We start from the raw sequence: 55677 nt of genomic DNA, 5'->3' as shown, positions 1-55677 counted from the left end.
AGTCTTGCTGTTGATGATCCTTACTGGCCGAACCTGGCCTGTGCCAGCGATCCACGGATTACCCGGGTCGACGGCGGTGCCGAGCGTTCCGGGTCGGTACTCAACGCATTGCTGCATCTGCATGCACAAGGTGCCGGCGATGAAGATTGGGTATTGGTACACGATGCCGCGCGACCGAACCTCGGTCGCGACGATCTGGATAATTTGCTGGCTGAACTGGCGGACGATCCGGTGGGCGGGCTGCTGGCGGTCCCTGCACGGGATACGCTCAAACGGGTCGACAAACGCGGTCGTGTCGTCGAAACCGTCGACCGCAGTGTGATCTGGCAAGCCTATACGCCACAGATGTTTCGCCTCGGTGCCTTGCATCGGGCACTGGCGGACAGTCTGGTGGCGGATGCAGTCATTACTGATGAAGCATCGGCCATGGAATGGGCGGGTATGGCTCCACGCTTGATTGAAGGTCGAGCGGATAACCTCAAGGTCACTCGCCCAGAAGATCTTGAATGGTTGCGTCAGCGTTGGACTAACCGCCGCTAACTGCAGTGGTGTCTGTCAGATTGCTTTTGCGAGCAGGCTCGCTCCCACATTCGACCGCAGTCCAATGTGGGAGCGAGCCCGCTCGCGAAGGCGCTGGACCAGACAGCCGACATTTTGCGAATACACCGGCAAACTTCTAACACCGGTACTCCGGCCGCTCAGCCAACCCCTCCTTCAGATAATCCACCAGTTTGCGCACCTTCGGCGACAAATGCCGTTGCTGTGGATACAGCGCCCAAACGGCTGTATTCGGCGGTTGATGCGCTTCGAGCAGCGAAATCAGCGCGCCGCTTTTCAGATGTTCGAGCACGTAATAGTCCGGCAATTGGCATAGCCCGACACCCTGCAGCGCTGCGTCCAGCACCGCTTGCCCGCTGTTGCAGCGCCAGTTTCCCTGGACCCGTTGCGAAAATTCCCGCCCGTTCTGTTCCAGTTGCCACAGATCCGAACTGCCGATAAGGCAGTTATGACGGCTCAATTCCGACAAACTGTGTGGGCGCCCATAACGTTCCAAGTAGGACGGTGATGCGCACAGGAACATGCGTCGGGGTGCCAGGCGGGTAGCAACCAGTCGCGAATCCTGCAAACGCCCCAGACGGATCGCCAGGTCAAGGCCTTCATGCACCAGGTCGAGTTGGCGATTGCTCAGTTCAATGTCGATCCGCAGTTGTGGATAAAGCCCCATGAAACGCGTCACCAGCGGCACGATGAAGCGTTCGCCATAGGCAACGGCACAGGTCATGCGCAGCATGCCCTTGGGTTCGCTGGTCAGGTCGCCCACTGCTCGTAGCGCTTCTTCGCGGCCATCCTGCAAGCGTTGGCAATGTTGCAGGAAAGTTTGCCCGGCCTCGGTCAGGGTGACCCGGCGGGTACTGCGATAAAGCAGGCGGGTTTGCAGGCGCTCTTCGAGGCGTACAATTTGTCGACTGATGTGCGAGGAAGAAACCCCCAGGCGCTCGGCTGCCGCCGTGAACTGACTGCATTCGGCGACGGCCACGAATTCGTCGATACCTTCCCAGCGGTTTTCCGACATCTAGGATTATCCCTGTGTAGCAATAATGTTTTGCTTTTGTCCGGATTATTCACCGTAATGGGCTGTATTACACTCCTTGTCTCGATTTTATTCACTGGAGAATTACCATGATCAAGTCACGCGCCGCCGTTGCCTTCGAGGCCAAGAAACCTCTGGAGATCGTTGAAGTCGATGTCGCCATGCCCAAGGCCGGTGAAGTGTTGCTGCGCGTGGTGGCCTCCGGTGTCTGCCATACCGATGCCTACACCCTGTCCGGCGCTGACCCGGAAGGCATCTTCCCGTCGATCCTCGGTCACGAAGGTGGTGCGATTGTCGAGGCGATCGGCGAGGGTGTGACGTCCGTCGCGGTGGGCGACCACGTGATTCCGCTGTATACCCCGGAATGCCGTCAGTGCAAATTCTGCCTGTCGGGCAAAACCAACCTGTGCCAGGCCATTCGCGCGACCCAAGGCAAGGGTTTGATGCCGGATGGCACTTCGCGTTTTTCCTACAAGGGCGAAACGATTTTCCACTACATGGGTACTTCGACATTCTCCGAGTACACCGTGCTGCCAGAAATTTCCGTGGCCAAAATTGCCAAGGAAGCACCACTGGAAAAAGTCTGTCTGCTGGGCTGCGGTGTCACCACCGGCATCGGTGCCGTACTCAACACTGCCAAGGTGAAACCCGGTGATACCGTGGCCATTTTCGGCCTCGGCGGTATCGGTCTGTCGGCAGTCATTGGCGCCATCAAAGCCAAGGCTGCACGTATCATTGCGATCGACATTAACCCGGCCAAATTCGAGATTGCCAGGCAGCTGGGTGCAACCGATTGCGTAAACCCGAAAGACTTCGACCGTCCGATCCAGGAAGTCATCGTCGACATGACCGATGGCGGCGTCGACTTTTCCTTCGAGTGCATCGGCAACGTTCAGTTGATGCGTGCCGCGCTTGAGTGCTGCCACAAGGGTTGGGGCGAGTCGGTGATCATCGGAGTGGCCGGCGCCGGCCAGGAAATTTCTACCCGTCCGTTCCAGTTGGTCACCGGTCGCGTCTGGCGCGGTTCGGCGTTCGGTGGCGTGCGCGGCCGTACCGAGTTGCCAAGCTACGTGGAAATGGCTGAAACCGGCGAAATCCCGCTGGATACGTTCATCACCCACACCATGGGCCTGGAAGATATCAACAAGGCGTTCGACCTGATGCATGAAGGGAAAAGCATCCGTTCCGTCATTCATTTCTAAGAGCAGCGACAAGCTGCAAGCTACAAGCCGCAAGAGCGTGCGCTTCTGCCTCCTCTTGCAGCTTGAAGCTTAAGGCTTGAAGCTGGGAGCATTCCCATGAGTTTGGAAAATATCTCCTGCCAGAAAAGCTTTGGCGGTTGGCACAAGCGTTATCGCCATCGCTCGGAAGTACTCGGCTGTGACATGGTGTTTGCGGTGTACCTGCCGCCGCAAGCGGAGCAGGGTGGCAAGCTGCCGGTGCTGTACTGGTTGTCCGGCCTGACCTGCACTGATGAAAACTTCATGCAGAAGGCCGGCGCGATGCGCATGGCCGCCGAACTGGGGCTGATCATCGTCGCGCCGGACACCAGTCCGCGCGGTGCCGATGTGCCGGGTGATCCGGACGGTGCCTGGGACTTCGGCCTCGGTGCCGGGTTTTACCTGAATGCTACCCAGGAACCCTGGTCGCGCCATTATCGGATGCATGACTATGTCGTGCAGGAATTGCCGGCATTGGTCGAAGCCCATTTTCCGGCATCGGACAAGCGCGGCATCAGCGGCCATTCCATGGGAGGCCATGGTGCGTTGGTCTGTGCCTTGCGCAATCCGGGGCGTTATCTGTCGGTGTCGGCGTTCTCGCCGATCAACAATCCGATGGACTGCCCCTGGGGACAAAAAGCCTTTTCCCGGTATTTGGGCGAGGACCGCTCAAAATGGCGTGAATGGGATGCCTGTGCGTTGATCGCCGAGGCGGATGAAAAGCTGCCGCTACTGGTCGATCAGGGAGATCGCGATGATTTCCTTGCCACCCAGCTCAAGCCTGAAGCCTTGCAGCAGGCGACCAAACAGGCGGGGCATCCACTGACGTTGCGCCTGCAGCCTGGCTATGACCACAGCTATTTCTTCATCGCCAGTTTCATCGAAGATCACTTGCGGCATCACGCGCATGCTTTGGTGTGAGACAGGACACTAGCTGACCAATAGCAGGTAGAATCACGCCCTGACAAAAATCGGGGCGTTTTTTTATGCGTATTGGCCACGGCTATGATGTGCACCGTTTCGCTGAAGGCGATTTCATTACTCTGGGCGGCGTGCGTATTGCACACGGCTTCGGGCTGCTCGCTCACTCCGACGGTGACGTCCTGCTGCACGCCTTGAGCGATGCCTTGCTCGGCGCTGCCGCGCTGGGTGATATCGGCAAGCACTTCCCGGACACCGACCCGCAATTCAAGGGCGCCGACAGCCGTGTGCTGTTGCGTCATGTCGTCGCACTGATCCACGCCAAGGGCTGGAAGGTCGGCAACGTCGATAACACCATCGTCGCCCAGGCGCCGAAAATGGCCCCGCATATCGAATCGATGCGTGCGCTGATTGCCGCGGATCTTCAAGTTGAGTTGGATCAAGTGAACGTAAAAGCTACCACCACCGAAAAGCTCGGCTTTGTCGGGCGCGAAGAAGGTATTGCCGTGCACTCCGTTGCCTTGTTGCTGCGCGCATGAACGAAGCGCAATTGCTCGGCCCGCGGGCCTATGGTGACGCCCTCGGCACTGCGGTATTGAAAGCCATTGCGGAAGATTTCCAGGTCGACGAAGTCCTGGATATTCCTTTGAGCGGCGACGGCGAACACCTGTGGATCTGGGTGGAAAAACGTGGTCTGAATACCGAAGAAGCGGCACGGCGGATTGCCAAGGCCGCTGGCGTCCCGCTGCGCACCGTCAGTTATGCCGGGCTCAAGGATCGTCAGGCGCTGACACGTCAGTGGTTCAGCGTGCAGCTGCCGGGTAAGGCTGATCCGGACCTGTCGGCGGCAGAAAACGACACACTGAAAATCCTCAAGACCAGCCGGCACAAGCGCAAGCTGCAACGCGGTGCGCATTCAGCCAATGGCTTCACCTTGCGGCTGACGCAGTTCTGCGGCGACAAGGCGGCCATCGAAGAACGCCTGCAACTGATCGCCAAACAAGGCATCCCCAACTATTTCGGCGCCCAGCGCTTCGGGCATGACGGCGGCAACGTGGTCGACGCCCGTGCCTGGGCTGCGCGCAAGGCCTTGCCGGAGCAGCGCAACGTTCGTTCACGCCTGCTTTCGACCGCTCGCAGTTTTCTGTTCAATCAGGTACTGGCCGCACGTGTCGCCGATGGCAGCTGGCAACGCGCCCAGGTCGGTGATCTGCTGGCGTTCACCGATAGCCGCAGCTTCTTTTCGGCCGGCGAAGCCGAGTGCAGCGACCCGCGCCTGGCGATTCTCGATCTGCACCCGACGGGTCCGCAGTGGGGCGAAGGTGACTCGCCGGCCACGGGCGCTGTCCATGAGTTGGAGCAGGCAATCGCCGCGCGCGAAGCGGACCTTCGCGATTGGTTGATTAACGCCGGTATGAGCCACGAACGTCGCATCCTGCGGCTGCCCATTGCCGGGTTGACGTGGCATTATCCCGAGCCTGACATTCTGCAACTGGAATTCGTCCTGCCGGCCGGATGCTTCGCTACCGTATTGGTGCGCGAGCTTGTTGATCTGGTGCCGGTGGGGCAGACGGACAGCCCATGCGTATTCTGATTTCTAACGACGATGGGGTAACCGCACCCGGTCTCGCCGCGCTTTATGCTGCGCTGGCGGATTACACCGAATGCGTGGTTATCGCCCCGGACCAGGACAAAAGCGGCGCCAGCAGTTCGCTGACGCTCGACCGTCCGTTGCACCCGCAGACGCTGGCCAATGGCTTTATCAGCGTCAACGGCACCCCGACCGATTGTGTGCACCTGGGCCTCAACGGCCTGCTGGAACGCGAGGCGGACATGGTGGTTTCCGGGATCAACCTGGGCGCCAACCTGGGGGACGATGTCCTGTATTCCGGAACCGTGGCGGCGGCGCTTGAAGGACGCTTCCTGACGCGTCCCGCATTTGCCTTTTCGTTGGTCTCGCGGCAGGTCGATAACCTTCCCACGGCTGCTTACTTTGCGCGCAAACTGGTCGAGGCCCATGCGGATCTCGAACTGCCACCGCGTACGGTACTGAACGTGAACATTCCCAATTTGCCGCTGGAACACATCCGTGGGATCCAGTTGACTCGCCTGGGTCATCGCGCCCGCGCAGCCGCACCGATGAAAGTGGTCGATCCGCGTGGCAAGTCCGGATACTGGATTGCCGCCGCGGGGGACGCTGAAGACGGCGGCCCGGGGACCGATTTCCACGCGGTGATGCAGGGTTATGTTTCCATCACTCCACTGCAACTGGATCGCACCTTCAATGATGCCTTCAGAAGTCTCGATGGCTGGCTGGAGGGGCTGCGCTAATGTCTCGTGAACAAGACGATATGCTGCGTCGCGGCATCGGCATGACTTCGCAACGGACGCGCGAGCGCCTCATTCAGCGCTTATATGAAGAAGGGGTGTCCAACGCCAAGGTGCTGGAAGTCATCCGTCGTACACCACGTCACCTGTTCGTCGATGAAGCGCTGGCGCACCGTGCCTATGAGGACACGGCGCTGCCGATCGGACATAACCAGACCATCTCCCAGCCTTATATGGTGGCTCGCATGAGCGAGTTGCTGCTGGAGGCAGGGCCTCTGGATAAGGTGATGGAGATCGGGACAGGTTCGGGCTACCAGACCGCGGTCCTGTCGCAACTGGTTGAGCGAGTATTTTCCGTCGAGCGCATCAAGGTGTTGCAGGACCGGGCCAAGGAACGCCTGGTGGAGTTGAACCTGCGCAACGTGGTGTTTCGCTGGGGCGATGGTTGGGAGGGATGGCCGGCACTGGCACCGTACAACGGCATTATCGTGACGGCGGTCGCGACCGATGTACCTCAGGCGTTGCTCGATCAATTGGCACCCGGTGGGCGTCTGGTGATCCCGGTCGGGTCCGGTGAAGTACAACAATTGATGTTGATCATTCGCGAGGAACATGGGTTTTCCAGGCGTGTTCTGGGGTCGGTTCGTTTCGTCCCGCTGCTCAATGGGCCACTGGCCTGAGCATTTATTTCAACGCGCTGAATTCTCTTCGATGGCCTTTGTCTTACAGCGGCGTCGATTGGTTAAACGGGTTGTTTTGTCAGGCAGCAAACGTGTGCGCGATGCCATTTCGCTACATTAAGGGTAAAGAGTGCACGGCCCGTTATACTTGCGACATTTCATGCCGGAACGCGGCAAATCACATTTTCAGCCACCACAAAGGGAGCGGCGGGTGAGTCTCACAGTCATTGCGCAGCGTATGGGTAAAACGAGCTTTCAGCGCCTGGTGACTGGCCTTGTCATGAGCACCTTGCTGGTCGGTTGTTCCAGCAACAAATCCAGCGATGTTCGCGTCGTCGATCGCAACAATGCCGTCGCCCAGCGTCCGGCAGTGACGACGGGGCAGTACGTCGTGCGCCCCAAGGACACTTTGTTCTCGATCGCCTTTCGCTACGGTTGGGACTACAAGGCCCTCGCGGCACGCAACAACATTCCTGCGCCCTACACGATCCGTCCGGGCCAGACGATTCGCTTCGATGGCCGCAGTGGTTCAACGCCGACAGCGGTGGTCAGTTCGTCCAATTCCACGCCGTCGTCCTCAAGTAAAACCACGGTGTTCCGTCGCCCGGTCGACGGTGCCACTTCGACCACGCCGGTGGTTGTACCGTCCGTCGCCAACAAGCCGGCACCCGCTCCACTGCCTTCCCCGGGTCCGGCCCCGACCGGCTGGGGATGGCCATCTAATGGCATTTTGATTGGCAAATTCTCTTCAAACGGTAGTTTGAATAAAGGAATTGATATCGCCGGAGATTTGGGACAGCCTGTTTTAGCTGCGTCTGATGGGACGGTGGTATACGCCGGGAGTGGCTTAAGGGGCTACGGCGAATTAGTCATCATCAAACACAGTGAAACCTACGTCAGTGCCTACGGACATAACCGCAGGCTGTTGGTTCGGGAGGGGCAGCAGGTCAAGGTCGGACAGACAATTGCCGAAATGGGGTCAACGGGTACGGACCGGGTGAAACTGCATTTTGAGATTCGCCGCCAAGGTAAACCTGTAGATCCGCTGCAATTCCTGCCACGTCGTTGATTGCTACCAGCCTGTTCCGTCACGTAGAGGGGACAGGCTCCAGCGTTGCCAAGGATAAAGGCGCCGCTCGAGCTTGAGGTCGAACTCACCAAAGGACTATAACAATGGCTCTCAGTAAAGAAGTGCCGGAGTTTGACATCGACGATGAGGTTCTCCTGATGGAGACCGGCATCGATTCGGATTCGATGTCGAATGATGAAGGGGCGGCTCCACCTTCCGTTCGTGCCAAATCCAGACACTCCGCTTCGTTAAAGCAACACAAGTACATTGACTACACGCGGGCACTCGATGCCACGCAGCTGTACCTCAATGAAATCGGCTTTTCCCCTCTATTGTCCCCCGAAGAAGAAGTTCATTTTGCGCGCCTGTCGCAAAGTGGTGATCCGGCCGGGCGCAAACGCATGATTGAAAGTAACCTGCGACTGGTGGTGAAAATCGCCCGGCGTTACGTCAATCGTGGCTTGTCGCTGCTCGATCTGATCGAAGAGGGCAACCTCGGCTTGATCCGGGCGGTGGAGAAGTTCGACCCCGAGCGCGGATTCCGCTTTTCGACCTACGCAACCTGGTGGATTCGTCAGACCATCGAGCGCGCGATCATGAATCAGACCCGGACCATCCGGTTGCCGATCCATGTGGTCAAGGAGCTCAACGTGTACCTGCGGGCCGCACGGGAGTTGACGCAAAAACTCGACCATGAACCCTCACCCGAAGAAATTGCCAACCTGCTGGAAAAACCGGTGGGAGAGGTCAAGCGCATGCTGGGCCTGAACGAGCGGGTTTCTTCGGTCGATGTCTCGCTAGGTCCGGATTCGGATAAAACCCTGCTGGACACCCTTACCGACGATCGCCCTACCGATCCATGCGAACTGTTGCAGGATGACGACCTGTCCCAGAGCATCGATCAGTGGCTCTCGGAGTTGACCGACAAGCAACGTGAGGTGGTTGTACGGCGCTTCGGTCTGCGCGGCCATGAGAGCAGTACCCTCGAAGACGTAGGCCTGGAAATCGGCCTGACCCGGGAACGGGTCAGACAGATTCAGGTTGAAGGCCTGAAGCGTCTTCGGGAGATCCTGGAGAAAAACGGTCTGTCGAGCGAGTCGTTGTTTCAGTAACAGGCTCGTGTAACACGCAACAAAAAGCCCCGACTTGTTCGGGGCTTTTTGTTGTCTGGAGGCCGGCTCACGCTCGCCTGTTTCATTACCTCGGGTTTGTTGTCTTGCGTTGTAAGTCTTCGCTTACTCTTTCGTAAGTGTTCGTTATTTTTACACAGTGGCAGTCCGCCATATTTCGCCTGCAGCGGTTTTATCTGACTGATTCATAGGCTTATTTTAGTTGGTTAACAGCATATGACAGCCAATTACAGCGTCCGGAGCCGATTGCTCCTGGCTACGAACCCTCTAGTATTCGGGTTGTGTCAACGGACAGACACGCCCTTCAAGGACGAGGGGAAAGGACATCGCAGGAAGCGATTCATCAGGACGATGAAAAGGAATACAGGGAATAGGGAAAAAATGTGGGCGGGTCAAACCGCCCCTTTTTTTTGCCCGTAGAAAAACAAAAAGGCCCTTGTGGGGCCTTTTTCGGGAACGCGTGGGTAATCAGCGTTCGAGGTGTTCGATCTTGCCAGGCTTGCCATCCCATTCTGCGGAATCAGGCAATGGATCCTTGCGCTCGGTGATGTTCGGCCAGACCTCGGCCAACTCCAGGTTCAGCGCAATGAAGTTTTCCATGCCGGCAGGGACTTCATCTTCGGAGAAGATAGCCACGGCAGGGCATTCAGGTTCGCACAATGCGCAGTCGATGCACTCATCCGGGTGAATCACCAGGAAGTTCGGGCCTTCGTAAAAGCAGTCCACCGGACAGACTTCTACGCAGTCGGTGTACTTGCACTTGATGCAGTTGTCGGTGACGACGAAGGTCATTTCTAATTTTCTCCTCAGGCGCGGCTTGCTGCGCCCCTTCACGTAGGGGTCGCAAGGTTCGGGAGCGATAGTCTGCAGGCCAGGCTAAAAGCCTGCAGCATCCCAAACCGCGCGAGATTCTAACAGCTTGCAAGCCTATGCGTTAGATCCGTGTCTTTAGTGTATAGAGCATTTCGAGCGCACGACGCGGCGTCATGTCGTCCAGATCCAGCTTGGCCAGTTCATCCAGTACCGGATGTGGCAGGCTGGCAAACATATCGCTTTGCTGCGGCACGACCGGTTTGCCTTTGACAGGTTTGGGCGCTTCATGGGGCAGGGCGGTGTCTTCCAGTCGGCTCAAATGCTCACGGGCGCGCACGATCACTTCACTTGGCACGCCGGCCAGTTGCGCCACCGCCAGGCCGTAGCTCTGGCTGGCAGGCCCCGGCAGTACATGGTGCAGGAACACGATACGCTCGTTGTGCTCGGTGGCATTGAGGTGCACGTTGGCCACCAGCGGTTGGGCTTCCGGCAGGACCGTCAGCTCGAAGTAGTGGGTGGCGAACAGGGTGTAGGCTCGCAAGTGCGCCAGTCGCTCCGCCGCCGCCCAAGCCAGGGACAAACCGTCGAAAGTGCTGGTGCCGCGTCCGACCTCGTCCATCAGCACCAGGCTGCGCTCGGTGGCGTTGTGCAAGATGTTGGCTGTTTCGCTCATTTCGACCATGAAGGTCGAGCGCCCGCCTGCCAGGTCATCGCTGGAGCCGATCCGGGTGAAGATCCGGTCGACCAGGGACAATTCACAGCTGGCCGCCGGGACGAAGCTGCCGATATGCGCCAGTAGCACGATCAACGCGGTCTGACGCATGTAGGTGGATTTACCGCCCATGTTCGGACCGGTGATGACCAGCATGCGTGTGTTGTCATCGAGGCTCAGGTCGTTGGCCACGAACGGCGTGGTCAGTACTTGCTCAACCACGGGGTGGCGGCCCTGGCTGATACGCATGCACGGCTCGCTGACGAAGCGCGGGCAGTTCAAGTCGAGGTTCAGCGCGCGCTCGGCCAGGTTGCTGAGCACGTCCAGCTCGGCCAATGCCCCCGCGGTGTCCTGCAGCGGCGGCAGTTGTGCGATCAGGTCTTCGAGCAGCGCTTCGTAAAGCATCTTCTCCCGGGCCAGGGCGCGGCTCTTGGCCGACAGCGCCTTGTCTTCGAAGGCCTTGAGTTCCGGCGTGATAAAACGCTCGGCGCCCTTGAGGGTCTGACGGCGGATGTAATCGGCGGGCGCTGATTCGGCTTGCTTGCTCGGCAACTCGATGAAGTAGCCGTGGATGCGGTTGTAGCCGACCTTCAGGTGTGACAGACCGGTGCGGGCCTTTTCCCGGGCTTCGAGGTCGATCAGGAACTGCCCGGCGTTTTCGCTGAGCGACTGCAACTCGTCGAGTTCGCTGTCGTAACCGGTCTTCAACACGCCGCCGTCGCGGATGACCGCCGGCGGGTTGTCGATGATGGCTTTTTCCAGTAGCGCGGCCAGTTCCGGGTAGGTGCTGGTGATGGTTGCCAGTTGTTGCAGGTGCGGGGCTTCGAGCTCGGTCATCGCCACTTGCAGCTCAGGCAGGGCACCGAGAGCATCGCGCAGGCGGGCGAGATCCCGAGGACGGGCGTTGCGCAGGCCGATCCGCGCGAGAATCCGCTCGATGTCGCCGATTTCCTTGAGTTGCGGTTGCAGCTTTTCGAAACGGTAGGCGTCGAGCAGGCAAGTGATCGACGTCTGGCGGGCCAGCAAAACCGTCAGGTCACGCAGAGGGCGGTTCAGCCAGCGGGTCAGCAATCGGCTGCCCATGGCGGTCTGGCAACGGTCGACCACCGATTGCAGGGTGTTGTCACGACCCCCGGCCAGGTTGGTATCCAGCTCCAGGTTGCGACGGCTCGCGCCGTCCAGCACCACGGTGTCGTCCAGGCGTTCATGGCGCAGGCTGCGCAAGTGCGGCAGGGCGGTGCGCTGGGTTTCTTTCGCGTAGGCCAGCAGGCAACCGGCGGCGCCGATGGCCAGGGTCAGGTTCTCGCAACCGAAACCTTTCAGGTCCTGGGTAGAGAATTGCTGGCACAGACTTTTCAGCGCCGAATCGCGCTCGAAATCCCACGGCGCACGGCGACGGACCCCACGACGCTTCTCCGCCGGCAGATCCTTCGGCCAGTCATCCGGGATCAGCAATTCCACCGGATTGACCCGCTCCAGTTCCGCCAGCAGGTTTTCCCAGCCCTTGATTTCCAGCACGCTGAAGTTGCCACTGGTGATGTCCAGCACCGCCAGGCCGAACAGGCGCTCATCACCCAGCACGGCTGCGATCAGGTTGTCGCGACGCTCATCCAGCAGCGCCTCGTCACTCACCGTTCCCGGCGTGATGATCCGCACCACCTGACGCTCCACCGGCCCTTTACTGGTCGCCGGATCGCCAACCTGCTCACAGATCACCACCGATTCGCCGAGCTTCACCAGTTTCGCCAGATAACCTTCGGCGGCGTGGTAAGGAATCCCGCACATCGGAATCGCCTGGCCGGCTGACTGCCCACGGGCAGTCAGGGTGATGTCCAGCAACTTGGCGGCCTTCTTCGCGTCCTCATAGAAGATCTCGTAGAAGTCGCCCATGCGATAGAACATCAACTGATCTGGGTGCTGGTTCTTCAGGCGCCAGTACTGCTGCATCATTGGCGTGTGGGAGGACAGGTCGGAAACGGCTTTATTCATTTGGGGTCGGAAAACTCGTTGAAAGGTGTGGGGCAAAGGTGGGCATCGGCCCGGCTTTTCCGCGATGGGCGCAAGATTAACATGGGCGGTCTGCCGGACGCAGGCATGAACGCCGCGTGGTTCATTCCTGCCTGTTTATGCATTGGTAATGCAAATCTGCATTTGTCTTCTGCGAAAAGAACAAGCACTATGCGCGTTATGCAAAAACGCAATGTTTCTTCCGTCTTAAGAGCGCTGCTCGATCAGCACGGGATCTCCCCCACGGAGCTTCACCGTCGCACCGGCGTGCCTCAATCCACTCTCTCGCGGATCCTCAGCGGGAAGATCGTCGATCCTTCGGATAAACACATTTCGAAGATCGCCGAGTACTTCGCCGTGAGCACCGACCAGTTGCGCGGCCGCGCGGAAGTCACGCCGGCGGTCAGTGGCGGGCGCGATCAATTGCATTCGGAACTCAAGGACATAAGTCTGTGGGACGACGATACGCCCGTCGATGACGACGAGGTGTCGGTCCCCTTTCTTCGCGAGGTTGAATTGGCTGCGGGATCGGGAAGGTTCGTCATCGAAGAGAGCGAGCGCTCTAGCCTGCGCTTCGGTAAGCGCAGTTTGCGCCATAACGGCGTGCAGTTCGACCAGGCCAAATGCGTGACCGTGCGTGGCAACAGCATGTTGCCGGTGTTGCGCGACGGCGCCACGGTCGGGGTCAATGCCGGCAAATGCGGGATTGGCGACATCATCGATGGCGACCTCTATGCAATCAACCACAATGGCCAGTTACGGGTGAAACAGCTTTATCGTCTGCCTACCGGTATTCGTCTACGCAGCTTCAACCGTGATGAGCATCCGGACGAGGACTACAGCTTCCAGGAAATGCAGGAAGAGCAAATCGTCATCCTCGGTCACGTCTTCTGGTGGGGCATGTACGCCCGCTAACCTCACAACTGTCAGATAAAACCCGCCATCACGCGGGTTTTTTTTCGCCTGTCAAAAGCCGCCAGCGTCTGTGATTACGGATGGTCCATGCGCTTGTGCATTTCTATCGCATAAATAAATGCATTTATGCATTGACTGTATATGCATCCATGCATACTCTTTGTCTCAAGCCGCTCAACAAAGCGGTTCGAAACGAAGCTCTTTAGTTCCACCAAAAAAGGCAGCGATGAACCGGCCTCAACGGTTCAGAGGGTTGGCAACTGGCCCGGGTGTGCAGCGTAAAGCACCAGAAGCAGTTATCCGGCGGGCAGGGGCCGCGGTCGGAGGAACAATCTGAATGGACCCGTACCGCGCCAGTAGCGCCGAAAGGTCGACTTTACTTCTCGCCTTTGGGCGAAGGCGATGGACCGCATTACTGAAAAGCCTGATGCGAGTCGGGCTTTTTGGAATGCCTGCCTTACATCAATCACTCACTCAACAGACAACGTCTGAACCCCACACATCAATCACCCCCAGGAGGCGTGACATGACAAACGAGCAACAAGCGTTGCTGGACATGCCGATCTGGCTCGTCATCGTCCTCGCCCTGGTGGGCGGGGTGTCCGGCGAAATGTGGCGAGCCGACAAGGACGGCGCCCGAGGCTGGTCATTACTGCGCCGGTTGGCGTTGCGCTCCGGCGCCTGCATGGTCTGCGGCGTCTCGGCCATCTTGCTGTTGTACGCCGCTGGCGTGTCGATCTGGGCCGCGGGTGCATTTGGTTGCCTCACGGCGATGGCCGGAGCGGACGTGGCCATCGGACTGTATGAGCGGTGGGCCGCGAAGCGGATCGGGGTATGCGAAGTGCCGCCCCGTGATTCTCGCCCCGACCAACAGTGAATCCTTCGACGCATGAACAGGAAGTTTTTATGCCCACCGTCATCGAAAAACCTTCGCAGCTGTTCACGGCCATTGCCGCGACGTTGCGCAACTCACCACTCGGGCTCAGCGTCGGGAGTCGTGAAGACTTCACCGATGTCGGCGACCAGCCCTGGGTATTGATCACCCTTGAACGTGATGCCGCGGATTGTCGTGCCCGTGATGGACGAATCGCGCACGTGCTGACGGTTTCCTTGCAAGCCGTGGTGCGCCCCGAGTCAGAAAACCCAAGCCTTGCAGCCTGCGATCTGGCCGGTGCGCTCAAGGACCTGGTCATGGATAACCGGTGGGGGCTGCCGGGCGATCAATGTGATCTGCCGACCCGCCTTGACGCCATTCCCTCGTTATTGATCGAGGGCACGCAGGAGTTCCCTGCCTGGACCCTGTCCTTCACCCAAACGCTGTACTTCGGTCCACCGCTGCTGGACGACCCGTTGGGCATCCCGAAATTCGCCCGGACCTGGGAGGTCTCGGACATCGACGACCCGGACCAATACACCGAACTCGAGGGCTGAGCCATGTTTGATGCGCTTATGAGTCTGCAGCTTGGCCCGATCATCGAGCGTCTGGCCGAGATGGAGGCCGAGCTGGAGGACCTGTACCGACGCACTGACAGCATCTGTCGAATCGGCGTGTGCCAGGAGGTCGATGCTGCCGGCAATACGTGCCGGGTCAGCCACGGTGAATTGCTGACGCCGGCCATCCGCTTTTTCAATCCCAGTGCCGGGGCGCAAAGCGAGTCGCGGATCCCCTCCGTGGGTGAGCAATGCCTATTGCTCAACCATGGCGGCGGTGAGGGCAGCGCGCAATCTGTTGCGCTGTTCGGGCTTAACGGTCATCAGTTTCCCCCGCCCTCGACCCAGGCTTCGCTGACGCGTCGCGTCTATCGGGACGGCGCTGAAAGTGGTTACGACGATGCCAGTCATGCCCTGCACTGGAACAACGGCCCGGCGGCGTTCAACGGCAATCGCGAAGCGCTCGAACTGAGCATCGGCCCGGCGCGACTGGCGATGAGCCCCGAGGTTATCGAACTGCAACTAGGCGCGGTCGGCTTGCGACTCGACGCGTCCGGTGTGCACCTGAGCGGCCCGTTGGTGGATCACCAGGGTCGCGTGATCAGCAGCGCATAAAAGAGTTTTCCCATGATTGGAATCGATAGAAACACCGGCGCGACGGTCGACGACTGGCCGCAATTTGTGCAGCGCGCGACCCGGGCACTGACCACCCCCCAGGGCACACGCCAAAAACGTCCCTTGTATGGCTGCGCCATCCCGGATCTGTTGGGGCAGAACCTCGGCGACGATTTGCTGATCCTGGCCCAGAGCCACGCCGCACAGGCGTTCTACAACAGCCAGAACGGCATCAGCGATTTCCAGCCGCAAGTCATTGTTGCCAGTCGACAGGGCGCGGGGTTGCTCCTGCGCTTCGCTGGCACCTGGAAAAACCGTAATCAGACGTTCGAGGTGGTGACATGAGCATGTTGATACCGGGTCAGAACCAGTTGGCCGAGCCGACGATCGTCACGGTCGACGCGTTCGAAGATCTGCTGGCTGAGTTCAAGACCTTTGTCGTCGAATATGTCGGCGCCCGCGCTCCGCAGAGCGCGGCCAAACTGAAGGTCAGCCTGGAAAACGAAAGCGAATTGCTGACCCTGGCCCTCGAAGCGTTTTGTGTGCGCCTGCAGCTGCACGAACGCAAGTACAACGCCCGCATCAAGCAGATGTTGGCGTGGTGGGCGACGGGCAGTAACCTCGATGCCCGTCTGGCGGACATGGGGCTTGAGCGTCAGTTGCTCGACCCCGGTGATCCGGCAGCGTTCCCGCCCATTGCGCCGGTGCATGAGAGCGACGACGACGCGCGATTGCGCTACTACCTGGCCCCCCATGCGCCAGCCGCCGGCTCACGCATGCAGTATCGACGCGAGGTGTTCACCCTCGGCGAGCGTCCGGTGGTGAAGGTGGAGTCCGCTGCGCCAGGCGAGGTGACGGTCACTTACACCTTCGATCCCGATGGTCACGCCGCGCAGGTCAAGGATGGCAACGGACGGCGCACAGCCCCCGGTGAAGTGAGAGTCACTGTGTTGTCACGGGAAGGCGATGGCACGGCTAGCGAAGAACTGCTCGACGGGGTGCGCCAGCATTTCGACCGACCGGATGTACGGCCGGAAACGGATCGGATCACGGTGCAGGGTGCCGACATCAAGCGCTACAAGATCCGGGTGCTCGCCAGGATCAACGCAGGCCCCGACTCGGGACTGACGAAAGTCGCCGCAGAGCAGCAATTGCAAGCCTATGCAGACAGCTGTCATCGCCTCGAGGGGCGGGTTGACCCGAGCTGGATCGACTACACGCTGCACAGCGCCGGCGCGGTTCAGCTTGAAATTCTCGAACCGCTCGAGCCGATCGTGACGACGGCCTTCGAGGCACCTTATTGCACCGACATCGAGGTGGAGGTACTCACGCTATGAGTGACCCAAAACCTCACCCGAGCCTGTTGCCGGCCAACAGTTCGGCACTGGAAAAAGCCCTCGATCTGGCGTTCGGCACTTTGCTTGATCGTATTGCACCGCCGTTTCCCGAGCTGATGAACCCCACCGCCACGCCCTCGGCGTTTCTGCCCTATCTCGCGGCGGATCGGGGTGTCAGCGAGTGGAGCAGCGATGCCGCCGAAGCGGAAAAGCGCTTGACCGTCGAATTCGCCTGGCCCACGGCACGCCGGGCCGGTACACGGCAGGCGCTGGAAAATGCGGCCAAGGGTTTGCGCCTGAGGCCAGAAGTGCGGGCCTGGTACGAGCAGACACCACCGGGCCAGCCCTACAGCTTCTCCGTCAGGGCTTTCACCGAACAGCCTTACAGCGAAGAAATCGATGCCCGTCTCGACCGGCGCCTGGCGGATGCCAAAAGCGAACGCGACACCTTGTCGGTGTCTGTCGGCTTGAGTGCGTTTGGCAATCACGTGATTGGCGCGGCGACGGTGTGCGGCGAGCTGACCACGGTTTATCCCGTTGTCATCGAAGGGCTGGAAACGTCAGGCGAGGCCTTCATGGCCGCCGGACTCTACAGCATCGAAACATCCACTATTTATCCTCAGGGGGCCATGAATGGCTGACTATTACACCCTGCTCACCAATGCAGGGATTGCCTACGAAACCGCCTGCAAGGCGGCGGGCGTACCCATCAAACTGTCGCAGATTTCGGTCGGTGACGGCGGTGGCACGGCCTACAACCCGGCGGCGACCGCCACGGCGCTCAAGCGCGAAGTATGGCGCGGGCCGCTCAACGCACTGTTCCAGGACGAGAAGAATCCGAGCTGGTTGCTGGCTGAAGTGACCATCCCTCCAGAGGAGGGCGGTTGGTACGTGCGCGAGGCCGGGCTGTGGACTGACACTGGAATCTTGTATGCCATCGTGAAATATCCGGAGTCGTTCAAACCGGTGCTGGCGACTTCCGGCTCAGGGAAAGAGTTCTACATTCGTTCGATTTTCGAGACGAGTAATGCGTCGTTGGTAACGTTGTTGATTGATGACACGGTGGTGAAGGCCACGCGGGCGTGGGTAACTGACTATGTCGCGGCGGAGTTGAGCAAACTTGACGCGAAACAATCGGTGCGAGTTGCTACCACGGCAAACATCATTCTGAGCGCAGCTCAAACGATCGATGGTGTAGCCGTTGTGGCGGGTGATCGAGTTCTGGTCAAAAACCAGACACAGTCCAAGGACAACGGTTTATATGTCGCCACCAACGGTGCGTGGTCGCGGACAGGGGATGCGGACATCAATGCTGAAGTAACTTCGGCTCTGCAGGTTTGCGTTGAGCAGGGAGCAACTCAGGCGGACACACGATGGCAACTAGTGACCGATGGCTTGATTGCAATAGGCACTACGGCCTTGATTTTTCAAAACGTCACCTATGGTTATGCACCTTTGGCTTCACCTGTATTTACGGGAACTCCAACGGCTCCGACTGTACCGCGCTTTGATACGAGTCTTAAATTGATGAATGGGGCGGCAGTCGCAGGTCGTGGTCACCAATTCTCGACGTTCAGTTCGTTTTCAGGCCCGCTTACCGGTGTTGTGGGACATGTCGGTGGCGTTGTGCACTGCTCCGGAGCAACTGCCAATTCCTATTCCTTGCCTGACTCAACGGCTAATTCTATTCCGCCTGGCGCAACCGTCCGTGTGCAAAATTGGGGAGTAACTTCCCTCGCGCTCGCCATTCAGGGCGCAGACAAAATACAGGAAAATATCGACGGTTCGTGGACCACGGTGACTCGCTCAATTCCACCCGACACCTATGTTGATTGCCTGCATATCGGCAACGGACTTTGGTTGCTGACGGGGCCTGGGGTGGTGGGGAGAACACGTCCATTCGGAGCGTTATTGGCACCGTCAGGTTATCAGCGGTTACCGTCCGGTTTGCTCATGCAATGGTTTACCGCGGGTTTTGCCGGGCCTTACAAGGCAGTGGCTTTCAACCTGCCCATTGCCTTTTCGAGTCAGTTTTTGGGATGCAATGTCAGCATGACCGAAAGCGCCATTTATGACAGCACGGGTCAGCCCTTTGTAGCGGGCATGCCCAACGGGCTTGGCCAGGTGCTTTTGCAGTCCAATTACACTGCCAGTGCATCGTCGGTACGTGTCCTTGCTTTTGGCGTTTAAGGAGAAACATGGTGATTTATTCCAGCAAGACCACGAGGCAGTTTCACGAGTCGGACTATGGCCAAATACCCGCAGATGCGATTGAAATATCCGCTGAGCTACACCATTACCTGCTGGCTGGGCAGACAACGCAACAGATGATCAACTTTGATACGGAACCACCTTCCCTCATGGATCGCCCACCGGTGCCGACCGAACGTTTGGCAGAAGTTGAGCGGGTGTGGCGGAACGCCCGGCTTTCAGTAACTGACGGCGTTGTAACCCGGCACCGTGATGAGTTGGAAGAAGGAGTTGCGACCACGCTCACAACCGAGCAGTACCGTGAATTGCAGGCGTATCGCCAACAATTGCGCGATTGGCCGCAAGTGGGAGGGTTTCCGGAAATGGACCTCCGTCCGACAGCCCCCTCTTGGCTAGCAGAACTAGAACAATAAACGCCCCGCACCACCGGGGCGTTTTCTTTTCCGCCAAACAAACACGCAACACCCAACAGCCCCTTACCCAACGGGCTTTTTCATTCATGGAGAAACAAAAATGGCAGAACGCCAAACGTACACCGTGCTCCGCCCATTCCCTACCGGGGGTGGTCACTGGTCGAGCATCGGCCAGGAACTGCAATTGCTCGATGTGGAGGCCAGTGCGTTGCGCAGCGCCGGTCGCCTGGAACTGAAAGAAACCGAGGCTGCCGAGTCGGCCTCTCCATCCACCACGGCCAAAAAGGCCGCTGCCAAGAAGGCTGAATAACCATGGCTGAGGTTTTGAACTTCGAGCACAACGGCATTACCGTCAATGCCACTGAATCCCCCGAGGCCATGGGTGGCCTGGGTGACAACGTCATCGGTTTGATCGGCACGGCGCCGAAGGCCGATGTGCTGATTCCGCGCAACGCTCCGTTCCGCATCAACAGCTTTACCACCCAGGCACTACTCGATCCGACCGGCACTGAGGAAGGCACGCTGTATCACGCGGTGTTCCAGATCCTGAAAGTGGTCAAGGTGCCGGTATACGTGGTCATCGTCGAAGAGGGCGCGACCCCGGCCGACACGCTGAACAACGTCATCGGCGGCATCGATCCATTGACCGGTCGCAAGCTCGGCCTCGCGGCGTTGAGCGGCGTGCCCGAGGACTTGAGCATTATCGGCGCGCCGGGCTTCACCGGCACTAAAGCGGTGGCCAGTGAGTTTGCCTCCTTCGGCAAACGCATCAAGGCCCGGGTGGTGCTCGACGGCAAGGATGCCGCGGTCGCCGATCAGGTGACGTACAGCCAGGAACTGGGCGGCGCGGAGCTGGGTTTCGACCGCTGCCTGCTGGTGCACAACATGCCGTCGGTGTACTCGAAGGCGGCGAAGAAAAACGTCTTCCTGTCGCCATCGAGCCTGGCCATCGCGGCCCTGGCCAAGGTCAAGCAATGGGAGAGCCCGGGCAACCAGGTGACCTACGCCGAGGACGTTTCGCGGGTGGTGGAATACAACATCCTCGACACCTCCACCGAAGGCGATCTGCTCAACCGCTACGGCATCAGCTACTACGCCCGCACCATCCTCGGTGGCTTCTCGCTGCTGGGTAACCGCTCGATCACCGGCAAGTTCATCAGCTACGTCGGTCTCGAAGACGCGATCAGCCGCAAGCTGGTCAAGGCCGGCCAGAAAGCCATGGCCAAGAACCTGACCAAATCGTTCATGGACCAGGAGGTCAAGCGCATCAACGACTGGCTGCAAACCCTGGTCGCCGACGAAACGATTCCAGGCGGCAGCGTGTACCTGCACCCGGAATTGAACAGTGTCGAGAAGTACAAGAACGGCACCTGGTACGTGGTCATCGACTACGGCCGTTATGCGCCGAACGAACACATGGTTTATCAACTCAATGCCCGCGATGAAATCATCGAGCAGTTCCTGGAGGACGTTCTCTAATGTTTACCAACCGCGTAAGACAGGCCATCGCGGCCACCCTGCAAGGTCTGCCGTTGTCGGCGACGGTGGAGGATTTCACTCCGCCGAAAATCGAATTCGAGATGGAAGAAATGCGCGGCGGACGCTTTATCGCCGAGCAAATGGCCAAGAATGGCAAGGCACTCACCGCTACGTTGACCCTGCAAGGAATGGGGCCGGAAGTCATGTTGGCCCTCGGCGTGAAGCTGGGTGAAGACATCCTGCTGAACGTGCGCGAAGCCGGTCAGGATCAGGACGGCAACACCTGGTTCACGTATCACACCGTGGGCGGTCAGTTGAAATCCCTTGGGGAAACCACGTTGAAGATGAGCGAAAAGCCCAAGACCACCCTGGAACTTGCCTGCCGCACCTACAACCGCCTGGAAAACGGCATCCCGGTGATCGACATCGATGTGCGTACCCAGAAGTTCATGCTCAACGGCGTCGACATTCTCGGCGACGCCCGCCGGGCCGTCCTGTTGCCGTAACCCTCAAGGCCAACCAAGGCGCACACCCTGTGGGAGCGAGCCTGCTCGCGAAAGCGCTGTATCAGTCAGCAGTGATGTCGACTGACAGGTTGCATTCGCGAGCAGGCTCGCTCCCACAAGGCTCCTGGCAATTCGACCCTCACGTGAACCACCAAGGAATTCATTCCATGTCTTGGACACCTCCTGTTCATGACCTGCTGTCGCCGATCACTTCGGACGACAATTTGCAGATCGAGCAAATCCAACTCAACCCCTTGTATTACGCCGCGCAAAAAGAAGCCCTGGCCCGTGCCGGCGATGATGAAGACGACCAGTTCTTCGAACTGGCGCTGCTGGCCACCGGTCTGTCGATCAAGGAACTCGACCAGCTTAAACGCCCGGACTACGTCAGCATCGCCCAATACGTACACGAGATGTCGACGTTGCCGACTTCGCACTTTCTTGGGCAAGTGGGCAAGGGGGAACAACCATCAGCCGCCCCCGATGAAGTGACCTTGCTGCAACCGCTCGCCGTGGCGGGTCGCACCCTGGCCTCGCTGACCCTGGAAATGCCGGTACTGCGCGCCACCAAGGGGATGAAAAAACTCAAGACGCCCAAGGAACGCGCCGAGTTCATCACCGCCCACTGCACCGGCCTGATGCTTCCCGACCTGGCCCTGTTGACCGTTCCCGACTGGACTCAACTGCAGGTGCGCATCGACGATTTTTTAAACCAACCGGCGGCCTTCTTTCGGAGCGCGACATCGAAGTGATCCTCGATGTGGTGCCGCTCATTTACCCGGTAAGTGAAGCGGACATTCTGGAGTGGGACGTCGCAAAGGCGTTGCGCCGCTATGACATAGCGATCACTCGCCTTGGCGTGAAAAAGGAGTAGAGGAGGATGGCTGAGAGCAAGTATTTGCTGGCGGGTGCAGGCATTGAATGGCCGTCATTGAACAACGCATCCCAAGCCTTGGGGTTGTCGGGGTTCAAGGACCCTTTGGTGCAGCTCAGCCAGGCGTTGAATATGAACAGTCTGGATATCCGTCTGTTGACGCAGGGACAGGGCAAGCTTGGCGAGGCGCTGGCGGCCTTGACGGCGGCCTTGTCGTCACTGCGTTCGCCGGGCAGGACGAACGCCGTACCGGCCTCGACCAGTGAGACGAAACCCAGGCTCATGGCTGAGGTTGAACAACGCCCGCCACCGCAGGATTTGAAGTCTGCCATGGCGATTCAGACGGCGATGGTCGATATCGGCCTGAAGCTGCGAATGGACCCTGATGGACTTCAGGAGATGGCCAATGACAATCTGAAGTTGGCGAGCGAGAAACGGATTGCCCCTGCAGGGACGACAGGTGTGCAACTGGCTGGGGTCCAACTGGCGGCAATCGATTCAGGTCTGGTCAAGGATGTTCAGTCGGAGGACCTGCGCAAAACGCTGAAGGATTTTGCTGGCGACGCTGCCCTCATGGCGTCGGCGTACAAGATATCCGTGAAGGAAGCGGGCGAAATAATGGCTGGCTGGCGTACCTCGTCAGGCCTCGATCGTGCTCAACGTCTCGACCTGGCCGATGCGGGCAATCATTTGGCAGGCAGTGTCGATTTGAATGCCAAAGCGGCAGACATCGGATCGATTGTGCAACGTAGCGGCGAGTCGGGCCTGGCCGCCGGCATGAAGCCCGAGCAGGTGGCGGCAATCGCTGCGGCCCTGCTGAGCGTTGGCGTGGGCAAGGATGAAGCCGGCGCGTCGTTGAAAACCCTCAGTTCGACATTGAGCAAGGGTGATAACGCCACGGCGGATCAGCGCATGGCCATGGCCCGGCTTGGCTTTGACCCCGCGCAACTGGCCAGCGAAATGCGCAAGGACGCACCGGCAGCGATCACCAGAGTACAGGAGGCGCTGGAGAAAAAAACGGCCGGGGAGCAGGCCTCGTTACTCAAGACTCTGTTCGAAGGTGATGATGGCATCGGCCAGTTGTTCAAGGCACCCAAGACCCTGCAAGCAGCCTTTGCACGGGTGTCCGACAAGAGTACGTACGCGACGTCCGCGCTCGGTGACGAGGGTTCGATGGCGCAGACTGCCGAAGCCCGGGGGAACACCTCGCAAGCACGCTGGAATTCGCTGGATGCCAGTCTGACGCGACTGGATGCGGCGATTGCCAACGCGGTAGCTCCCTTTACTGACCTTGCGATGCTCAGTGTCGATGGCCTGGTCAGTGGGTTGAGTGACCTGGTCGAATCATTTCCGAAAGTCGCCGCCGGGTTGACCCTGCTCGGCGCGGCCCTCGCGACGCCGTTTCGCGGTGCCATCCTGACCAGACTGGCGTCCGTCACGTCGTCCATCACCTCGGAGCTTTTGAAGCCGGAGGCGGTCACCCTGTCATCCGGACAGGGAAGTCCAGGCAGGCGCGTGGGCGGTGACGGTCAGCCTGGGCGTCCCACGATGCGCAATCGGCTGGTTGCGGCGGCGGCCCGGGCCAAGTCCTTCACCGGCAGGCTGGGCGCCCCCCTGGCGCTGGCCAGTGCCGGTTATGACGGACTCAAGGCATTGCTGGCCGGTGATTACAAAGCCGCCGCGGGCGCGGCTGGATCGGGTGTCGGCGGCTTGGCCGGAGCCTATGCCGGCGCCGCCACCGGCGCATTGATCGGCAGCTTCATTCCAGTTCCCGTCCTGGGGACGGCGGTTGGCGGGGTCATTGGCGGTTTGCTGGGCAGCTACTTTGGCAGCGAGGGTGGGGAGGCGCTGGGTGAGACCCTTTATACCGCGAAGGACCGACTCCAGCCCCCGGAGCAAGTCAGCAAGGATCTGAGCAGCGCACAGACGCAGAACCAGCAGGTCAACTTCAACCCGGTCATCCAGATCAGTGGTGCCAACCCGTCCGACTCCGAACAGTTGGTTGAAAAGGTCATGGCGCAGTTGCGCAGGCAATTGCATGGCGAATTTTTACCGCTGGTAACCAATCCACTCACCGTACGCCGTGACGCGGCCCTGACCGATGGAGGTATGTAATGCGCCAGCAAATGGCACTGGGCAGTTTCATTTTCGGACTGTCCGGAAACTTCGCTTACAGCACCCTGCAGCGTAAGTCGGATGGGGGCTGGACGAACATCGACATCCTGACCAGTAAACCCAAGTCCAGCCAGACCGGGCAAGGCCTGCAGGTTCTTATCATCAGCGGCAAGTCGATGTATGCACAGGCGATGGAACGCCTGGATGAGTTGCGGGCCTTGCAGGCATTGCGCGTGCCGTTGCCGCTGGTCGACGGCATTGGCCGTAACTGGGGCTTGTGGCGCATCAACAACATATCGGAGAACCAGAGCCTGATTATCGATGATGGTACGGCGATGGTGATTGATTGGACGATCGATTTGGTGGAGTACACCCATGCGTAGAGTCAAAAGTATTGCCGGCGATTCGGTGAACCTGCTGCTGTTTCGGCAGCTGGGACGCAGTGACGATGCAGTAGAAGAAGCCTTTTGGCGCCTCAATCCGACGCTGGCCGAGCACGCAGCCATATTGCCCGCGGGCGTCTGGATGGTCTTGCCGGAAATCGATTCCCGACCCATTGCGACCCGACCGGTATCGGCTTGGGACTGAGGAGGCTCTATGGCTCTTGGATTTACCCCGGTAGTGGAAATATATGGGGCCAACGCGGCACTGCTCAACGAGCGATTACTCAGTTGGCAGCACATCGATGCGTCGGGAATCGAGTCCGATCAGTTGACGCTGACGATCGATCTGCACGGACTGGAGGGGTTGCCGGATCTGGGTGGGAAAATCGGCCTGCGGGTCGGCTATCTGGAATCGGGGCTGGTGGATAAAGGCCTGTTCGTGATCAGCCGTCGCACGCCCAAACTGTTTCCCCTGACGTTGACACTGGTGGCCACCGCAGCGCCGTTCAGTGTGGCGGACGAAACGGGTTTCAAGCTACGCCGATCCCTCAGCCACGGCCCGACGACCCTCGGCGCGTTGTTTCGTCTATTGACGTCCCGCCACGGATTTTCTCCCCGTGTCGCGCCCGATCTGGCCATGATCAAGATTGAACACATCGATCAATCCAACGAAACCGACATGGGCTTTCTGACGCGTCTGGCCTGTATACATGACGCGGTAGCGAAACCGATCAACGAGCTGTATGTGTTGGCGCGACGCGGTCAGGTCAAATCACTGTCGGGTAAGGTATTGCCGAATGTTCGACTGTCGGTGACGACGAACAATCGCCCGGACGACCACGCCTTCATCGCCGCTACCCTCGATGAATCCGCCCGGACGAAGTATCAGGGTTGCAAAATCAGTTGGTGGGACGCGGCGGCAGGCAAGGAGCGCAGTGTCGAAAGCGGCATCGCGCCATTCAAGACCCTGCGTCAGCGCGGCCAGAACGCTGAGGAGGCCCTGGCAGCCTGTGAAGGCGAAGTGCGCCGGATGATGCGCGAAGCACTCAAGGTGAACATTGATTGTCCAGGCAATCCCGGCCTTTCAGCCGAAGGGGTCGTGGTGCTGGACGAAACCTGGCCCGATTTCATGCGTGGGCGCTGGTCAATCGACAAGGTCACGGCCAGTGGCAATCGAAAAGACAGCTATCGCTGCAAAATCGCGGCAACTTGCCTGGGCTCGGCGACATAACACGACGCAACAATTGCACAGGCCACGCTCGCGCGCCGTGACGGTAACCTGCTGCTCAGCAGGGTTTGTCAGTCGCAGGAAATATTGCGCAGGTGTTTGCCGAACAATCCCCAACTTGTGAATCTCAACCTTTACTCACCGGACCGAGCGATGCGTCTCACTGAGCAACAGCTACTCAAGATTTTCCCCAACGCCCGCACCCAAGCGGGCGTTTTCATTTCTGTCCTCGACACCGCCATGGCTCACCGCAACATCAATACACCCACGCGCATAGCCGCCTTCCTCGCACAAGTCGGCCATGAGTCAGGGCAGTTGCAGTACGTACGTGAACTGGGCAGCGATCAATACTTGAGCAAATACGACACCGGGGCGCTCGCCGGGCGCCTGGGCAACACGCCGGAGCCCGACGGCGACGGGCAACGCTATCGCGGTCGTGGCCTGATTCAGATCACCGGTCGCAACAACTATCGTCAATGCAGCCTCGGGCTGTTCGGCGACGAACGCCTGCTTGCCCAGCCAGAACTACTGGAACAACCGCAGTGGGCCGCTGAATCCGCCGCCTGGTTCTGGGAGCAGAGCGGCCTCAATGAACTGGCCGATCGTGGCCAGTTCAACAGCATCACCCGTCGTATCAATGGTGGACTGAACGGGCTGCAGGACCGCTTGCAACTCTGGGCGCGGGCGAGGGCGGTGTTATGTCAGCCTTCGGTTTGATTGCGACGCCTTACCGAATTATCGGTGCAGTTGTGTTACTGGTCATGTTGGCCGGTGGCCTGGCCTGGCGCTTTCAGGATTGGCGTTATGGCCGGCAACTGGCAGAGCAGGCGAGGTTGCACGGTGAAACGCTGAATCAACTGACCCTGGCTGCAGCGACGCGGCAACAAGCCGAACAGGGCAGGCGCCTGGCCCTCGAGCAACGGCTTTCGACCAGTGAACAAAACCATTACCGAGTATTGAGCGATGTCCAACGTGATCAGGATCGCCTGCGCGATCGTCTTGCCACTGCAGATGTGCGGCTGTCAGTCCTCCTCGATGCCGGAGCAGGTGCAGTGTCAGCCACCTCCCGCGCCGGCAGCATGGATCATGGCGCCGTACGCGCCCGACTTGACCCGGCGCATGCTCAACGAATTGTCGCCATCACCCATGACGGCGACCGTGGATTGACTGCCTTGCAGGCCTGTCAGGCCTATGTCAGGACGATCATCCGCTAACATCTTGTTCGACCCTGTAACTTGCAAGCGCGATGCGCTCGTGTACGGTAGGTGTCATTCCGCCCCAACAGGAGATGCCCGTGAAAGTAATCACCCAGCTGGCCGCTGACCTTGGCAGGCAATTACAGATGCTCAATGCCCATGTCTCCACGGCCGAGTCTTGTACCGGTGGCGGGATCGCCGAAGCCATTACCCGTATCCCCGGCAGCTCGGCGTGGTTCGAGGCCGGTTATGTGACTTACTCCAATCTGCAGAAGAACCTGCAATTGGGTGTGCCGGTGGAATTGTTTACCACGGTGGGGGCGGTCAGTCGCGAGGTGGTCGAGGCGATGGCCAGGGGCGCCCAGGAAAAAAGTCGTGCATTTTTTTCCGTGGCGGTTAGTGGCGTGGCCGGGCCGGACGGTGGCTCGCCGAGCAAACCCGTAGGCACGGTGTGGCTGGCCTGGGGCGTGGGCGAGCGGGTGTTCAGCGAGTTGCAACACTTCCCGGGTGACCGCGACGAGGTCCGCCGACAAACGGTGAAGGCCGCGCTAGAGGGGCTGCTGCGCCATACCGCGGCAGAAATCTCAAATCAGGGGTAGGCGATCCTCAACCGCTGTGGAATAATACTGGCTACTTATACAGGTGTTGGCCGTCAGGCCTTATTGATTACGTGAGGACTTTAATGGACGACAACAAGAAGAAAGCCTTGGCTGCGGCCCTGGGTCAGATCGAACGTCAATTCGGCAAGGGTGCCGTAATGCGTATGGGCGATCAGGACCGTCAGGCGATCCCGGCCATCTCCACTGGCTCTCTGGGTCTGGACATCGCACTGGGCATTGGCGGTCTGCCAAAAGGCCGTATTGTTGAAATCTATGGTCCTGAATCTTCCGGTAAAACCACACTGACATTGTCCGTGATCGCCCAGGCTCAAAAAGCCGGCGCGACCTGCGCATTCGTCGATGCCGAACACGCCCTCGATCCTGAGTACGCCGGCAAGCTGGGCGTCAACGTCGACGACCTGCTGGTTTCCCAGCCGGACACCGGCGAGCAGGCCCTGGAAATCACCGACATGCTGGTGCGTTCCAACGCGGTTGACGTGATCATCGTCGACTCCGTGGCGGCGCTGGTGCCAAAGGCTGAAATCGAAGGCGAAATGGGTGACATGCACGTGGGCCTGCAAGCCCGACTGATGTCTCAGGCGCTGCGTAAAATCACCGGCAACATCAAGAATGCCAACTGCCTGGTGATCTTCATCAACCAGATCCGTATGAAAATCGGTGTGATGTTCGGCAGCCCGGAAACCACCACCGGTGGTAACGCACTGAAGTTCTACGCATCGGTTCGTCTGGACATCCGCCGTACTGGCGCGGTGAAAGAAGGTGATGAAGTCGTTGGCAGCGAAACCCGCGTCAAGGTTGTGAAGAACAAGGTGGCTTCGCCGTTCCGTCAGGCCGAGTTCCAGATTCTTTACGGCAAGGGCATCTACCTCAATGGCGAGATGATCGACTTGGGCGTTCTACACGGTTTCGTTGAAAAATCCGGTGCCTGGTATGCCTACAACGGCACCAAGATCGGTCAGGGCAAGGCCAACTCAGCCAAGTTCCTGGCGGATAATCCGGAAATCGCAGCAACGCTCGAGAAGCAACTGCGTGACAAGTTGCTGTCTCCGGCAGTGATCGCGGACTCCAAGGCTTCTGCAGTCAAAGAGACCGAAGACGATCTGGCTGACGCTGATATCTGATTGCTCCGATGACGACCGCCGTACTCGATACACTCGTCGCGGTGCGGCGAACCGCCATGGACCTGCTCGCGCGACGCGAGCACGGTCGAGTCGAGCTGACGCGTAAATTGCGTCAGCGCGGCGCGCTCCCCGAAATGATCGAAACAGCACTCGACCGATTGACGGAAGAGGGCTTGCTCTCCGAATCCCGTTATCTTGAAAGCTTCGTTTCCTACCGTGCCCGTTCCGGCTATGGCCCTTTGCGCATTCGTGAAGAGTTGAGCCAGCGCGGCCTGCAACGTAGCGATATCGAACTTGCCTTGCGCGAGTGCGGTATTAACTGGCAGGAGCAACTGGAAGACACCTGGCGCCGCAAGTTCTCCGGGCACTTACCGATAGACGCGCGGGAACGTGCCAAGCAAGGCAGATTCCTGGCGTATCGGGGATATTCCATGGAAATGATCAGCCGCTTGTTCAGTGGCCGAGGAATGGACGATTAACTGAAACGGCTCGCTATTTCGATAGCGGGCCGTTTTTTTGTGCCTCACGTAACCTTGGATGACTCCCGTGTGCGTTGTTGTGCCTGAGGCTGGGAGTGTGCCCAGTTTTCCGGCAGGTTGATGTAGTCCACCAGCTCTCGCAACCGGCCATGGTCACGGGCGTTGAAGGCGAAGGCCAGTCGAGCCAGATGGCTGAACTGTGCTTCATCGTGTTCTTCGCCGCTGTAGGCATGCTGGTGGAAATGATCACTCAGGCACAGGTCCGCAAACGACTCTTGCATGTGTTCGAGTGCCCGGTCACTCAGTTTGTGGTTCATGCGGATCAGGAACTGATGCTTGAGCCAGCGGCTGGAGTGGAAGTTGCTGTAGAACTTGTTGATGTGTTCTACAGCGTCCTCGGCGCTGTAGACCAGTTTCACCAGTTTCATGTCCGTGGGCAAAATGTAGCGATTTTCCTCTAGCTGTTCGCGAATGAAGTCCAGTGCCCCTTGCCAGAACTTGCCGCCCGGTGAGTCCAGCAACACCACCGGTACCAGCGGGCTTTTACCGGTCTGGATCAGTGTCAGCACTTCCAGCGCTTCATCCAGGGTGCCGAAACCGCCAGGGCACAGCACCAGTGCGTCGGCCTCCTTGACGAAGAACAGTTTGCGGGTAAAGAAAAAGTGGAACGGCAGCAGGTTGGTTGTGCCGTTGACGGTGGGATTGGCGTGTTGTTCGAAGGGCAGGGTGATGTTGAAGCCCAGGCTGTGTGCCAGGCCGGCGCCCTCGTGAGCCGCGGCCATGATGCCGCCACCGGCACCGGTGATCACCATCATGTCCGAGCGTGCCAGCGCGGCACCCAGCTCCCGGGCCATTGCGTACAGCGGGTGTTCTATCGGAGTGCGGGCAGAGCCGAACACCGTGACTTTGCGTCGGCCCTTGAACTGTTCCAGCACACGGAATGCATGCTCCAGTTCACGCAGGGCTTGCAAGGTGATCTTGGCATTCCAGCGGTTGTGGTCTTCCTGGGCCATGCGCAGCACGGTCAGGATCATGTCGCGGTAAATCGGGATGTTCGGGCTGTTGGGTGAAACCAGGTTGAGTTGCTCTTCGACCTTGCTGATGAGGTCGTGGCCGCTTTCTTCGAAATGACGGCTAAGGAGGTCATTCGGTTGGTAAGGCATTCAACTTCTCCTTCTGCACAGAACCCTCGGCTTCGACAAAACAAGCGTCGACGCCACGACACTCCTGTGTCGCTGTCTGCCCAAGCCCATGCCTGGGCGATCCACTCGACCCGAATGATCATCGGGTCATCCATACAGGCTCTGTTTTTCCCTTGGATGAAAGAAACGTTCGCACAACGCAATACATAACGGGCGGCCCCTTTCCTGCCCTGAACAAGTGAATGTGGATACCTTGAAATCTAGACCCTGGTGGTGATTTGCGCTGCTTTGATCATTGCGCCGCAAAGTCTTTCCTGGCAACCGCTTATTGACGATTTGCAAAGTGCTTTCACCGCTCGTCTGAAGGCGCGCCGCATGTCCTGCACTCTGATTTACTAAGTTACAGGTGTCACACGACAACTTCGCGTCAACGGCAGGGCGCACGGTACAGGCGGTAGAAGGATTTATCGCTCAACAAGAGCGAGGTGCAAGGAGGCGGGATTGATGGCCAGAGTCATTCTGGAAATAGAGATCGATACGCAACTGTATCGATTACTGAAGTCATCGGCCGAGACTAATCATTTGAGTCTCGAGGAGGAGTGTTGCCGACGACTGGAGGGGGCGGAGCGGCGTTCGCGTTACTTGCAGGCATTGCTGGCAGATCTGCGCGCCGAGGATGAACAGCGGCGCGCCAAGTCCAAATAGTTACTTCTTCTTCACCGGTGCGGCTTTCGGGCAATCCGATTCCTGGAAGCTTGCCGAGCCAACCGCGCGATTGGTCTTCACCTCGGTGAAGTCGTAACGCATGATCGCACCCTTCTTCATCAGCTTGCGGTAACCCTCGTTTCTGCATACGGAGGCGCCAAGCTGGAAGTACACCGCCTTCGGATCAGCCCGCATCTTGTTGGCATGGCTGCTTTGCACGCTCAAGTGGTTGATCAGCGTATTGCCTTCGACGGTGTAGCCCTGGTCAAGAATGTCTTCGTTGATCGCCCGTGGCGTGCCGACGCTGCTTTGTGCGGCGACGTTGCGCAGCTCTCTGTTCAGATTCTGCTCACTCAAGGACGCAGCCTGAGCGTTGAAGGACGACGCCAGCAGAATGGCAGCGGTGGGAACGATAAGGCGCAGCATGAAACTCTCCTGGTTCAGTGACTGGTGGTTCGACCAGCCACGTGACTGTGCGTTCAGTGGCGGCGAATTATAGGGGAGCCCGTCTGGACGGTACAGGCTTGCGCCGGTGGCTCTGGTAAACTGCCGGTCTTTATTGCCCCGAGTGCTATTTGTGTCGAGTTCCTCTGTCTGCCGGTCTTGCCCGCAATGATCCATGCCCCCAACGCCGTCGCCCGCCTGCGCGATCAGCGCGAAGATGAAGGCATCAAGCCGATTCAGGCCCGAGGCTGGCGCGCAACCCGTTGCCGAGCCTGCCGTGTGATCGAGAGCCATTGCCTGTGCGCCTGGCGCCCACGGGTCGATACCCGCTCGGGGGTGTGCCTGATCATGACCAGCAAGGAAGTGTTCAAACCCAGCAACACCGGCTGGCTGATCGCTGACGTGGTGCGCGATAACCACGCGTTCATCTGGTCGCGGACCGACGTCGATCAGCAGTTGCTGGCGCTGTTGTCCGATCCGCAATGGCAGCCTTATCTGGTGTTTCCGGGTGAGTATGTCGAGCCCGAGCGCGTGACCCACAGTGTAGCGTTGGATAGCAACAGGCGACCGCTGTTCATTCTATTAGACGCGACCTGGACCGAAGCCCGGAAGATTTTCCGCAAAAGTCCTTATTTCGATGGGTTGCCGATCCTTAGCCTGTTGCCCGAAAAACTCTCGCGCTATCAATTGCGTCGATCTACCCGCAGCGAACATCTGTGTACCGCTGAGGTCGCGGCGTTGTGCCTTGATCTGGCGGGCGATACGCAGGCGGCGTCGGCCCTGGACGCTTATTTCGATGTATTCAGCCAGCATTACCTCGATGCCAAGCGGCAGCTTGAAATGAACGTGGAAACACCGGCACATGCCGAGTTGCTGCCATTTGTGCAGAACACCGCGCCTGTCATGGGCTGATTGTCGCCCATACTGCAAAAGACTGTACTGGCCATCCAGCTTGACCACCCCGACTTCGCTGGGCATGCTTGGCGCCGATTAGGGCGCGGCCGAAGTTTGATACGCCGCTTTTTTACGTGATTGGCGTTGAACGTGCCCTGTTGGTGCAGCTGCCTGGCTGTGCCTCGAGTTGTTTTGGCGCTACCCGAATGCGTCGGGTACCCCATAAAAAACAGGATCATTTGAAAAATGGCCACATACGAAATCCTGATAGCCGATGACCACCCGCTTTTTCGCTCCGCCCTGCATCAAGCGTTGACCCTCGGGCTAGGCCCGGATGTCCGTTTGGTGGAGGTGGCGAGCATTGCCGAACTGGAAGGCCGCCTGACTGAAAAGGCCGACTGGGATCTGGTGCTTCTGGATCTGAATATGCCGGGGGCGTACGGTTTTTCCGGGCTGGTGCTGTTGCGTGGTCAATACCCGCAGATTCCGGTCGTGATGGTTTCGGCCCAGGAAGAAGCCTCGGTGATGGTCAAGTCCCGTGAGTTCGGGGCCAGTGGCTTTATTCCCAAGTCCAGCGACCTGGGTGTGATCCAGAAAGCCGTGCGTGCCGTACTCGAGGGTGACGTGTACTGGCCACCGCAAGCGTTCGAAGCGGTCAACGTTTCCGATGAGGCCAAAGCGGCCAGCGAAGGCCTTGCCAGCCTGACACCTCAGCAGTTCCGGGTGTTGACCATGGTCTGCGAGGGTTTGCTGAACAAGCAGATTGCTTACGAACTGGGCGTTTCTGAAGCGACCATCAAGGCCCACGTGACGGCGATTTTCCGTAAACTGAACGTGCGAACCCGAACCCAGGCTGCGTTGCTCCTGCAACAACTTGAGTCAATTTCAAGCCAATAAGGGTTGGCATCTTCACGCTTTTTTGACTTTGGTTAATCTAGCTTTCCCACTCCTTTTTTGGTCAGTTGCCTACTCTATGTCCCCTTTCAAAGGCCAGACCGGCCTGAAACGCATCCTCAATGCCTCGGGTTATTCCTTCGATGGCCTGCGCGCAGCTTTCACCGGCGAAGCGGCTTTCCGGCAGCTGGTTTTGCTCAACGTCATCCTGATTCCCCTGTCGTTCTTCCTGAACGTCAGTCGCGTCGAGCAGGCGCTGCTGATTGCAGTCTGCCTGCTGGCCTTGATTGTCGAGTTGCTCAACTCGGCAGTGGAAGCGGCGATCGACCGCATTTCCCTTGAGCGGCATCCGCTGTCGAAGAACGCCAAGGACATGGGCAGCGCCGCGCAACTGGTGGCGTTGACCATGATCGCGCTGGTGTGGGCCGTGATACTTCTTTAAGCGATCGTCGGCAGCACGATCTCGTCGCTGCGCTGGACCCCGGCGGTGAAAGCGCGGCACAGATCGAGGAATTCGCGCATCGCCGACGTCTGGTATTTCTGCTTGTGCCAGATGAAGTAGAACTGGCGGGCCAGGTCCAGATCCGGCGTCTCTACCGGCACCAGGCTGCCGCGGCGGAACGCGTCCCGCAGTGCCAGCCGCGAAATACAGCCAATTCCCAGGCCGGACTCCACCGCGCGCTTGATTGCTTCGGTGTGCTCCAGTTCCAGGCGGATGTTCAGCGCGCGATGGTGATGACGCATGGCCTGATCGAATGTCAGCCGTGTCCCCGAGCCTTGTTCGCGCAGAATCCAGGCTTCATGGCTCAGTTCGTCCATGGTCGCGGTGCCACGTTGCGCCAAGGGATGCTGCGGCGCGCAAAACACCACCAGTTCATCTTCGACCCAGCTCTGCACTTCGATGTCCGGGTGGCTGCAATCGCCTTCGATCAGACCCAGGTCAATTTCGTAGTGGGCAACCTGTTGCACGATATTGGCGGTGTTCTGTACATGCAGCTTCACCTGGCTTTCCGGGTGGCGCTGCATGAAACCGCCGATCAACAGGGTGGCCAGGTAATTGCCGATGGTCAGGGTCGCGCCCACCGCCAAGGAGCCGAAACCGGACTTGCCGTTGAGCAGGTCTTCGATTTCCTTGGCCTGGTCGAGCATCGCCACCGCTTGCGGCAGCAGCTGTTTGCCGAGGGCGTTGAGGCTCAGCCGTTTGCCGGCGCGGTCGAACAGCTGGCAGCTGGACTGGCGCTCCAGTTCGGTGATCGAGGTGCTCGCCGCCGATTGCGACAGGTTGAGCAGGCCCGCAGCACGGGACACGCTTTCCTGCTGGGCGACGGCGACAAATACTTGAAGTTGACGGAGAGTAAATCGCATATCGATATAACCGATAACCCTTATCTTAATAATCCATTTAACAGATATTGTCACTGCTATTAGAATGCGATGCAATTGCGCGCCGCTCACAGAGTGCGGAGCATGCGCCGACAATCTCCAGGAGTCCCCGTACATGAGCAACATGAACCACGAGCGTGTCCTCAGTGTTCATCACTGGAACGACACTCTGTTCAGCTTCAAGTGCACCCGAGATCCGGGCCTGCGCTTCGAGAACGGTCAGTTCGTGATGATCGGCCTGCAACAACCCAATGGCCGCCCGCTTATGCGCGCTTACTCGATTGCCAGCCCGAACTGGGAAGAGCATCTCGAGTTCTTCAGCATCAAGGTGCCTGATGGTCCGCTGACTTCCCAGCTGCAGCATCTGAAGGAAGGCGACGAGATCATCATCAGCAAGAAGCCTACCGGCACGCTGGTGCTGGACGACTTGAAGCCTGGCAAACATTTGTACCTGCTCAGCACCGGTACCGGTCTGGCGCCGTTCATGAGCGTCATCCAGGATCCGGAAACCTATGAGCGTTTCGAAAAAGTGATCCTGTGCCACGGCGTGCGTTACGTCAACGAAGTCGCCTACCGCGAGTTCATCACCGAGCACCTGCCGCAGAATGAGTTCTTCGGCGAATCGTTGCGTGACAAGTTGATCTACTACCCGACCGTGACCCGTGAGCCATTTGAGAACGAAGGTCGCCTGACCGACCTGATGCGCAGCGGCAAGCTGTTCAGCGACATCGGTCTGCCGCCGATCAACCCGCAGGACGACCGCGCCATGCTGTGCGGCAGCCCGAGCATGCTCGACGAGACCAGCGAAGTGCTGAACAGCTTCGGCCTGAAAGTCTCGCCGCGGATGCGCGAGCCGGGTGATTACCTGATCGAGCGTGCGTTCGTCGAGAAGTAACAACACCGCTCAGCTGCTTTGCCTTGCCTGTGGGAGCGAGCCTGCTCGCGAAGAGGATGTACCGGTCAGCATTGATGTTGACTGACACACCCCTTTCGCGAGCAGGCTCGCTCCCACAGTCGTTTATGGCGTTCAAACCTTCGCGGGAATGACTTCGAGCACCCGGATCATCTCCGGTGTCGGATAATGCCAGCGCACATCCAGGTCCCAGAATTGCGCGCCATATTCCCGCTCCGGCGCGGGCGTCTGGTACGCCGGGCGTGGATCCTGCGCCAAACATTGCTCAATCAACTCAACCAGTGGCTCAGCAAGGCGCTGTGAGTGCCCGTGAGCCTGTTTCAGGGCGTTGTCCGTCCACTGCACGGGAATCAGGTGTGGCGCGGCGCTGGCGATGCTGTTGGAGGCGATATCGATGATGTCGGCGTAAGGCACGTAGGGTTTGATGTCGAGAATCGGCGTGCCGTCCAGCAAGTCGATGCCGGATATCCACAAGCGATTGGCTTCGACCTTGTCCAGTTTGACCACCGACTGGCCAATGCCGTTGGGGCGGTGGGTGGCGCGGGTGGCGAATACGCCCATGGATTTATTACCGCCGAGGCGAGGCGGGCGGACTTTCAGCCGTGGCTTTTCTTCCAGCGCCTGATGAAACAGGAACAGCAGCCAGACATGGCTTACCTGTTCCAGGCCTTGCACCGCATCGCCCTGATCGAATGGCGCCACCAGTTCCAGAACACCACGCGCGGCCGGGGCCAGTTGCGGTTGGCGCGGGATGGCGAACTTCTCCTTGAAACAGGAGCGCACAAAGCCGATAGGGGAAACGCTGTAGGTCATGGTTTGCGGTCGAGGCGGGGGAAAGGAGGGCATGATAACCCGATCGACCTGAATTCAGTGGTGCCTGTGCTGGCCCCTTCGCGAGCAGGCTCGCTCCCACAGGGATTTACTGTGCTCACAATACCTGTGGGAGCGTGGTTTGCCCGCGAAGGCCGCACCGCCGATCTAGAGACTGAACCCACCATCCAGCGGAATGATATTGCCGGTCATATAAGCCCCGGCCGTACTCGCCAGGCTGATCGCTAGCGCTGCCATCTCTTCTTCCCGCCCCCAGCGCTTCATCGGGATCAACGCCGTATCTTCTGCCAGTGCCTGTTCATCATTGCCGATGTGTTGCGTCATCTTGCTCGGAAAGCGCCCCGGCGCGATCACGTTGACGTTGATGTGCTGGCTCACCAGTTCTCGCGCCAGAATCCGCGACAGTTGATGCAGGGCCGCTTTGCTCGGTCCGTAGGCATAGGCTTGTTCCCCGAAGGATGAAATCCCGGCCACTGAACCGATGTTGATGACCCGTGCCGGATTCGCCGCTGAGCCGGCCTTGCGCAGTAGCGGCAGGAATTGCTGGATACAGTTGAATACCGACGTCACATTGAGCTGCATGACCTTTTCCCAGCCCTTGATCGGATAGCTCTCCAATGGCGCGCCCCAGGTGGTTCCGGCGTTATTGACCAGAATGTCGAGATGGGTGAGCTGTTCGCCCAGACGCGTGGCCAATTGCAGTACACCTTCTTCGGTGGCCAGATTGGCCGCCACACCGTGGCAACGTCCGAATGCACGGAGTTCGTCAGCCGTTTGCTGGCAGGCTTCGGCATCGCGGGCGCAGACGTACACGGTGGCACCCGCCTCGACATAGGCCTTGGCGATCATTTTGCCGATACCGCGGGTGCCGCCGGTCACCAGAGCGGTGCGGCCTTGCAGGGAAAAGTAGGGATGCATGGCGAGTCCTGAGAGCTGAGGGTCTATACACCCTAGTCGTCAGCCGCTGGAAGCGGAGCCACTATTTTTGCGCGGAATGGGGGGCCATTCGGCCCTGTAGGAGCGAGCAAGCTCGCTCCTGCGGTGAACGGGTTACTGAGGGCGCACGCGTAGTGTCAGGCCCTTGAGGAAGTTGCGCAGCAACTGGTCGCCGCACGGGCGATAGTTGGTGTGGCCGAACTTGCGGAACAGGGCGCTCAGCTCAGGCTTGGACACCGGGAACTCGGCGGCCTTGAGGATCGCGTGCATGTCGTCTTCCTTCAGTTCGAAGGCCACGCGCAGTTTTTTCAGGATGATGTTGTTGGTCACCGGCACTTCGATCGGCTGTGGTGGACGGCTTTCGTCCTTGCCACGCTTGAAGATCACCAGGCCGTCGAGGAAGTGCGCCATGACTTCGTCCGGGCAGCGTACGAAACCTTCCTCGTCTTCTTCTTTCTTGTCGAGGTACGTCACCAGGTCTTGCAGGCTAACGTCCATGCCGCCGAGCTTGATGATCTCGATGACTTTCTTGTCGCTGATGTCGAGCATGTAGCGCACGCTGCGCAATACGTCGTTATGAATCATGTGTGCAGTCCTGATATTCAGCTGTGGGCATCGCGACCAGGCGCGATGCCGGAATGTATGGCGGCGAGAAAAGCCTTAGAACTTCTCTTTGCCGGACAGGTAGCGCCATTGCCCCAGAGGCACTTTGCCGATGGACACGCCGCCGATGCGAATGCGGCGGATGGCCACGACCTTCAGGCCGACTGCCTGGCAGAACAGGGCGATCACGCCCGGTTGCGGGTTTTTCATGGCAAAGCGCAGGCGGTTTTCGTTCTGCCAGCTGGCTTTGACCGGCGGCAGCTCCTTGCCCTTGTAGGTCAGGCCGTGCTGCAAACGGTTCAGGCCGTGCTCGGCCATGTCGCCTTCGACCTCGACCACGTATTCCTGCTCGATCTTGCTCGCATCGGCCGTGAGCTTGCGCAGGATCTTCCAGTCTTGGGTGAACACCAGCAAACCACTGGCATTGGCTTGCAGGTCGGTGCTGGCGGTCAGGCGCTGGAAGTGGCCCTTGAGCGGGCGTTTGCCGTAGCGGTGTTCTTCGCTCAAGGTCTCGGCGCTGAGGGTTGCCATGGCGCTGTCCGCGTCCATGCCGGCGGGCACGTTGAGCAGGATGGTCACCGGTTCCGGTGCGGTCGCCTTGGCGTCCTTGTCGAGTTCGACTTTCTGGGTGCCGACCTTGAACTGCGGCTCGTCGATGACTTCGCCGTCGACGGTGACCCAGCCACCCTCGATGAACAACTCAGCCTCCCGACGGGAGCAACCGACGAGTTCGATGAGGCGTTTGGATAGTCGAATCGGGTCAGTCATGACAGGGCCGTAACAAAAAAGGGGTGGGCATTGTACCTGCCTGGCGCCGGTTAATCCCGGCTCCATTTCAGTGTGGCTGCTTTTTGTGGGAGCGAGCCTGCTCGCGAATGCAATCTGTCAGCCGACATCGGTGCTGACTGACACATCGCATTCGCGAGCAGGCTCGCTCCCACATTTGCTCCGGTTTGTGTCAGCCATTGCGCGACAGCTGATGAGCCTGACGAAAACGCATATGCAGCAACGGATACGGCTGCCCCATGCCATCGACTTCCGAGCGGCCGATCACCTCGAACCCCTGCTTGAAATAGAAGCCCAGGGCTTGCGGATTTTGTTCGTTGACGTCCAGTTCATCGGCATTCAGGTGTTCCATGGCATAGCGCAACAACTGCTTGCCCAGGCCCTGGCCGCGATGCGCCGGGTCGATGAAGAGCATTTCGATCTTGCCCGCCGCGACGCCGGCGAAGCCGGTGATGCGCTGATGCGAGTCTTTGGTGCAGATCAGCATCACCGCGTCGAGGTAGCGGGTCAGCACCAGGTTCTTCAGCAGTTCGATGTAGCTATCCGGCAGAAAGTCATGGGTGGCGCGCACCGACGCTTCCCAGACTCGTGTCAGTTCTTCGTAGTCGCTCAGTTTCGGTGTATGGATGACCGAATGTTGGCGCATGCCCGCCTGCCCCTTGTGTTGTTAGAGAGGAAAATCCGTTCCACACAAAACGATAGCCGTAAAAAAGCCCCGCATCTCGTCAAGAGAGCGGGGCTTTTCATATTTTTTGCGCTTAGATCTGTTCGGCCCAGAGGTCGTATTCGTCGGCGTCGGTCACCTTGCACCAGACTTTGTCGCCCGGCTTGAGGTTGCTGCCGTTATCGATGAACACGTTGCCGTCGATTTCCGGGGCATCGAAGAAGCAGCGCCCGACCGCGCCTTGCTCGTCGACTTCATCGACCAGTACTTCGATTTCACGGCCGATGCGCATTTGCAGGCGCGCCGAGCTGATGGCCTGCTGGTGCGCCATGAAGCGCTCCCAACGGTCTTGCTTGACGTCATCCGGCACCACGTCCAGATCCAGATCGTTGGCAGGAGCGCCTTCGACCGGCGAGTACTGGAAGCAGCCGACGCGGTCGAGCTGGGCTTCGGTCAACCAGTTCAGCAGGTACTGGAAGTCCTCTTCGGTTTCGCCGGGGAAGCCGACGATGAAGGTCGAACGGATGATCAGGTCCGGGCAGATTTCGCGCCAGTTCTTGATGCGCGCCAGGGTCTTGTCTTCGAACGCCGGGCGCTTCATCGACTTCAGCACTTTCGGGCTGGCGTGCTGGAACGGGATGTCCAGGTACGGCAGGATCTTGCCGGCGGCCATCAGCGGGATCAGCTCGTCAACGTGCGGGTACGGGTAGACGTAGTGCAGGCGAACCCACACACCCAGGGTGCTCAAGGCTTCGCAGAGTTCGGTCATGCGGGTTTTCACCGGCGCGCCGTTCCAGAAACCGGTGCGGTATTTCACGTCGACGCCGTAGGCGCTGGTGTCCTGGGAGATCACCAGCAGCTCCTTGACGCCGGACTTGACCAGGCGCTGGGCCTCGTCGAGTACATCACCCACCGGACGGCTGACCAGTTTGCCGCGCATCGACGGGATGATGCAGAAGCTGCAGCTGTGGTTGCAGCCTTCGGAAATCTTCAGGTAGGCGTAGTGGCGCGGGGTCAACTTGATCCCTTGCGGCGGCACCAGGTCGATCAGCGGGTTGTGATCCTGCTTCGGTGGCACCACTTCGTGCACGGCATTAACCACTTGCTCGTACTGCTGCGGGCCGGTGACGGCCAGCACGCTCGGGTGCACGTTACGGATATTGCCTTCTTCGACGCCCATGCAGCCGGTCACGATGACCTTGCCGTTTTCCTTGATGGCCTCGCCGATCACTTCCAGGGATTCCGCCTTGGCCGAATCGATGAAGCCGCAGGTATTGACCACCACGACATCGGCGTCCTGATAGGTGGACACGACGTCATAGCCTTCCATACGCAGCTGGGTGAGGATGCGCTCGGAGTCGACCAGTGCTTTCGGGCAACCCAGGGATACGAAGCCAACCTTTGGATTGGCCGGCGCAGGAGTGGTGGACATGTCTAACCTCGGTATTTGTGACGCCTCCAGCCGACAAAGGGCAAGGCGACAAACGGGCGCTTGGCGCGCCTCTGATCAAAAAGTGCGCAATTCTAGCGATGGCGGGCGCTCTTGACCAGCTTTATGGAGGGAAATGCGACGAGTGCTGCGCTATGCTTCGCGCCGTTGAGCTTTACCGATTTTTTACAGTCAAGAAAACGTCTGTAACAACAAGTAAAACAGCGCATGCTGCACTACAAAGCATAGTGCTTCGTTCGAAGAAGCCGGTCTGGGAATCAGGAGTGTTGGATGGGTCAGGCAAGTAGTCACGCGGCGGGCGCCGGGCATTCGGCGGCGAAGCCGATCGGCATGCTGGTCGCGGCGGTCGGGGTGGTTTACGGCGACATCGGCACGAGCCCGCTGTACACCCTCAAAGAAGTGTTCTCCGGCGACTATGGCGTACCGGTCAACCATGACGGCGTGTTGGGGATTCTGGCGTTGATCTTCTGGTCGCTGATCTGGGTCGTTTCAATCAAGTACATGATGTTTGTGCTGCGCGCCGACAACCAGGGCGAAGGCGGGATCATGGCCTTGACCGCGCTGGCGCGGCGGGCGGCGGCGGGGCACGCCAAGTTGCGTACCCTGCTGGTGGTCTGCGGGCTGATCGGCGCGGCACTGTTCTATGGCGACAGCATGATCACCCCGGCGATTTCCGTGCTGTCGGCCATTGAAGGCCTGGGGCTGGCATTCGAGGGTATCGACCACTGGGTGGTGCCGCTGTCACTGGTGGTGCTGGTTGCGCTGTTTCTGATTCAGCGCCACGGCACCGCGCGCATCGGCATTTTGTTCGGCCCCATCATGGTCACCTGGTTCGTGGTGCTGGGAGCGCTGGGTGTCCATGGCATCCTCCAGCACCCGGAAGTGTTGCAAGCGGTGAATCCGGTATGGGGTGTGCGCTTTTTCATCGTGCACCCGGGCATGGGCGTGGCGATCCTTGGCGCGGTGGTGCTGGCATTGACCGGTGCCGAAGCGCTGTACGCCGACATGGGCCACTTCGGCCGCAAGCCCATCGCCCGTGCCTGGTTCATCCTCGTGCTGCCGGCGCTGGTGCTGAACTACTTCGGCCAGGGCGCGCTGCTGCTTGGCGATCCTGAGGCTGCGCGCAACCCGTTTTATCTGTTGGCGCCCAGCTGGGCGTTGATTCCGCTGGTCGGCTTGTCGACCCTGGCCACGGTGATTGCCTCCCAGGCAGTGATTTCCGGTGCGTTCTCCCTGACTCGTCAGGCCATCCAGCTTGGTTACATTCCGCGCATGCACATCCAGCACACCTCCAGCGCCGAGCAAGGCCAGATTTATATCGGTGCGGTGAACTGGGCACTGATGGTCGGCGTGATTCTGCTGGTGATCGGTTTCGAATCCTCCGATGCCCTGGCTTCGGCCTATGGCGTGGCGGTGACGGGCACGATGCTGATGACCACCATTCTGGTGTCGGCCGTGATCCTGCTGTTGTGGAAGTGGCCGCCTGTTTTCGCGGTACCGTTGTTGCTCGGCTTCCTGTTGGTCGATGGTCTGTACTTTGCCGCCAACGTGCCGAAAATCATCCAGGGCGGGGCATTTCCGGTGATTGCCGGTTTCGCCTTGTTCGTGCTGATGACCACCTGGAAACGTGGCAAGCAGTTGCTGGTGGAGCGGATTGACGAGGGTGGGCTGCCGCTGCCGATTTTCATCAGCAGTATCGCGGTGCAACCGCCACATCGCGTGCAGGGCACGGCGGTGTTCCTTACCGCGCGACCGGATGCCGTGCCCCACGCGCTGCTGCACAACCTGTTGCACAACCAGGTGCTGCATGAGCAAGTGGTGCTGCTGACGGTGGTATACGAAGACATCCCGCGAGTGCCGACGAACCGGCGCTTCGAGGTCGAATCCCACGGCGAGGGTTTCTTCCGGGTGATTCTGCATTTTGGCTTCACCGATGAGCCGGATGTGCCGCAGGCGCTGAAACTGTGTCATCTCGATGAACTGGATTTCAGCCCGATGCGCACCACGTACTTCCTCAGCCGCGAGACGGTCATCGCCTCCAAACTCGAAGGCATGTCACGCTGGCGCGAGGCGCTGTTCGCTTTCATGTTGCAGAACGCCAACGGCAACCTGCGCTTCTTCAATCTGCCGCTGAATCGGGTGATTGAGCTGGGGACGCAGGTGGAGATGTAAGCACTGCCTCATCAAAAAGCCCCCGGTGGCCTTGCGGCTGCGGGGGCTTTTTTGTTGTCTGGTATCTGATCCAACACCAATGAAAATCCCCTGTGGGAGCGAGCCTGCTCGCGAAAGCGGATTTTCAGTCGACTCAAATGCTGAATGTCAGTCCGCCTTCGCGAGCAGGCTCGCTCCCACAAGCGTTCCTTGGTATCTGCCGGAACGAAAAAAGCCCCCGCAACCGAATGGCTGCGAGGGCTTTTTCATGCGCGGGACTCAGATCACTCTTCAGCCACCTTGGTCTGACGCTTCTCGATCACATCCACCAACCGCCGGGCCAGTTTCGGGTAGTTCTCGTCGAAGTGATGACCGCCAGGCAATTTGATGGTTTCGCCCACGGCGGTCTTGTCGGTGCAGCCACTTTCGTCGATTTCTTCTTCGCCGAAGATGCACACCACCTTGGCGGGTGGCAGCTTGGCCATTTCCGGGCCGGTGGCGGCTTCCTTGCCGGCATTGCCGAGCCAGCCTTCGACTTCGATTTCGAAGCTGCCGGTGCGGGCGAAGGCCAGCAGGATGATTGCGTCGACGCGTTGCTGCTCGGACTCGGGCAGGCGGTTGTAGATCGCCGGCAGGACGTCGGCGCCGAACGAGTAACCCGTCAGGATGAAGCGCTTGGTGCCCCATTTCTGCCGGTAGTGCTGCATCAGTTCGGTGAGGTCCAGTGCGCTTTGCTCGGGGCTCTTGTGCTGCCAGTAGTAGCGCAGGGTGTCGATGCCGACCACCGGATAGCCGATCTTGGCCATTTCGCCCGCGACATCGCGGTCCAGGTCACGCCAGCCGCCATCACCGGACAGGAACAGGGTCACGGTGTCTTTTGCCTGGCCCGCCGGCACTTCGACCACTGGAATCTGCAGGCCACCCGCCGCTTTGTCGCCACCGACGAGGATTTTGCGCAGTTCGTTGTTCAGTACTTGCGGCAGGTTGATGTCGTAGTCGCTGATGCTGGTTTCGGCATTGGGTTGGTCGCGCACGAAACCGGCGCTGGTGTCATCCGGGTTGTCGTTCCAAGCCACCAGCCAGTGGCCGTGGGCGGCGCTTTTCGGCAGCAAGTGCGTGCAGCCGGGTTTTTCCAGGGCCAGGTCCACCGAGACAGCCTGAGACTTGTCGTCTTTCTGCTCGGACAACCAGCGCCAGGCCAGAACGGCGCCGGGGCCGATACCGCTGACCAGGGTCGCCGGGCCCTTGAGTTCTCTGAGGCCCGCTTGCAGCGCCCGGCTTTGCAGCAGGCAGTCCTTGGGCAGGATCACCTGAACGATCTGCGCCGAGCCGCTGCGACTGAGGGTCAGCAATTGTTTGTCGCTGAGTTTCTGGTCTTCATTGACTGCCACCAGCACGTGGGCGCGCGGGGTGCTGCCAGGGATGACGCGGGTCATTGCAGCACCGTCGGCAGGCGTCAGTTGTTCCAGGGTCGGTTCCGGAGCCGGGCGTTTCAGATACCAGTAACCACCACCGAGAATCAGGGCCAGCACAACCAGCGTGCCCAATACATAGCGCAAGGAGCGTTGAATCATCAGCGTTTCACCAATCCAGTCAAGCCGCCTGCGATCAGGGCAGCAGTGTCGGCCAGGGCTACCAGCGGATCGAGTCCGGCGGGCACGGCCATATAACGGGGTTCCCAGTCAGGCTGGAATTTGTCTTTGAAGCGGCGCAAGCCTTGGAAGTTGTAGAGCTGCTCACCACGGCGGAATACCATCGAGCCCAGGCGCTGGGTCAATGGCGCGCCGCGACGGGGTTGCAACCCCGACAACGGCACCATGCCCAGGCTGAAGCGCGCGTATCCGTGACTCTTATAGTGTTGGATCAGGCCGACCATCATGAACTCCATGGTCAGCTTGGGAGCGTCCGGGTGCGCGCGCATCAGGTCGAGACTGGCCAGGTCATGGCCGTAGGTCTCGAGCAGGTTGGCGAACGCCACCGGGCGCCCTTCGAAACGGATCACCGCAATGCGGAAATGCTTGAGGTAGTCATCACTGAAGCGGCCGAGGGAGAAGCCTTTCTCGCGCACGTTCTTGCCGGTCAGCCAGGCGTCGGAAATCACCTTGAGCTCATCCATCGGCGCCTGGCCCGGCTCGAAGATCTCCAGCGACAGGCCATCGCGGGTGCCACGATTCCAGGTGTAGCGCAGATCCTTCATCTCTTTGCCCTTGGCTTCGAGATCAAAACGCTTGAGATCGACCCGCGCTTCTTCACCGAGCTTGATCGCGGTCAGGCCGATGTCCATGTAATACGGCAGGTTCTCCGCGCGGACTTGATAAAACACGGGGCGGGCATGGTGGATGTCGCACAGGTCACGGAATTGCCAGATCATTTCTGCTCGTTGCTGGCCCGGACCGATCGGGTCATACAGCGCCACGAGGCTGCGGCCACGACGGGCGTACATCAGGAACGCCTCGTCGTTGGGATGAAACAGCAGCGCCTTGTCACCGGTCAGGGCCAGGCCGCCATCCGGTTGGGCTGAGGCCATGAGGATCTTGCTCGCGCGCTCCAATTCTTCGGCTGTCGGCAGGTGGATCACCGGACGCGCCGTGCGCAGCAACCAGGTCAGGGACACCACCAACAGCAGCACCGCCGCACCCAGCAGCGAACGCAGGCCGCGGGGCGCATCGGCGTCGAGGGTGAACTGCCACCAGAGCTGATGGCTGTAGGGAACGTCCTGGTAGGCGAACAACAGCAGCCACATCGACGCACCCAGTACACACAGGCTGGCCACCAGGTACAGCGGCGAAAACGGCAGCTCGGTCAGGCGGCTGGGGCGATAGAACGAGCGGCGGAAAACCCCGAGCAGGCTTGCGGTCAGGACCATCAGGCTGGCTTCTTCCCAGTCGAAACCCTTGAGTAGGGAGAGCAGGGCACCGACCAGCAACAGAATAGTGGTCAGCATCCACGCCGCCGACAACCTGCGGCGCAAGCCCTGGGCCAACAGCAGGCACAGCACGCCGATCAGGCTGGCACCAAAGTGCGAGGCATCGACCAGGCGATGGGGGATCAGAAAACCGATATGTTCCAGGCGGGTATCGATTTCCGGGGTGGCTCCAGAGAACAGCAGCACCACGCCGGACAGAAACACCAGCACCGCGAGTATGGGCGCGGCCAGGCCTGATGCCGCACGCAAGGTCTGGCGTGTCTGGAACAGGCGCTGACCCTCGTTGACCAGCAACAGCAGGCAAGCTACCAGCATCGGTAGCACGACATAGATCAGGCGATAGAGCAGCAGGGCGGCGGCCAGCGGTGCGGCGCCGAGCTTGTCGGAGAACGCCGCCAGGAGAATCGCTTCAAATACCCCGACACCACCCGGCACATGACTGAGTACGCCGGCGGCCAGCGCCAGCAGATACACCAGCAGGAATGCGCCGAAGGGCGGTGCTTCCGGCAACAATAGGTAAAGCACGGTGGCGGCGGCGGCCACGTCGAGCGCGGTAATTACCAGTTGCAGGAAGGTCAGGCGCCGGCCCGGCAGGCGCAAGGTGCGGCGGCCGACTTTTACCAACAGATTGTCGGCATACGGTTGTTCCGGCAGACGTCGACGGTAAATGCCGATCGCGAGCACGGCAAACAACACCAGTACTACCGCAGCGAGGGTGCCCAGCAAGGACTCGGAAAGCCCCAGAGCGGCAGAGGCACCGGGCAGATTGCTGAGGGTTGCCAGTGCGGCGAGCGGCGGCAGGGCACAGCCGAGGGAGAGGCTGGCGAACAACGTCATGTGGGCGACTTCAGTGGCCCCCAGACCGTGTCGTGCATAAAGACGGTAGCGAACCGAACCGCCCGAGAGCATTGAAAGGCCGATGGCATTACCGATGGCGAACGCGGTGAAGCCGCCCAGGGCCAAGGTTCGCGCAGCCAGGCTCACGCCGGCGTAGCGACTGGCCGACCATTCGTAACCCAGCAAAATGATGAAGCCTGCCACGGTGGCACCCAATGCGCCGAGCAAGGCCGGTTTGGGCACTTCCAGGATCGAATCGTGCAGCGCGTCCAGATCGAGTTCGCTCAGCAAATGTCGACAGGCAACCAGCGCGATCGCAAACAACAGTAGTGTGACCGCCAGGCCGATGGGCTGACGGTATTTGCTGACGCGTTCAAGCAAGCGCAGCCGCTCAGCCTTGATCGGTTGTGTTGCTGTGACGGTGTCTTGTGAGTCAGACGAGTTGGCGCGCATCAATCACCTCTTGGATTGTGCGCGACAGGATGGGGGTATCCAGCCAAGTTACCAATCCCTGTAGAAAAAAATAATCACAAATTGTAACGCCTGCCGCTGGGTGTTCGCGACGGCGCGTCCTCAGTCGGAGAGGGCTGGGTCTGCGATTGAGCATAGTCCGGACTCGGCGCATTGGTGACTCCCAACGGCTCACCACACAGTGACAGATCATTGTTGCGAAAGGACTTTTTCAACAGATACAAAAAAGGCCACTCTTTCGAGTAGCCTTTTTTGATGTTTGGTTGCGGGAGCCGGATTTGAACCGACGACCTTCGGGTTATGAGCCCGACGAGCTACCAGACTGCTCCATCCCGCGTCTGTGTGGCGGCATTCTATAGAGATACGCCTTGGTGTCAACCGTTAATCCTGAACCTGGTCAAATAAACGTAAAAGCGCGGCGAACGGTCGCAGGCTTGGGTTTAAGTTTCGGAATCTGAACGAATTCTCATTCGTGCAACAGGGAAGAGGGCGGACGGGTTGAAAAACAAGCGCGCACAAAAAAGGCCACTCTTTCGAGTAGCCTTTTTTGATGTTTGGTTGCGGGAGCCGGATTTGAACCGACGACCTTCGGGTTATGAGCCCGACGAGCTACCAGACTGCTCCATCCCGCGTCTGTGTGTCGGCATTCTACAGAGGATCGACAGGGTGTCAACCGTAAATTTCGGTAAAACCTCTTCAGGTTCAATCGCTTAGCTTGCTGGCGAATGTGCTTGTCGGCCTGAGAGGCAGGCGTGGCAAGGGTTTCAGCTCTATCAGCAGCTACCCTGTGATTGAGAAAATAAATTTATCCTGGCGCTTTCCTACAGGTTGCAAAGAACCTTCAGACTACTGGTGCTATATACAGGTGCCGGTGAGATACTGCTTATCCGACACGGCATGTCGCCATTTCTTCATCCATGAATACCGCGTTGATATGACCCAGCGAAAAATCATCCACGTCGATTGTGACTGCTTCTACGCTGCCATCGAGATGCGTGACGACCCGCGCCTGGCCGGAAAACCGCTGGCGGTAGGCGGGGCGGCGGATCGGCGTGGCGTGATTGCTACCTGCAATTATGAGGCTCGGGCTTACGGCGTGCGTTCGGCCATGTCCTCCGGGCACGCGTTGAAACTGTGTCCGGACCTGACCATCGTCAAGCCGCGTATGGATGCCTATAGAGAAGCCTCGAAGGAAATTCATACGATCTTCCGCGATTACACTGACATCATTGAGCCGCTTTCCCTCGACGAGGCTTACCTGGACGTGTCGGACAGCGCGCATTTTGGCGGCAGCGCCACACGCATTGCCCAGGACATCCGTCGGCGGGTGTCGAATCAGCTGCATATCACGGTCTCGGCGGGTGTGGCGCCGAACAAGTTTCTGGCCAAGATCGCCAGCGACTGGAAAAAGCCCAATGGTTTGTTCGTCATCACGCCGGATCAGGTCGAGGATTTTGTCAGTGGCTTGCCGGTGAGCAAGCTGCATGGGGTCGGAAAAGTGACTGCCGACAAGTTGGGCAAGCTCGGCATCCTCGATTGCGCGCAACTGCGTGAGTGGGACAAATTGGCGCTGGTGCGAGAATTCGGCAGCTTTGGCGAGCGACTCTGGAGCCTGGCCCGTGGGATCGATGATCGTCAGGTGCATAACGACAGTCGCCGGCAGTCGATCAGTGTCGAAAATACCTATGACGTCGACCTGCCGGATCTGGTGAGTTGCCTGGATAAATTGCCCGAGTTGCTGGACACCCTCGCCGGGCGCATGGCGCGAATCGACAGCAGCTACAGGCCTGGAAAGCCTTTCGTCAAAGTGAAATTCCACGACTTCACCCAGACCACGCTGGAACAGGCCGGGGCAGGGCGGGATCTGGGCAGTTATCAGTTGTTGCTGACCCAGGCTTTCAATCGCGGCGGCAAACCGGTGCGGTTGTTGGGGGTGGGGGTGAGGCTGGAGGATTTGCGGGGCGGGTTTGAGCAGATGGAGTTATTCGAGCGGTAGCGGCAGGTTTTGATGTGGCGGTGAATTTCAGGGCCTCTTCGCGAGCAGGCTCGCTCCCACATTGGATTTGTGAACGCCAAAGAAACTGTGGGAGCGAGCCGGCTCGCGAAGCTTTTAGCTATTAATTCGGCCCCGGATCCGCCACCAGGCGCCCGGCATCCTTGGTCAGGGACTTGAGGAATTCGGTCTGCAGTTCGGGATCATTGCGAGTCAGTTCGATCAGGCTCTGTTCCAGTTCGCTGGCTTCTTCTTCCAGACCCAGTTCCGACAGGCGTTTGACCCGGTGAACCCACTGGCTCACTTCGTCATCTTCCAGGTCGTCGTAAATCAGTCCGTGGGCTTCGAGCAGCTTGCCGCGCAAGGTGCTGCTCAATGCCAGGGTCGAGTCGGTGTGCACGTCATCCTTGCCGTCCGCGACACTGATCTGCAGCTTGCCCAGATGGTTCAGGTCATGTTCGGCGAACGGGCTGTCCAACAGGTTCAGGCGCAGAACGCCGTTTTTGTCAGTGCTCAGCTCGAAAGTTTCCTTGCCGGCCTTGACCTCGACCGGACGCTCGCTCCACGGCAGGCTCGAGTATTCCGTACGCTTGTCGAGCTGGACTTCGTCGATCCCGGCCAGGTTCTGTTGCGCGCGACCGTTGGATTGCACGTTCATGAAGGGATTGAGCCCGGCAAAACCATAACTGAACCAGTCCCGGGTCACGCTATCGGGAAGGTTGCCGAGGGCAAACACGTTGACCACGTTCGCGCCGACACCACCTACCACCGCCACCGCGCCCAGCGGGATCTCGTAGACCTCCCGCCAGGGTTGGTAAGGCGTGTAGCGATCGTAATGGCGCGTGACTTCGAACTCAGTGACTTCGAAAGTCTTCTGCTCGTGGATTTTCACCCGGCGTTGCGGCAGCTCAAGCACCTTGGGCTCGCCAACATCGATCTGCAGGCTGTGATCGAGCAGTTTGCGCTCGACACGTTCCTCGTGCTCGCTGCGTTGTGACATGTGATTGGCACAGCCGCTGACCAGCAGGGTGCCGCACAGGGCGGCACCACCGAGGCCTAAGGTGTTTCGCTTGAACATGACGTCTCTATCTGGTTTCAGCGGCGGATACGGGCCTGAAGGAACGGCAGTACGTCAGCAACCGGCAGCGCTTGCGGCTCGGCCTCGGTACGGCTCTTGTATTCCAGGTTGCCTTCGGCGAGACCGCGGTCACTGACCACGATGCGATGGGGAATGCCGATCAGCTCCATGTCCGCGAACTTGATGCCCGGGCTGGTTTTCTTGTCGCGGTCGTCCAGCAGCACTTCGAAGCCGGCTGCAGTCAGTTCTGCATACAGCTTGTCGGTGGCTTCGCGCACCAGGTCGGTTTCGTAGCGCAGCGGCACCAGGGCGATCTGGAACGGCGCCAGGGTGTCGCTCCAGATAATCCCTTTCTCGTCGTTGTTCTGCTCGATGGCGGCCGCGACCACGCGGGAAACGCCGATGCCATAGCAGCCCATTTCCAGGGTGACCGGCTTGCCGTTCTCGCCCAGCACTTCGCACTTCATCGCCTTGCTGTACTTGTTGCCCAGCTGGAAGATGTGTCCGACTTCGATGCCGCGCTTGATTTCCAGGGTGCCCTTGCCGTCCGGGCTAGGGTCGCCGCTGACCACGTTACGCAGGTCGGCAACGGTCGGAACCGGCAGGTCGCGCTCCCAGTTCACGCCGAAGTAGTGTTTGTCATCGATGTTGGCACCGATGCCGAAGTCGCTCATCAGTTCGACGGAACGGTCGATGATGATCGGCAGTGGCAGGTTCAGCGGGCCGAGGGAACCAGCGCCGGCGCCGATGGCGTCACGCAGTTCGGCTTCGGAAGCCATGACCAGCGGGCTGGCGACACCAGGCTGGTTGGCGGCCTTGATTTCGTTCAGTTCGTGGTCGCCACGGATGATCAGGGCAATCAACTTGCCTTTCTCTTCGGCGTGCACCACCAGGGTCTTGATGGTCTTTTCAATCGGCAGATTGAATTTTTCCACCAGCGCGGCAATGGTCTTGGTATCAGGTGTATCGACCAGGCGCAGCTCTTCAGCCGGTGCTGGACGGGACGTTTCACGCGGCACGGCTTCGGCTTTCTCGATGTTCGCGGCGTAGTCGGAACCGTTGCTGAAGACGATGTCGTCTTCGCCGGATTCGGCCAGTACGTGGAATTCGTGGGAGCCGGCGCCGCCAATGGAGCCGTTGTCGGCTTCAACCGGACGGAATTTCAGGCCCAGGCGGGTAAACACGTTGCAGTACGCCTGGTGCATGCGGTCGTAGGTGACCTGCAGCGATGGCTGGTCAGCGTGGAACGAGTAGGCGTCCTTCATGATGAATTCGCGGCCGCGCATCAAACCGAAGCGTGGGCGGATTTCATCACGGAATTTGGTCTGGATCTGGTACAGATTGATCGGCAGCTGCTTGTAGCTGCTCAGCTCGTTGCGCATCAGATCGGTGATGACTTCTTCGTGGGTCGGGCCGGCGCAGAAATCGCGACCGTGGCGATCCTTGAAGCGCAGCAGTTCAGGGCCGTACTCTTCCCAGCGACCGGATTCCTGCCACAGCTCAGCCGGTTGAGTGCTCGGCATCAACACTTCGAGCGAGCCGGCGGCGTTCATTTCTTCGCGAACGACGGCTTCGACCTTGCGCATCACTCGCAAGCCCATCGGCAGCCAGGTGTACAGGCCCGAGGCAAGTTTGCGGATCATACCGGCGCGCAGCATCAGCTGATGGCTGATCACAACCGCGTCGGAAGGCGTTTCTTTCTGTGTGGCGAGCAAAAATTGACTGGTGCGCATGGTTGGCCGTTATCGATTGCTGATGACGAGAAATGACGGAGCATTGTACGGGCGAGATCCGCTGTCGTACAGGCGTGCGGTCGGCGGTATGGCAGCAGGGCGGCAATCTCGCCGCCCTTTGCAACGTGTCCTGCAGATATTTCCTACGATTCTTCCGCGACCTGGGTGGGCACGGGGTCAGGCGTCGGTGTCGGGCCTTCGCGGCGGTTCTCCTGGAACCAGTGCAAGGCGATCAACAGCAGCGTCGGAACACCCAGCAGGGCGGTGATCAGGAAGAAATTGTGGTAACCGAATTTCTCCACCATGACCCCGGAATAGCCGCCGATCAGGCGGGGCAGCAAGAGCATGATCGAGCTGAGCAGGGCGTATTGGGTGGCGGAGAACTTCAGGTTGGTCAGGCTCGACAGGTAAGCGACGAACGCCGAGGTCGCCAGGCCCGAGCTGAAGTTGTCCAGGGATATGGTGACCACCAGCATCTGCAGGTTCGGCCCCATGTCGGCCAGCATCAGGAACAATATGTTAGTGCCCGCCGACGCAGCGCCACCGATGAACAGGATCGGCAGGATGCCGAAGCGCACGATCAACAGGCCGCCCATGCCGGCGCCGACCAGGGTCATGATCAAGCCGAAGATTTTGCTGACGCTGGCGATCTGGTCCTTGGTGAAGCCCTGGTCGATGTAGAACACGTTGGCCATCACGCCCATGACCGTATCGGACATCCGATAGGTCGCGATCAGTCCAAGCAGCAACAGCGCTTGCCAGCGATAACGCAGAATGAAGTCGTTGACCGGTGTCAGCACCGGTGCCAGGCCGCGACGGCCCATGGCCGACAGGCATAGGGCAGTGAGCGTGGTGTAGAGGATGGCCCGCAGGAACGCTCGGTCTTCGAGCAACAGGTCGAGCGGACTCGCACCTTCGAACAGCACGCTGGCGAAGTCGGTGTTGTAGAGTTGGGTGAACATGGCCGGTACGGAAACCAGCAGTACGATCAGCACGAACACCGAGGCCAGTTGATGCACGAAACTGTAGCGCCCGGCCTGCAATTGAGTGCGCAGTGGAACCGGTGGTTCGCGCATGAATATGCTGGTCAGGAGGGCCGGTACCATCAGGGCACCGAACAAGATGTAGGTGCCGGCCCATGCAGAATGTTTGTAGTTGAAACCGGTGGAGCCGAAACCTTCGGCAAAATACAGGGCGCCAGCCGTCGCCAGCAGCGCGGCGATCCGATAACCGGACATGTAACTGGCCGCCAGGGCCGCTTGACGAGTGTCATCGGCAATTTCCAGGCGATAGGCGTCTACGGCAATATCTTGCGTCGCCGAGGCAAAGGCGACGACCACCGCGATAGCGATCAGCCAGGACAAATGCTTTTGCGGGTCGCAGAAACCCATCCCGATCAAGCCGAGGATGACCAGTGCCTGGGACAGCACCAGCCAGGAGCGGCGTCGACCCAGCTTGCCGAGGAATGGCAGGCGCCATTGGTCGAGCAGCGGTGACCAGACCCATTTAAAGGCATAGGCCAAGCCGATCAGGCTTGCATAGCCGATGGTTTCGCGAGCAACGCCGGCTTCACGCAACCAGACCGAAAGTGTCGAGAACACCAGCATGTAGGGCAGGCCGGCGGCGAAACCCAGCAGCAACAGTACAAGCGTCGAGGGGCTGGCATAGGCAGCGAGCGCGGCGCGCCAGGTTTTACGGGGCATGGGCTGGAGTCTGCCTCAAGAAATACGGAAACAAAGCGCGCACTCTAACCGCTGTGCTCTACCGGGCGCCAGCCATGGCGCCGAATATCAACACGATTATTCAGGATACTGATGCCCTCCATGCGCAATCGTGCGCGTTGTTCGTCCCCGGATGGGCTGCCCGCGGGCAGGCTGATACGTCCGCCTGCACCGAGTACACGGTGCCAGGGTAATTTACTGTCACCGGGCAGTTGGCTCAATGTCCGTCCCACCCAGCGAGCGGCGCGGCCGAGGCCGGCGAGCTCCGCCAATTGGCCATAACTCACCACCTTGCCTTCGGGCACTTGCGCGAGGGTCAGGTACAACGCCGTGCGTCGGATTTGTGCCGCACTCTCGGTTTCAGCGGTGGGTTCGTTCACGTCCAGTGTTCCTGAAAAAGTATTCCTGAAAAATAACCCTGAAAAAATTCACAGTACCGTCTGTAGAGTAATTCGAGGATCGCGTGTTGAGAAATGAACTCATTCGAAATAGTCGTGTCAGTCCTTGCTAGGGCCTTATTCCTGCGGATAATGCCGACTTTTTTTCGCAATCTTGAGTCTGTATTTGCTTATGTTGTCCAGAACTCTGCTGTGCCTCGCTGTCGTCAGCGCTTCCTCTCCCTTGCTCGCGGATACCGTCTGGTTGAAGAACGGTGACAAGCTGAGCGGCAAGATCGTTCTTTTCGACGGTGGCAAGCTGCTGATCAAGACCGAGTACGCCGGTGACGTGCCTATCGACTGGAAACAGGTCAAAACCCTGGAAAGCGATCAGCAGATGCTGGTCAAGCAGGATGCCTACACAGGGGAAAAGGCCAAGGCGCTGCACGCGGCGGATGACGGCAAGGTTACCCTGGCCAACGGCGATGGACCCAAGACCGTCGAACTGGCCAGTATCCAGCAGATCCTCAAGCCCAAGCCGGTGGTCGAGGATCTGGTGTGGAAGGGGAATATCGACGCGGCCCTGGATTACCAGCGCGCCGAGAAAGATACCGATGATTACGACATCGATTTCAAGACCACGGCGCGTCATGGTCGTTGGCGCCACATCGCGGAAGGCGAGTACAACCGCGAATACCAGGATGACGTGACCACCACGGACAACTGGCGTGGCGAATACTCCCTCGATCGCTTCCTGACGGAAAAATGGTTCTGGCAGGGTCGCCTGGTCTACAAGCGCGACAAGGTCGAAGATCTGTCCCGTCAGCGCACCATCGGTACCGGCCCGGGTTATCAGTTCTGGGATGACGAGTTGGGCGCTTTCTCCCTCGGTTCGCTGATCAACCGCACGGATTATCAATTCGCCGATGGCAGCAAGGAGAACTTCTATTCCGTGGCGATGAAGTGGGATTACAACCGCTATCTGATTGGCAAGAAAGTGGAGTTCTTCACCAACGGCGAAGTGGGCAAGCCGCTGTCGGGCGTGGCCGAGTATGCGCTGGATGCAGAGATGGGCTTGCGCTACAAGGTGACTGATTGGGCATCGCTCAATCTCAAGGCAGAGAAGGACATCATCAGCGGCACCAACGATGCCGATCTGGACAAGACCCGATACACCGCCGGGTTTGGCGTGACCTGGTAACACGTAAAAAAGATCGCAGCCTTCGGCAGCTCCTTGTATCTCGACTATCGCTCCATCAGGAGCGATAGTTCTCGACTGATCATCGAGGGAGGGACTTGGAAGCCGTGCAGCTCCTTAGGCTTTTTGCCTGTGATGTAGATCGTGCTCCAG

57 protein-coding genes and 2 tRNA genes (1 of these 59 only partly in view) are annotated in these 55677 nt (G+C 59.4%); 39 read left to right on the top strand and 20 right to left on the bottom strand.

The window, feature by feature from the left end; translation table 11 throughout:
- Window positions 1-540: the 3' portion of a 2-C-methyl-D-erythritol 4-phosphate cytidylyltransferase gene (gene ispD, locus CKW21_RS27865; RefSeq protein WP_095197076.1), read on the top strand. Its footprint begins 168 nt before the window's first position; only the last 540 of its 708 coding nucleotides appear in the window; its start codon lies off the left edge, out of view; the stop codon is at window positions 538-540.
- 136 nt (window positions 541-676) lie between these two features.
- On the opposite strand, the gene CKW21_RS27860 is transcribed toward ispD, so the two are convergent.
- Window positions 677-1573: a LysR substrate-binding domain-containing protein gene (locus tag CKW21_RS27860; RefSeq protein WP_095197075.1), complete on the bottom strand. Its 897-nt coding sequence runs from the start codon at window positions 1571-1573 to the stop codon at window positions 677-679.
- 107 nt (window positions 1574-1680) lie between these two features.
- Here CKW21_RS27860 and CKW21_RS27855 point away from each other — a divergent pair, with 107 nt between their 5' ends.
- The 8 genes from CKW21_RS27855 to rpoS all read left to right on the top strand — a co-directional run bounded on the left by CKW21_RS27855 (window position 1681) and on the right by rpoS (window position 8921).
- Window positions 1681-2793, top strand: a complete 1113-nt coding sequence (locus CKW21_RS27855) for an S-(hydroxymethyl)glutathione dehydrogenase/class III alcohol dehydrogenase (RefSeq protein WP_095197074.1) — start codon at window positions 1681-1683, stop codon at window positions 2791-2793.
- 90 nt (window positions 2794-2883) lie between these two features.
- On the top strand, window positions 2884-3732 hold the full coding sequence (fghA, locus tag CKW21_RS27850) for an S-formylglutathione hydrolase (protein WP_170948757.1): 849 nt from the start codon (window positions 2884-2886) through the stop codon (window positions 3730-3732).
- A 65-nt stretch (window positions 3733-3797) separates the two neighbouring features.
- Window positions 3798-4271, top strand: coding sequence for a 2-C-methyl-D-erythritol 2,4-cyclodiphosphate synthase (gene ispF, locus CKW21_RS27845; protein WP_007907189.1), 474 nt, complete (start codon window positions 3798-3800; stop codon window positions 4269-4271).
- Complete coding sequence (gene truD, locus CKW21_RS27840; RefSeq protein WP_095197072.1) at window positions 4268-5326, top strand: tRNA pseudouridine(13) synthase TruD; 1059 nt, start codon at window positions 4268-4270, stop codon at window positions 5324-5326. Before ispF ends, truD begins: the two co-directional genes overlap by 4 nt.
- Entirely contained in the window at window positions 5314-6063 is a 750-nt protein-coding gene (gene surE, locus CKW21_RS27835; protein WP_095197071.1) for a 5'/3'-nucleotidase SurE, read from the top strand. The genes truD and surE overlap by 13 nt, the downstream gene beginning before the upstream one ends.
- 41 nt (window positions 6064-6104) lie before the next feature.
- The gene (locus CKW21_RS27830) at window positions 6105-6740 is read left to right on the top strand and encodes a protein-L-isoaspartate(D-aspartate) O-methyltransferase (RefSeq protein ID WP_170948756.1); all 636 of its coding nucleotides are present in this window, start codon (window positions 6105-6107) and stop codon (window positions 6738-6740) included.
- Window positions 6741-6951: 211 nt separating this feature from the next.
- A complete protein-coding gene (locus CKW21_RS27825; RefSeq protein WP_095197069.1) occupies window positions 6952-7809 on the top strand; it encodes a peptidoglycan DD-metalloendopeptidase family protein in 858 nt (285 codons plus the stop codon).
- A 104-nt stretch (window positions 7810-7913) separates the two neighbouring features.
- Window positions 7914-8921, top strand: a complete 1008-nt coding sequence (gene rpoS / locus CKW21_RS27820) for an RNA polymerase sigma factor RpoS (protein WP_095197068.1) — start codon at window positions 7914-7916, stop codon at window positions 8919-8921.
- A gap of 486 nt (window positions 8922-9407) precedes the next feature.
- On the opposite strand, the gene fdxA is transcribed toward rpoS, so the two are convergent.
- Window positions 9408-9731, bottom strand: coding sequence for a ferredoxin FdxA (gene fdxA, locus CKW21_RS27810; RefSeq protein ID WP_095197066.1), 324 nt, complete (start codon window positions 9729-9731; stop codon window positions 9408-9410).
- A gap of 142 nt (window positions 9732-9873) precedes the next feature.
- Entirely contained in the window at window positions 9874-12453 is a 2580-nt protein-coding gene (mutS, locus tag CKW21_RS27805; protein ID WP_095197065.1) for a DNA mismatch repair protein MutS, read from the bottom strand.
- A gap of 198 nt (window positions 12454-12651) precedes the next feature.
- On the opposite strand from mutS, the gene CKW21_RS27800 reads away from it, so the two are divergent.
- The 22 genes from CKW21_RS27800 to recX all read left to right on the top strand — a co-directional run bounded on the left by CKW21_RS27800 (window position 12652) and on the right by recX (window position 29394).
- Window positions 12652-13386: an XRE family transcriptional regulator gene (locus CKW21_RS27800; RefSeq protein ID WP_095197160.1), complete on the top strand. Its 735-nt coding sequence runs from the start codon at window positions 12652-12654 to the stop codon at window positions 13384-13386.
- Between the two features lie 526 nt (window positions 13387-13912).
- Window positions 13913-14263: a phage holin family protein gene (locus CKW21_RS27795; protein ID WP_095197064.1), complete on the top strand. Its 351-nt coding sequence runs from the start codon at window positions 13913-13915 to the stop codon at window positions 14261-14263.
- 29 nt (window positions 14264-14292) lie between these two features.
- Window positions 14293-14817 (top strand): hypothetical protein, encoded by a 525-nt coding sequence (locus CKW21_RS27790; protein ID WP_095197063.1) that lies wholly within the window; start codon window positions 14293-14295, stop codon window positions 14815-14817.
- A 3-nt stretch (window positions 14818-14820) separates the two neighbouring features.
- A complete protein-coding gene (locus CKW21_RS27785) occupies window positions 14821-15432 on the top strand; it encodes a phage baseplate assembly protein V (protein WP_095197062.1) in 612 nt (203 codons plus the stop codon).
- 12 nt (window positions 15433-15444) lie between these two features.
- On the top strand, window positions 15445-15777 hold the full coding sequence (locus CKW21_RS27780) for a phage baseplate protein (RefSeq protein ID WP_095197061.1): 333 nt from the start codon (window positions 15445-15447) through the stop codon (window positions 15775-15777).
- On the top strand, window positions 15774-16769 hold the full coding sequence (locus tag CKW21_RS27775; RefSeq protein WP_095197060.1) for a baseplate J/gp47 family protein: 996 nt from the start codon (window positions 15774-15776) through the stop codon (window positions 16767-16769). Before CKW21_RS27780 ends, CKW21_RS27775 begins: the two co-directional genes overlap by 4 nt.
- The gene (locus CKW21_RS27770; protein ID WP_095197059.1) at window positions 16766-17410 is read left to right on the top strand and encodes a phage tail protein I; all 645 of its coding nucleotides are present in this window, start codon (window positions 16766-16768) and stop codon (window positions 17408-17410) included. The genes CKW21_RS27775 and CKW21_RS27770 overlap by 4 nt, the downstream gene beginning before the upstream one ends.
- On the top strand, window positions 17403-18959 hold the full coding sequence (locus tag CKW21_RS27765) for a phage tail protein (protein WP_095197058.1): 1557 nt from the start codon (window positions 17403-17405) through the stop codon (window positions 18957-18959). The genes CKW21_RS27770 and CKW21_RS27765 overlap by 8 nt, the downstream gene beginning before the upstream one ends.
- Window positions 18960-18967: 8 nt before the next feature.
- Window positions 18968-19393 carry a phage tail assembly chaperone gene (locus CKW21_RS27760; protein WP_095197057.1) on the top strand — a complete coding sequence of 142 codons (426 nt, stop codon included), beginning with the start codon at window positions 18968-18970 and terminating at the stop codon, window positions 19391-19393.
- A 100-nt stretch (window positions 19394-19493) separates the two neighbouring features.
- A complete protein-coding gene (locus CKW21_RS27755; RefSeq protein ID WP_095197056.1) occupies window positions 19494-19703 on the top strand; it encodes a hypothetical protein in 210 nt (69 codons plus the stop codon).
- A 2-nt stretch (window positions 19704-19705) separates the two neighbouring features.
- Window positions 19706-20872: a phage tail protein gene (locus CKW21_RS27750; protein WP_095197055.1), complete on the top strand. Its 1167-nt coding sequence runs from the start codon at window positions 19706-19708 to the stop codon at window positions 20870-20872.
- The gene (locus tag CKW21_RS27745; RefSeq protein ID WP_095197054.1) at window positions 20872-21378 is read left to right on the top strand and encodes a phage major tail tube protein; all 507 of its coding nucleotides are present in this window, start codon (window positions 20872-20874) and stop codon (window positions 21376-21378) included. Before CKW21_RS27750 ends, CKW21_RS27745 begins: the two co-directional genes overlap by 1 nt.
- Window positions 21379-21545: 167 nt before the next feature.
- Window positions 21546-22130, top strand: coding sequence for a phage tail assembly protein (locus CKW21_RS27740; RefSeq protein ID WP_095197053.1), 585 nt, complete (start codon window positions 21546-21548; stop codon window positions 22128-22130).
- Window positions 22131-22258: 128 nt separating this feature from the next.
- Complete coding sequence (locus tag CKW21_RS27735) at window positions 22259-24367, top strand: phage tail tape measure protein (RefSeq protein WP_095197052.1); 2109 nt, start codon at window positions 22259-22261, stop codon at window positions 24365-24367.
- Window positions 24367-24750 (top strand): phage tail protein, encoded by a 384-nt coding sequence (locus CKW21_RS27730; protein ID WP_095197051.1) that lies wholly within the window; start codon window positions 24367-24369, stop codon window positions 24748-24750. Before CKW21_RS27735 ends, CKW21_RS27730 begins: the two co-directional genes overlap by 1 nt.
- Complete coding sequence (locus CKW21_RS27725; protein WP_095197050.1) at window positions 24743-24955, top strand: tail protein X; 213 nt, start codon at window positions 24743-24745, stop codon at window positions 24953-24955. Before CKW21_RS27730 ends, CKW21_RS27725 begins: the two co-directional genes overlap by 8 nt.
- Window positions 24956-24964: 9 nt before the next feature.
- Window positions 24965-25981 (top strand): phage tail protein, encoded by a 1017-nt coding sequence (locus CKW21_RS27720; protein WP_095197049.1) that lies wholly within the window; start codon window positions 24965-24967, stop codon window positions 25979-25981.
- A gap of 150 nt (window positions 25982-26131) precedes the next feature.
- Window positions 26132-26695: a glycoside hydrolase family 19 protein gene (locus CKW21_RS27715; protein ID WP_095197048.1), complete on the top strand. Its 564-nt coding sequence runs from the start codon at window positions 26132-26134 to the stop codon at window positions 26693-26695.
- Window positions 26677-27192, top strand: a complete 516-nt coding sequence (locus tag CKW21_RS27710; RefSeq protein WP_095197047.1) for a lysis system i-spanin subunit Rz — start codon at window positions 26677-26679, stop codon at window positions 27190-27192. The genes CKW21_RS27715 and CKW21_RS27710 overlap by 19 nt, the downstream gene beginning before the upstream one ends.
- Window positions 27193-27272: 80 nt before the next feature.
- Entirely contained in the window at window positions 27273-27773 is a 501-nt protein-coding gene (locus tag CKW21_RS27705) for a CinA family protein (RefSeq protein ID WP_095197046.1), read from the top strand.
- An 83-nt stretch (window positions 27774-27856) separates the two neighbouring features.
- Window positions 27857-28915 (top strand): recombinase RecA, encoded by a 1059-nt coding sequence (gene recA / locus CKW21_RS27700; RefSeq protein ID WP_095197045.1) that lies wholly within the window; start codon window positions 27857-27859, stop codon window positions 28913-28915.
- 8 nt (window positions 28916-28923) lie between these two features.
- Complete coding sequence (gene recX, locus CKW21_RS27695; protein WP_095197044.1) at window positions 28924-29394, top strand: recombination regulator RecX; 471 nt, start codon at window positions 28924-28926, stop codon at window positions 29392-29394.
- Window positions 29395-29438: 44 nt separating this feature from the next.
- Here recX and CKW21_RS27690 read toward each other — a convergent pair whose 3' ends face one another.
- Window positions 29439-30557 carry a TIGR00730 family Rossman fold protein gene (locus CKW21_RS27690; protein WP_095197043.1) on the bottom strand — a complete coding sequence of 373 codons (1119 nt, stop codon included), beginning with the start codon at window positions 30555-30557 and terminating at the stop codon, window positions 29439-29441.
- 483 nt (window positions 30558-31040) lie between these two features.
- Here CKW21_RS27690 and CKW21_RS27685 point away from each other — a divergent pair, with 483 nt between their 5' ends.
- Window positions 31041-31241, top strand: coding sequence for a hypothetical protein (locus CKW21_RS27685; RefSeq protein ID WP_095197042.1), 201 nt, complete (start codon window positions 31041-31043; stop codon window positions 31239-31241).
- On the opposite strand, the gene CKW21_RS27680 is transcribed toward CKW21_RS27685, so the two are convergent.
- Window positions 31242-31667: a PA3611 family quorum-sensing-regulated virulence factor gene (locus tag CKW21_RS27680; RefSeq protein WP_095197041.1), complete on the bottom strand. Its 426-nt coding sequence runs from the start codon at window positions 31665-31667 to the stop codon at window positions 31242-31244.
- Window positions 31668-31853: 186 nt separating this feature from the next.
- Here CKW21_RS27680 and CKW21_RS27675 point away from each other — a divergent pair, with 186 nt between their 5' ends.
- The 3 genes from CKW21_RS27675 to CKW21_RS27665 all read left to right on the top strand — a co-directional run bounded on the left by CKW21_RS27675 (window position 31854) and on the right by CKW21_RS27665 (window position 33915).
- The gene (locus CKW21_RS27675) at window positions 31854-32597 is read left to right on the top strand and encodes a tRNA-uridine aminocarboxypropyltransferase (RefSeq protein ID WP_095197040.1); all 744 of its coding nucleotides are present in this window, start codon (window positions 31854-31856) and stop codon (window positions 32595-32597) included.
- Window positions 32598-32825: 228 nt separating this feature from the next.
- Window positions 32826-33476 carry a response regulator transcription factor ErdR gene (gene erdR / locus CKW21_RS27670; RefSeq protein ID WP_095197039.1) on the top strand — a complete coding sequence of 217 codons (651 nt, stop codon included), beginning with the start codon at window positions 32826-32828 and terminating at the stop codon, window positions 33474-33476.
- A gap of 76 nt (window positions 33477-33552) precedes the next feature.
- A complete protein-coding gene (locus tag CKW21_RS27665) occupies window positions 33553-33915 on the top strand; it encodes a diacylglycerol kinase (RefSeq protein ID WP_095197038.1) in 363 nt (120 codons plus the stop codon).
- Here CKW21_RS27665 and CKW21_RS27660 read toward each other — a convergent pair.
- Complete coding sequence (locus CKW21_RS27660) at window positions 33912-34838, bottom strand: LysR family transcriptional regulator (RefSeq protein WP_095197037.1); 927 nt, start codon at window positions 34836-34838, stop codon at window positions 33912-33914. The genes CKW21_RS27665 and CKW21_RS27660 overlap by 4 nt on opposite strands.
- A gap of 133 nt (window positions 34839-34971) precedes the next feature.
- On the opposite strand from CKW21_RS27660, the gene fpr reads away from it, so the two are divergent.
- Entirely contained in the window at window positions 34972-35751 is a 780-nt protein-coding gene (gene fpr, locus CKW21_RS27655; RefSeq protein WP_007947184.1) for a ferredoxin-NADP reductase, read from the top strand.
- Between the two features lie 132 nt (window positions 35752-35883).
- Here fpr and tsaA read toward each other — a convergent pair whose 3' ends face one another.
- The 6 genes from tsaA to rimO form a co-directional block, all read right to left on the bottom strand.
- Entirely contained in the window at window positions 35884-36582 is a 699-nt protein-coding gene (gene tsaA, locus CKW21_RS27650) for a tRNA (N6-threonylcarbamoyladenosine(37)-N6)-methyltransferase TrmO (RefSeq protein WP_095197036.1), read from the bottom strand.
- Window positions 36583-36747: 165 nt separating this feature from the next.
- Window positions 36748-37518 carry an SDR family oxidoreductase gene (locus CKW21_RS27645; protein WP_095197035.1) on the bottom strand — a complete coding sequence of 257 codons (771 nt, stop codon included), beginning with the start codon at window positions 37516-37518 and terminating at the stop codon, window positions 36748-36750.
- Window positions 37519-37650: 132 nt separating this feature from the next.
- The gene (locus tag CKW21_RS27640) at window positions 37651-38121 is read right to left on the bottom strand and encodes a DUF1456 family protein (RefSeq protein WP_095197034.1); all 471 of its coding nucleotides are present in this window, start codon (window positions 38119-38121) and stop codon (window positions 37651-37653) included.
- Between the two features lie 75 nt (window positions 38122-38196).
- The gene (locus tag CKW21_RS27635; RefSeq protein WP_095197033.1) at window positions 38197-38907 is read right to left on the bottom strand and encodes an rRNA pseudouridine synthase; all 711 of its coding nucleotides are present in this window, start codon (window positions 38905-38907) and stop codon (window positions 38197-38199) included.
- 190 nt (window positions 38908-39097) lie between these two features.
- Complete coding sequence (locus tag CKW21_RS27630) at window positions 39098-39571, bottom strand: GNAT family N-acetyltransferase (protein WP_095197032.1); 474 nt, start codon at window positions 39569-39571, stop codon at window positions 39098-39100.
- A gap of 112 nt (window positions 39572-39683) precedes the next feature.
- Window positions 39684-41021 carry a 30S ribosomal protein S12 methylthiotransferase RimO gene (gene rimO / locus CKW21_RS27625; RefSeq protein ID WP_095197031.1) on the bottom strand — a complete coding sequence of 446 codons (1338 nt, stop codon included), beginning with the start codon at window positions 41019-41021 and terminating at the stop codon, window positions 39684-39686.
- 288 nt (window positions 41022-41309) lie between these two features.
- Between rimO and CKW21_RS27615 the strand changes: the two genes are divergently transcribed.
- Complete coding sequence (locus tag CKW21_RS27615; protein WP_095197029.1) at window positions 41310-43211, top strand: potassium transporter Kup; 1902 nt, start codon at window positions 41310-41312, stop codon at window positions 43209-43211.
- Window positions 43212-43474: 263 nt separating this feature from the next.
- On the opposite strand, the gene CKW21_RS27610 is transcribed toward CKW21_RS27615, so the two are convergent.
- The 4 genes from CKW21_RS27610 to CKW21_RS27595 form a co-directional block, all read right to left on the bottom strand.
- Window positions 43475-44764 carry a virulence factor family protein gene (locus CKW21_RS27610; protein ID WP_095197028.1) on the bottom strand — a complete coding sequence of 430 codons (1290 nt, stop codon included), beginning with the start codon at window positions 44762-44764 and terminating at the stop codon, window positions 43475-43477.
- Window positions 44764-47406 (bottom strand): bifunctional lysylphosphatidylglycerol flippase/synthetase MprF, encoded by a 2643-nt coding sequence (gene mprF / locus CKW21_RS27605; protein WP_095197027.1) that lies wholly within the window; start codon window positions 47404-47406, stop codon window positions 44764-44766. The genes CKW21_RS27610 and mprF overlap by 1 nt, the downstream gene beginning before the upstream one ends.
- Window positions 47407-47684: 278 nt before the next feature.
- Window positions 47685-47761, bottom strand: a tRNA-Met gene (locus tag CKW21_RS27600).
- 218 nt (window positions 47762-47979) lie between these two features.
- Window positions 47980-48056 (bottom strand) — tRNA-Met (locus CKW21_RS27595).
- A 302-nt stretch (window positions 48057-48358) separates the two neighbouring features.
- On the opposite strand from CKW21_RS27595, the gene dinB reads away from it, so the two are divergent.
- Window positions 48359-49420, top strand: a complete 1062-nt coding sequence (dinB, locus tag CKW21_RS27590) for a DNA polymerase IV (protein ID WP_095197026.1) — start codon at window positions 48359-48361, stop codon at window positions 49418-49420.
- A 121-nt stretch (window positions 49421-49541) separates the two neighbouring features.
- On the opposite strand, the gene CKW21_RS27585 is transcribed toward dinB, so the two are convergent.
- The 4 genes from CKW21_RS27585 to CKW21_RS27570 form a co-directional block, all read right to left on the bottom strand.
- The gene (locus tag CKW21_RS27585) at window positions 49542-50495 is read right to left on the bottom strand and encodes a hypothetical protein (RefSeq protein WP_095197025.1); all 954 of its coding nucleotides are present in this window, start codon (window positions 50493-50495) and stop codon (window positions 49542-49544) included.
- Window positions 50496-50512: 17 nt separating this feature from the next.
- The gene (locus CKW21_RS27580) at window positions 50513-52228 is read right to left on the bottom strand and encodes a proline--tRNA ligase (RefSeq protein WP_095197024.1); all 1716 of its coding nucleotides are present in this window, start codon (window positions 52226-52228) and stop codon (window positions 50513-50515) included.
- A 143-nt stretch (window positions 52229-52371) separates the two neighbouring features.
- Window positions 52372-53931, bottom strand: a complete 1560-nt coding sequence (locus CKW21_RS27575; protein WP_095197023.1) for an AmpG family muropeptide MFS transporter — start codon at window positions 53929-53931, stop codon at window positions 52372-52374.
- A 44-nt stretch (window positions 53932-53975) separates the two neighbouring features.
- Window positions 53976-54329 carry an MGMT family protein gene (locus CKW21_RS27570; RefSeq protein ID WP_095197022.1) on the bottom strand — a complete coding sequence of 118 codons (354 nt, stop codon included), beginning with the start codon at window positions 54327-54329 and terminating at the stop codon, window positions 53976-53978.
- Window positions 54330-54519: 190 nt separating this feature from the next.
- On the opposite strand from CKW21_RS27570, the gene CKW21_RS27565 reads away from it, so the two are divergent.
- Window positions 54520-55527: a DUF481 domain-containing protein gene (locus CKW21_RS27565; protein WP_095197021.1), complete on the top strand. Its 1008-nt coding sequence runs from the start codon at window positions 54520-54522 to the stop codon at window positions 55525-55527.
- The last annotated feature ends 150 nt before the right edge of the window (window positions 55528-55677 follow it).

It is taken from the genome of Pseudomonas sp. Irchel 3A7 (assembly GCF_900187565.1).
GTDB lineage: Bacteria > Pseudomonadota > Gammaproteobacteria > Pseudomonadales > Pseudomonadaceae > Aquipseudomonas.
The sequence above is the reverse complement of the archived record's forward strand: the minus strand, read 5'-3'. Positions and strand labels throughout refer to the sequence as shown.

Coding starts and splice junctions, on each gene's coding strand:
- CKW21_RS27610 (WP_095197028.1), bottom strand. CDS start 44,764: ATGATTCAACGCTCCTTGCGCTATGTATTGGGCACGCTGGTTGTGCTG.
- CKW21_RS27640 (WP_095197034.1), bottom strand. CDS start 38,121: ATGATTCATAACGACGTATTGCGCAGCGTGCGCTACATGCTCGACATC.
- CKW21_RS27730 (WP_095197051.1), top strand. CDS start 24,367: ATGCGCCAGCAAATGGCACTGGGCAGTTTCATTTTCGGACTGTCCGGA.
- CKW21_RS27735 (WP_095197052.1), top strand. CDS start 22,259: ATGGCTGAGAGCAAGTATTTGCTGGCGGGTGCAGGCATTGAATGGCCG.
- CKW21_RS27585 (WP_095197025.1), bottom strand. CDS start 50,495: ATGTTCAAGCGAAACACCTTAGGCCTCGGTGGTGCCGCCCTGTGCGGC.
- fdxA (WP_095197066.1), bottom strand. CDS start 9,731: ATGACCTTCGTCGTCACCGACAACTGCATCAAGTGCAAGTACACCGAC.
- ispF (WP_007907189.1), top strand. CDS start 3,798: ATGCGTATTGGCCACGGCTATGATGTGCACCGTTTCGCTGAAGGCGAT.
- rpoS (WP_095197068.1), top strand. CDS start 7,914: ATGGCTCTCAGTAAAGAAGTGCCGGAGTTTGACATCGACGATGAGGTT.
- CKW21_RS27795 (WP_095197064.1), top strand. CDS start 13,913: ATGACAAACGAGCAACAAGCGTTGCTGGACATGCCGATCTGGCTCGTC.
- CKW21_RS27710 (WP_095197047.1), top strand. CDS start 26,677: ATGTCAGCCTTCGGTTTGATTGCGACGCCTTACCGAATTATCGGTGCA.
- CKW21_RS27760 (WP_095197057.1), top strand. CDS start 18,968: ATGGTGATTTATTCCAGCAAGACCACGAGGCAGTTTCACGAGTCGGAC.
- CKW21_RS27715 (WP_095197048.1), top strand. CDS start 26,132: ATGCGTCTCACTGAGCAACAGCTACTCAAGATTTTCCCCAACGCCCGC.
- CKW21_RS27755 (WP_095197056.1), top strand. CDS start 19,494: ATGGCAGAACGCCAAACGTACACCGTGCTCCGCCCATTCCCTACCGGG.
- CKW21_RS27800 (WP_095197160.1), top strand. CDS start 12,652: ATGCAAAAACGCAATGTTTCTTCCGTCTTAAGAGCGCTGCTCGATCAG.
- fpr (WP_007947184.1), top strand. CDS start 34,972: ATGAGCAACATGAACCACGAGCGTGTCCTCAGTGTTCATCACTGGAAC.
- CKW21_RS27855 (WP_095197074.1), top strand. CDS start 1,681: ATGATCAAGTCACGCGCCGCCGTTGCCTTCGAGGCCAAGAAACCTCTG.
- CKW21_RS27680 (WP_095197041.1), bottom strand. CDS start 31,667: ATGCTGCGCCTTATCGTTCCCACCGCTGCCATTCTGCTGGCGTCGTCC.
- surE (WP_095197071.1), top strand. CDS start 5,314: ATGCGTATTCTGATTTCTAACGACGATGGGGTAACCGCACCCGGTCTC.
- CKW21_RS27770 (WP_095197059.1), top strand. CDS start 16,766: ATGAGTGACCCAAAACCTCACCCGAGCCTGTTGCCGGCCAACAGTTCG.
- CKW21_RS27665 (WP_095197038.1), top strand. CDS start 33,553: ATGTCCCCTTTCAAAGGCCAGACCGGCCTGAAACGCATCCTCAATGCC.
- CKW21_RS27685 (WP_095197042.1), top strand. CDS start 31,041: ATGGCCAGAGTCATTCTGGAAATAGAGATCGATACGCAACTGTATCGA.
- recA (WP_095197045.1), top strand. CDS start 27,857: ATGGACGACAACAAGAAGAAAGCCTTGGCTGCGGCCCTGGGTCAGATC.
- CKW21_RS27740 (WP_095197053.1), top strand. CDS start 21,546: ATGTCTTGGACACCTCCTGTTCATGACCTGCTGTCGCCGATCACTTCG.
- CKW21_RS27565 (WP_095197021.1), top strand. CDS start 54,520: ATGTTGTCCAGAACTCTGCTGTGCCTCGCTGTCGTCAGCGCTTCCTCT.
- CKW21_RS27750 (WP_095197055.1), top strand. CDS start 19,706: ATGGCTGAGGTTTTGAACTTCGAGCACAACGGCATTACCGTCAATGCC.
- CKW21_RS27780 (WP_095197061.1), top strand. CDS start 15,445: ATGATTGGAATCGATAGAAACACCGGCGCGACGGTCGACGACTGGCCG.
- CKW21_RS27575 (WP_095197023.1), bottom strand. CDS start 53,931: ATGCCCCGTAAAACCTGGCGCGCCGCGCTCGCTGCCTATGCCAGCCCC.
- recX (WP_095197044.1), top strand. CDS start 28,924: ATGACGACCGCCGTACTCGATACACTCGTCGCGGTGCGGCGAACCGCC.
- CKW21_RS27660 (WP_095197037.1), bottom strand. CDS start 34,838: ATGCGATTTACTCTCCGTCAACTTCAAGTATTTGTCGCCGTCGCCCAG.
- CKW21_RS27645 (WP_095197035.1), bottom strand. CDS start 37,518: ATGCATCCCTACTTTTCCCTGCAAGGCCGCACCGCTCTGGTGACCGGC.
- truD (WP_095197072.1), top strand. CDS start 4,268: ATGAACGAAGCGCAATTGCTCGGCCCGCGGGCCTATGGTGACGCCCTC.
- CKW21_RS27830 (WP_170948756.1), top strand. CDS start 6,105: ATGACTTCGCAACGGACGCGCGAGCGCCTCATTCAGCGCTTATATGAA.
- CKW21_RS27745 (WP_095197054.1), top strand. CDS start 20,872: ATGTTTACCAACCGCGTAAGACAGGCCATCGCGGCCACCCTGCAAGGT.
- rimO (WP_095197031.1), bottom strand. CDS start 41,021: ATGTCCACCACTCCTGCGCCGGCCAATCCAAAGGTTGGCTTCGTATCC.
- erdR (WP_095197039.1), top strand. CDS start 32,826: ATGGCCACATACGAAATCCTGATAGCCGATGACCACCCGCTTTTTCGC.
- CKW21_RS27765 (WP_095197058.1), top strand. CDS start 17,403: ATGGCTGACTATTACACCCTGCTCACCAATGCAGGGATTGCCTACGAA.
- tsaA (WP_095197036.1), bottom strand. CDS start 36,582: ATGACCTACAGCGTTTCCCCTATCGGCTTTGTGCGCTCCTGTTTCAAG.
- CKW21_RS27675 (WP_095197040.1), top strand. CDS start 31,854: ATGATCCATGCCCCCAACGCCGTCGCCCGCCTGCGCGATCAGCGCGAA.
- CKW21_RS27790 (WP_095197063.1), top strand. CDS start 14,293: ATGCCCACCGTCATCGAAAAACCTTCGCAGCTGTTCACGGCCATTGCC.
- CKW21_RS27775 (WP_095197060.1), top strand. CDS start 15,774: ATGAGCATGTTGATACCGGGTCAGAACCAGTTGGCCGAGCCGACGATC.
- CKW21_RS27615 (WP_095197029.1), top strand. CDS start 41,310: ATGGGTCAGGCAAGTAGTCACGCGGCGGGCGCCGGGCATTCGGCGGCG.
- CKW21_RS27690 (WP_095197043.1), bottom strand. CDS start 30,557: ATGCCTTACCAACCGAATGACCTCCTTAGCCGTCATTTCGAAGAAAGC.
- CKW21_RS27580 (WP_095197024.1), bottom strand. CDS start 52,228: ATGCGCACCAGTCAATTTTTGCTCGCCACACAGAAAGAAACGCCTTCC.
- dinB (WP_095197026.1), top strand. CDS start 48,359: ATGACCCAGCGAAAAATCATCCACGTCGATTGTGACTGCTTCTACGCT.
- mprF (WP_095197027.1), bottom strand. CDS start 47,406: ATGCGCGCCAACTCGTCTGACTCACAAGACACCGTCACAGCAACACAA.
- CKW21_RS27785 (WP_095197062.1), top strand. CDS start 14,821: ATGTTTGATGCGCTTATGAGTCTGCAGCTTGGCCCGATCATCGAGCGT.
- CKW21_RS27630 (WP_095197032.1), bottom strand. CDS start 39,571: ATGCGCCAACATTCGGTCATCCATACACCGAAACTGAGCGACTACGAA.
- CKW21_RS27860 (WP_095197075.1), bottom strand. CDS start 1,573: ATGTCGGAAAACCGCTGGGAAGGTATCGACGAATTCGTGGCCGTCGCC.
- mutS (WP_095197065.1), bottom strand. CDS start 12,453: ATGAATAAAGCCGTTTCCGACCTGTCCTCCCACACGCCAATGATGCAG.
- CKW21_RS27635 (WP_095197033.1), bottom strand. CDS start 38,907: ATGACTGACCCGATTCGACTATCCAAACGCCTCATCGAACTCGTCGGT.
- CKW21_RS27725 (WP_095197050.1), top strand. CDS start 24,743: ATGCGTAGAGTCAAAAGTATTGCCGGCGATTCGGTGAACCTGCTGCTG.
- CKW21_RS27720 (WP_095197049.1), top strand. CDS start 24,965: ATGGCTCTTGGATTTACCCCGGTAGTGGAAATATATGGGGCCAACGCG.